Below are 57,671 nucleotides of genomic sequence, written 5' to 3' on the forward strand. Positions count from 1 at the left end.
GTGGCAAGTGTTTTTTACGGTTCGCGTAAATTGCAAAATTTTGATGCGGCTTTAATTACCTATTTATTCGGAACCGTGTTTGCTTTTTTCGGAATTGTGTACCGCTATTCAGTTTGGTTACAAAGACCGCCTACTTGGTTGTATTTCAAAAGAAGTATGCAATTTTTATTTAAAGGAAAAGTATTTTCACATTTTTGGTTTTTAAGTAAAGAAACAGTCAATAATATTGCTTTACAAAGATTTATTTATCCCAGAAGCCAGTACCGATGGGTGGCGCATTTTTGTATTGCCTTAGGTTGTATGTCGGCCTTTGCAATTACATTTCCGCTTACATTTGGTTGGATCCATTTTACTTTAGCGCCCGGTTCTATTTCTGTTTATGAAGCCCATTTTTTTGGTTTTAAAGTATTCGATTTTGAATTAGGTTCGTTAATTGCCTTTCTTACGTTTCATGCCTTAAATTGGTCGTCATGGTTGGTTATTATTGGTTCGGTTTATTATTTAAGAAGACGCTTAACCAATCCGGGTTTGATTGCAACCCAAACTTTTGAAGGTGATTTGTTGCCCTTAATTCTTTTAATTGCTATTTCGGTAACCGGCCTTTTCTTAACCTATTCTTATCAATTCATGAAAGGTTTTGCTTTCGATTTTATGGCGGTTTTACATGCCGTAACCGTTATTATGTTTTTGATTTGGATTCCGTTTGGTAAATTTTTTCATATTATTCAACGTCCGGCACAAATAGCGGCACATATTTATAAAAGAGAAGGGGTTCAAAGAGGTATGGCTGTTTGCGAGCATACTGGTGCCGAATTTACAACGCAATTGCATGTAGATGATTTAAAAGAATTAACTCGTGAATTGGGTTTTGATTTCGATAGAGAAGATGGTACATCACACTTGGATTTAAGTCCCGAAGGCAAACGATCTCGATTAGCACAAGCGCATTTGAAAGCCAGACAAGAAGGCGGAAATTTATTCGGTTAAAAGAAAAAAGCTTTAGTGTTTCACTAAAAAAAATAAAAATGGCAAAATTACCAGTTTCAGCAGAAAATATTGTAAAACTATTTGGGCCTCATAAAAATTACAGTCCAAAAGAAGGTTTTGAAGGAAGAGATGAACCCGATAAAGTGGTAGAAACCCATTGCTGCTTTTGTGGGATGCAATGCGGAATTAAATTATTAGTCAAAGAAAATAAAGTAGTGGGTTTTGATCCTTGGATGGAATTTCCTTTTAATGAAGGAAGGCTTTGTCCTAAAGGGGTTCAACGTTACTTGCAAAATAATCATCCCGATCGTTTGTTAACGCCACTCAAAAGAGTCGAAGGACAAGGTTTTGTACCAACCTCGTGGGACGAATCCATGAATAAAGTAGTAACCGAAATAAGTCGTATTCAACTCAAATACGGGAATGATGCCTTTGCGATGCTCTCGGGCGTTTCGTTAACTAATGAAAAAAGTTATTTGGTCGGTAAGTTTGCCCGTGTGGCTTTAAAAACAAAAAACTTAGATTATAACGGTCGTTTGTGTATGGTGAGCGCAGGAGCTGGAAATAAAAAGGCTTTTGGGTTAGATAGGGCTTCTAATAATTATTCGGATTTAGAATATGCTGAGGTAATTATTGTTGCTGGAGCTAATATTAGCGAAACCTTTCCAACGCTGACCCATTGGATTTGGAAAGCACGCGATCGTGGTGCCAAATTGATAGTGATTGATCCTCGAAATATTCCTTTAGCGCGTACCGCCGATTTGCATTTGGATGTGAAACCAGGAACCGATTCTGCTCTTTACGGTGCTATGCTAAAATATCTAGTTGACCATGATATGTTGGATCATGATTTTATAGATAATTACACTTCGGGTTTTCAGGAAACGATTGATGCTGTTAAGGATTATACCTTAGAATGGGCAGAAGAAATTACCGGAATTAAAAAAGAAAAAATCCAAGCTGCTGCCGAATTGTGGGGGAAAGCCAAGACTAGTTTTTTACTGCACGCTCGTGGTATCGAACATCACTCTAAAGGAGTTGATAATGTTTTGGGGTGTATCAATTTAGTGTTAGCCACTGGCCGAATCGGAAAGCCTTATTGTGGATATGGCACGATTACCGGACAAGGAAATGGACAAGGTGGACGCGAACATGGCCATAAATGCGACCAATTGCCAGGAAATAGGGATATTGAAAATCCGGAACATCGAAAATACATTGCCGATGTTTGGGGGATTAATGAAAAAGATTTACCCGGAAAAGGACTTTCTGCTTACGAAATTATCGAAGCAATTCATCGTGGCGAAATAAGAGGATTGATATCCATTTGTTTTAATCCCTTGGTTTCGTTACCCAATAGTAATTATGTAAGAGCCGCTTTAGAGAAATTAGAATTTTATGTGTGCATCGATTTCTTTTTAAATGAAACAGCAAGGCATGCCGATATTATTTTGCCGGGTTCTTTACAAGAAGAGGAAGAAGGTACCACTACTTCTGCCGAAGGCCGTGTAATTCGTATTCGACAAGCGGTTACGCCACCGGGAGATGCACGTACAGATACTTCGATTATTTTGGATTTGGCTAAACGTTTAGGTGAGCAAAAGCGATTTAATTTTGAAAATAGTGAAGCTATTTTTAATGAATTGCGTGTGGCTTCAAAAGGAGGGACTGCCGACTACAACGGCATTACTTATAAAAGAGTCGAAGATGAAATGGGCGTGTTTTGGCCTTGCCCAACCGAAGATCATCCCGGAACGCCACGATTATGGGAAGATAAAAAATTTAAAACACCCGATGGGAAAGCGCATTTTAATCCGGCGCCATATAAATTGCCAGGTGAAGTAACCGATGAGCAATATCCGATAACCTTAACTACGGGTCGCGTGGTTTCGCAATATTTAAGCGGAACCCAAACCCGAAGAATTGGTAAATTAGTGGATCAGTTTCCGGAACCTTTAGTCGAAATTCATCCCAATTTAGCTAAAGAATACGGAATTCAGCAAAGAGAGTTGGTTCGCGTTTCTACCCGTCGGGGCGAAGGCATTTTTCCGGCCAATATCGTCGAAACCATTCGTGAGGATACGGTTTTTATTCCGTATCACTGGTCGGGTGTAAAATCGGCCAATCAGTTAACTCCGGGTACGTTAGACCCTATTTCTAAAATACCCGAATTTAAAGTTTGCGCCTGTAAATTAGAACCCCTTAGAGAAATTGCCCCTGCTAGTAGCGAATCAACTGCTTACGCTAGTACTTAATTTAGTATAGTAAAAAAATGAATTATACCAATTTTAATCGACACGAAGAGTTTTTTGTAGATATGCAACGTTGCATTGGCTGTAAAGCTTGTGAAATGGCCTGTGCCGAATGCGAAACCAACGGACAAGAAACCATGATACATGTTAATTATGTGGATCGTGCTACCACAGTACAAACCACAGTGCAAGTTTGCATGCATTGCGAAGATCCAGTTTGTGCGAATGTTTGTCCGGCCGATGCTATTTCTCAAGATGAATTTGGAATTGTGCATACCGCGAATACTGAGCGTTGTATTGGATGTTCCAATTGCGTGATGGCTTGTCCTTTTGGCGTACCAAAAAAAGAAGAATCATTCGACTTGATGATGAAATGCACCATGTGTTACGACAGAACGAGTGTGGGTAAAAAGCCGATGTGTGCAACAGTTTGCCCAAGTGGCGCTTTGTTTTACGGTACAAAAGAAGAAATCGAAGAAATGCGACCAAATAGTACTGCGGTTAATTCCTTTATTTTTGGTAAAGAAGTGGTCAATACCAAAGTCAATATCATGATGCCAAAAGGAAGCAAAGAATTGCGAATTTTTTAAAAATTGCCAGATGAAAAAAGAAGATAATCTGAAAGAAAATTGGAAAAAAGATTTCCCGTACGAAAAGCCACAAGCTACTCAAATTAACCGAAGGGATTTTGCTAAATTCTTAACATTGGTTTCGGGAGGCTTAATGGTTGGTAGCGGGTTGGTTGCAGCAAAAGCCTATCTTTTACCAAAAGAAGAAGTACAGGGTGAACATTATATTTGTAAAAAAAACGAAGTACCCGTGGGTGGTACCCGAGGATTTGTACTCGAAGGAAGTACGATTCCGTATATTTTAATACATTTGGAGAACGGCGAATTTAGAGCCTACGAACAAAAATGTACACATTTATCGTGTTCGGTTTTTTATAAACCGGGTAGCGGAATTATTCATTGTCCTTGTCATGAAGGTTCTTTTGATGCTAATACGGGAGAGGTTTTAGCTGGTCCACCGCCAAGAGATTTGCCTCGTTTGGAGGTGATTTTTAAAGAAGAACATGTCTATGTGAAAGCTTTTATAAAAGTAAAAGAACGCGAAGTATAATGAAACAATTTCAATTATGAGTACCTTTAGAAAAAGTCAAAATAGTGCCAGCCCAGGAAAATTAAGCGTTATTTTGTCAACATTAATTTTTGTACAAATTTTAAATGTAAGCATACAGATTTGGCTGTTATACACTGCATTAAATAATGCATTGGATAACAATACCGAAATTTTAATTCCCGCTTTTATTGCTTCTGTAGTGCTCTTTTTTATTGGATTTGGATGGTTGTATTATTTGCCAAGCGGAAATTTCACCCGATACAAATAATTAAAAAATACAGTTATGAATTCAGCAACAACTAAAATAGCGTTTTTTTCGACCCAACCGTATGATAAAACTTTCTTTGAAAAGTACAACACAGAATTTGGTTTCGATCTAGAGTTTTTTGAAACACAATTGAATTTACGCACGGTTAATTTGATACAAAATGCTACGATAGTATGTGTGTTTGTTAATGATGTAGTAAATAGTGAAGTCATTGAACTACTTGCGGATAGAGGAATAAAAATTATCGCATTACGTTGTGCTGGTTTTAACAACGTTGATTTGGAAGCGGCTAAAAAGTTTGGTATTCAAGTTTGTAGAGTGCCCGCTTATTCGCCAGAAGCGGTTGCGGAACACGCCATGGCAATGGTTTTAACCTTAAACAGGAAAATTCACAAAGCGTATAATCGTGTTAGGGAGCAAAATTTTGCTTTAAACGGATTGTTAGGTTTTGATTTGTACGGTAAAACTTTTGGTATTATCGGAACTGGAAATATTGGGAAAGCGTTTTCCAAAATAGTGAAAGGTTTTGGTTGCAAAATTCTTGCTTTTGATATTGTAAAAGACCCAGAAATGGAAGCGGATGGAGTTGAATTTGTTGATCTGCAAACGCTATTTAAAGAAAGTAATGTAATTTCCCTCCATTGTCCATTAAATGAACATACTTATCATATAATTAATAAAGATTCGTTGTCTCAGATGAAAGATAATGTAATGATAATTAATACTAGCCGTGGTGCTCTTATTGATACTGCTGACATCATAGAGGCTTTAAAAAATGGAAAAGTGGGCTATTTAGGAATCGATGTGTATGAGCAAGAAGAGAAATTGTTTTTCCGAGATTTATCTGAAAATATCATTCAAGATGATGCTATTCAGCGATTAATGAGCTTTCCAAATGTTTTGGTAACGGCACATCAGGCTTTCTTTACCAACGAAGCTTTAACCCAAATTGCCGAAGTTACTTTAGGTAATATACAAGAATTACTTATGGGTAAAAAATTAAAAAATACACTAGCTCAAATGGCTTAACACATGTTTTTCTTTTATATAAAGAATAATAAAGGAATAGATAGCTAGTTTAATTTTCTATGAAATTAATAACAAATAGATTTATTTTTGTTAAATTATGTTTGAATAGATTGTTTTTAATGCAATACTGTTAAAAGTTGTTTTTAAGCGTGTTAAACCTTGATAACGTTGTTTTTAATCTGTTTTTTTTGTATTACTTTTGCAGTCTCAAATTTCAAATTTAAAAATGAAAAAAAATCTTCTTGTCTCTTTTTTGGCATTTGCAGCCCTTTTTCAAAGTTGTCAATCAGATGATATTTCTGATGTAAGTCCAAGCGAAACTTCTAAAGTAGTTTTAAATACAGACAGTAACGTGTTATCAAAACGAATGGATTATTCCGATTCGGGTGTAATACAATTAACTACAACTGCTTTAACTTCTAAATCAACTGCAACTACGAATGAAGCTTTTCCGATGTCATTATTGGCAGAAGTAGCACCACCCCTTTACGAGGGAAATACTTTAACCGCTACACATGTTGAGGTTAACGGAAATTATGTTTATGTTACCTATAATACACAAGGTGAAACCTATTTGGGAGGAATTGATGTTATTGATATTTCGCAACCTAATAATCCCACTTTAGTTATTCAGGCTATTTTGCCGAATACAGATATTAATACTGCTGTTTATAATAATGGTATTTTATATCTAACTGGAGCTAGCAATGTTGATGAAAATCCGGAGTTGACTTCTCCTGCTTTTGTGGCTAAAATGACACTTCAAAATGGATTATTGTCAAAAGATTATTCTTTAGTTTCTTTAAAAGGTCAAGTGGCTACTGGAGTTGCTGTAACCAATTCAAACTATTTTGCAGTTTCAGGAAGCGATGGTGTTTTAGCTAAATTGAATAAAACAACCAACGAAATACAAACTCAAATTCCGGTAGATGATTTACGTGCTTTGGGTTATATTGATAATAAAATAGTTGTTTTAAGTGGTACTGAAGGACTGAAAATTTACAATGCCGATTCGATGGCACTAGTATCTACTATTAAAACTTCAACGGATGTTGCTGATGCTAAAAGAACAATAGATTTTCAAGATAGCACTATTATGGTAGCGAGTGGTTATAGCGGATTAAAAGTGTTTGATGCGGCTGGAGGTTTATTGCAAACGCTTACTTTGCCAAACGCTTCAGGTACTATAGATCAAGAAGATATTGTGACCAATGCGGTATCAGTTAATGGCGATTATGTGTATGTGGCGAACGGTGCAGCTGGTGTTGCGGTTTACAAAAAATCAAATGGTATTTTAGTAGCTTTAGGGAGTATTTTTTTAGGAGATTCTTCTAATTATGTAAAAAGTGTAGGCGACTATATTTTTGTAGCTACCGGAAAAGGTGGATTGAAAATTATTAAAAAATTAAACGCTTCTATTGATTGTACTAGCTTTGCTACTTACAGTGGTGGTGATTGGTTGAATGTGAATTCGGGTGAAAATTTAAGCTACAAAGGAAGTGCTTCTTTACAAGGGATTAATGTCAATCAAAATTTGACTTTCTGTGGTTCTTTATCGGTAAGTCAAGGAATTAATATTAATAGTGGTGGAGTGTTTACTATTAAAGGTGCTTTAGCTCAAGGAAATACAAACAATCCGTATTTGTCATTTAACGTTAATGGAACTTTGAAAGTAGATGGCGACGTTGTCGTGTATGGTAATTTAGTGCTAAACAGTGGTGCTAAAATTGAATTTGCATCGGGTTCAAGTATTACCATTTACGGTACCGTTTACAAAAATTCTGGTGTAACTATCACCGGAAGTTATACCGATACCATGAATAAATTGAAATAAATAAATTAGGATTTAAAACCTGATTTAGTCAAATAAAAAAAGGGAGTTTCTAAACAGAAGCTCCCTTTTTGTTTGCGTATATTTTTTTGGGTTATCCAATCAATTCAACCATTTTTGCGTCACCAGCAACAACTACTTTTGTTAAACCGTTTTTGGCTAAGTTTTTCATAGAAGCATCCCATTTCTTACCGCTTAATCCTGCTTTTTCTTTTAATATAGGCAATTCAACTTGGTTGTTTGCTGCTTTTAATAATTCTACAATTAACTTTTCGTCTTCAGTTAATTCGATTGTAATTTTCTTTTCCGGACGCATTTGCGGGAACAATAAAACTTCTTGAATAGATGCATTATTGGTTAAATACATAATCAAACGATCCATTCCAATTCCCATTCCAGAAGTTGGGGGCATCCCGTATTCTAAAGCTCTTAAGAAATCTTCGTCGATAATTCCGTTTGCTTCGTCATCACCTTTTGCGGCCAAACGCATTTGATCTTCAAAACGCTCTCTTTGGTCAATTGGATCGTTTAACTCTGAATAGGCATTGGCAATTTCTTTACCGCAAACCATCAATTCAAAACGCTCTGTTAATTCTGGATTGTCACGATGTTCTTTACAAAGCGGCGACATTTCTTTTGGGTAATCCGTAATGAAAGTTGGCTGAATGTAATTTCCTTCACATTTAGCTCCGAAAATTTCATCGATCAATTTTCCTTTACCCATTGTTTCGTCAACTTCAATTCCCATTCCTTTGGCAGCTTCAAACAATTCTTGTTCGGTTTTTCCAGAAATATCAAATCCGGTAAAATGTTTGATAGAGTCGGTCATAGTAACGCGAGCAAATGGTGCTTTAAAGCTAATTTTGTGCTCACCAAAAGTAACTTCGCTCGTGCCGTTTACCGCAATAGCACAATGCTCCAATAAACCTTCTGCAAAATCCATCATCCAATTGTAGTCTTTATAAGCTACATATATTTCCATTGCGGTAAATTCAGGATTATGCGTTCTGTCCATTCCTTCGTTACGGAAGTTTCTCGAGAACTCATAAACACCTTCGAATCCACCCACAATTAATCTTTTTAAGTACAATTCATTTGCAATACGCATGTAAAGCGGAATGTCCAATGAGTTATGATGCGTAATAAACGGTCTTGCCGAAGCACCACCGGGAATGGATTGTAAAACCGGAGTGTCCACTTCAAGATAACCTGCATTGTTGAAATATTCTCGCATTGCGCTGAATAATTTCGTACGTTTAATGAAGGTTTCTTTCACCTGCGGATTTACGGTTAAATCTACGTAACGCATTCGGTAGCGCAATTCGGCATCGGTAAAAGCGTCGAAAACATTTCCATTCTCATCTACTTTCGGTAACGGGAGCGGACGTAATGTTTTGCTCAAAAAGGTAAAGCCACTTACACGAATACATTTAGCACCCACTTGAGTGGTAAACAATTCTCCTTCAATACCAATAAAATCGCCTAAATCGGTTAATTTTTTAAAAACCTGATTGTACAACGTTTTATCGTCACCTTCACACAAAACATCACGATTTACGTACAATTGAATACGCCCTTCGCTATCTTGTAACTCAGCAAAACATGCTTTCCCTTGATCACGAACACTCATCAAACGTCCAGCAACAATGACTTTTTTACCTTCCTCAAAAGTTTCCTTTATCTGTTTCGATGTATGATTTACAGGAAAAAGATTAGCCGGGTAAGGATTTATTCCTAAGTTGCGTAAGTTTTGAAGTTTTTCTCTTCGGATGATTTCTTGTTCTGATAAAGCCATTATATTCTGATTTTTAAGTGTGCAAAGATACTTTTTAAGTCGTAAAGATGCAACGTTTCAAAGTTTCAAAACAAAACTTTTTAAAAGAACAATCTATAATTTTTTAATTCATCTTTATTCTTGAATTCGCTTAAAGAATGTCTTTGTCAGCAAACCATTAAAAATGTCTTAGTATATTTGCATAAAACCTTCCTTATGAAAAACTTTTTATTTTTAATTGCAATTGTTTTAACTACATTAACAAGTTGCACTTTTACAGAAAACATGACGATTGCCGAAAATGGCTCTGGAAAATATTCGGTTGATATGGATGGTGCTACTTTAATGTCGATGGCTGGAGACCAATTAGCGGCGAGTATGGGAGAAAAGCAACCTAAAAATATTGATACAACGTTTACTTTTAAACAATTATTTGTTGAGAAAAAAGACAGTATTGCAAAGTTACCACTCGCGACGCAACAGGAACTTAAAAAGTTAGAAAATGTGGTCGTCAATATGAAAATGAATGCCGAAAATAAAGTGTTTTTATTGAAATTTAATAATGACTTTAAAAGTGTAAGCGAATTGCAAGATGTGATGAAAACATTGCAAACCTTACAAAAAATTGATTCTAAATCAGGCGGTGATAGTATGGGTTTAGGAAACGGAATGTTTTCGAACAATTCGGATGTTACCTATTCCTATGCGGGTAAAACTTTTAGCCGAAAAGCAACTCTTTTACCTAAAGAAAACAACAAAGCACAACAAGATTCTTTAGGAATGAATAAAATGATTTTTGCCTCATCTAATTATGTTTTAAAATATAATTTTCCTAAACGCATAAAAAAAGTATCAAATCCGAATGCTCTTTTTAGCGAAGATAAAAAATCGCTCACCATTCAATATCCTTTTACGGATTATATGGAACATCCCGAAAAACTAGATTTAATAGTTGAATTTGAATAAATGAATGCCATGAACAAACAAATACAACTGCAAGATTTAGGGCAACAAGATTACAACTCAACTTGGGAATATCAAGAAGTACTTTTTAAAGACATCATCGACTTAAAAATTAAAAACAGGAGAGAGGAATTGGATTTGCCTACTCCGAATTATTTATTGTTCGTTGAGCACCCACACGTTTATACGCTTGGTAAAAGCGGCGATTTGGATAATTTATTGTTATCCGAAAAACAATTAGAAACTAAAGGTGCTACTTTTTATAAAATCAACCGAGGGGGAGATATTACGTATCACGGACCAGGTCAAATTGTAGGATACCCCATTTTAGATTTAGAAAATTTTTTTACCGACATACACAAATACCTCCGTTTTTTAGAAGAAGCGATTATTATGACTCTTTCGGAATATGGCATCACTTCTGGTAGAAGCGAAGGCGAAACAGGCGTTTGGCTTGATGCTGGAACTCCATTTGCACGTAAAATTTGCGCTATGGGAGTGAGGGCTTCGCGCTGGGTAACGATGCACGGTTTAGCTTTAAATGTGAATACCGATTTGGGCTATTTTGATAATATAATTCCGTGTGGCATTCGCGGTAAAGCAGTAACCTCATTACATGTTGAACTCGGAGTTGAAAAAGTAGACGAAATGGAAGTTAAATCAAAGCTCATCAAACATTTGGCAAAATTGTTTGAGGCCGAAATGATTTAGTTGGTTTTAAATTTCTAATTTCAATTGTTCGGGCACTAAACGAAAACTCAAACGGTGGTATTTGGTTACCCCGTATTTTTCGATAGCTTCGCGATGTTCTTTCGTTGGATATCCTTTGTTTTTTTTCCAATTGTACATTGGAAATTCTTCGTGAATTTGATTCATATATTCATCCCGATACGTTTTAGCTAAAACCGACGCGGCAGCAATACTTAGGTATTTAGAATCCCCTTTTACAATACTTTGATTTGGAATTGATTTTAATAATTCGATTTCGTAATCCGAAAACTGTTTGCCAGCGGAATTTTTTAACCCCAATTTAGCATTGATATTTCGATTTCCATCGACTATTACAAATTCAGGTTTTGGATTCAGGTTTAAAATACACTCCTGCATCCCCTTCATCGAAGCGTTTAAAATATTGATTTCATCAATTTCTTGCGGTTCTAGATGTGTTACCGCAAAGGTTAAACACTCTTTCTCTATTATAGGACGCAATTTTTCTCGTATTTTTTCAGGAAGTTGTTTGCTATCATTTAGCAAAATATGGTTAAAATTACTCGGCAAAATCACTGCTGCTGCCGTTACAGGCCCAGCAAGGCAACCTCTTCCGGCCTCATCGGTCCCGCATTCTAAAGTATATTCTGAATAATTTTGTAAAAGCATAATTTTTGTTTTGTTAAAGCGGTTTTTTTTAGAATAAAAAAAAATGAAAAAAATAAAATGAAGGGCAAAAATAAGCAATTTGATATTTTTACGCCTTTGTTAAGCAAAAGTTAAATAAATTTAATTTTAGTGTTGCTTTGTTAAGAATTAATTATGATTTTTGAAGCATTACTAATTCAAATTTAAATTAATATGAGATTAAAATTCAAGTGGATTTTTTCATTGTTAGTGGCATTGTCATTGCAATTGGTTTCCGCACAAGAAAAAATGATTAAAGGTGTGGTTTCCGATGAAACAGGGCCGATTCCTGGCGTAAATGTTATTGTTAAAGGGACAAAAATAAGTTCGCAAACTGATTTTGATGGTACTTATACTATTAATGCTAAACAGGGCGAAACTTTAGTTTTTTCTTATGTTGGGAAAAACAATTTATCAATGGTTGTTGGTTCGTCTAGTACGATTAATGTACAACTAACTTCTGATTCTAATGAAATGGATGAGGTTGTAGTGGTTGCCTATGGAAAAACTACTAAATCAGCAAATACAGGTTCAGTGGCTTCAATTAGTTCGGAAAAATTGCAGGATAGAGCTTTAACAAATGTGTTGTCTGGTTTAGACGGAGCAACTTCTGGGGTACAAATTCAAACATCATCCGGTCAACCTGGATCTGCCCCTTCAGTGAGAATTAGAGGATTTAGTTCTATAAATGGATCTAATACTCCATTGTATATTGTAGATGGGGTACCTTATACAGGAGATATATCTGCAATTAATAGTGCTGATGTTGAGAGTATGAGTATTTTGAAAGATGCCGCTTCAACATCATTATATGGTTCTAAAGCCGCCAATGGTGTAGTAATTATTACAACTAAAATTGGTAAATCTGAAGTACCTAAGTTTACCTTAAATGTAAGTCAGGGTTTATCAAGTAGATCTATTCCTGAATATAGTAGAGTCAATGCTTCACAGTATTATCCTTTAGAGTGGGAAGCTATTCGTAATAGTAGACCAATGGGAACTCAGGCTCAATTAGACGCTGCTAATTTATATGCCACCAATAACGTTGCTACATTATTAGTAGTTAATCCTTTTAATGTTCAAAACAATCAGATTGTTGGGGTTGATGGTAAATTAAATCCTAATGCGGAACTTTTGTATGCGGATGATTTAGACTGGGAAAAACAATTGTCAAGAACTGGAATAAGAAGAAGTTCTGATTTTTCTTATCAAGGCAGAAGTGAAACTTCAAATTATTTTGTTTCGATAAGTAATTTGAAAGATGAAGGTGTTATTCAAAATTCTGATTATGAAAGAACAACAGCGAGAGTTAATATAAATTCTAAATTTAAAGAATGGTTTCGAACAGGATTGAATTTATCTGGAGCATTATCTGATTCTAATCAAGCAGTAAATGGAGTTGATAACACAAGTTCTTTTAATAATCCATTTAGAACTATTCGTTATATGGGACCTATATATCCGGTTTTCGATCATAATGCTGATGGTAGTTTTATGTTAGATGGTGCTGGTGAAAAAATATATTCAACTGTTAGAGGGGCTCAAGCATCTACAGGTAGAAATATTGTTTATGAAACTTTAAATAATAAAGATATTGATAAAACTATTGTTTTATCTGCAAGAACTTTTGCAGAATTTAAGTTGTTAAAAGATATTAAATTTACAGCAAATTATGCAATTGATAAGACCTCAATAAATAACTCTACTTACACTAATAAATTAATTGGTGATGCAGCAGGTATAGGAGGAGCATCAAAAAGTGATTACGTATATACAGGTGTGACTTTTAATCAACTTCTTGAATATGAAAAAGCATTTGGAAGTCATAATTTGTCAGTTCTGGCTGGTCATGAAAGTTTTGATTATGAAACAACATATCTAACAGGTACAAAAAGAGGTCAGGTAGTTAATGATAATACTGAATTTATAAATTTTGTAACAGTTACTAATTTAGATTCGTATTCAAGAAATTATTCAACAGAATCGTATTTCTCTAGATTAGGTTATGATTATGAAGGCAAATATATTTTATCGGCATCGTTCCGTAGAGATGGTTCTTCAAAATTTGCTAAAGAAAATAGATGGGGAAATTTCTGGTCAGTAGGTGCTGCTTGGAATATTTCAAAAGAGTCATTTTTATCAAGCAGTTCTTGGTTAAATGATTTAAAATTACGTGGGTCTTTTGGGGAAGTGGGTAATGATTCTCATACAAGTAATTCTGGACTTAGTTATTATGTTTATCAACCAACTTATTCATTAGGTTATGATAATGGATCTGAGGGTGGTATTGTTGCAAATGGTATTGGAGCACCTAATTTGAAATGGGAAAAAAATACTCAAGCCGATTTAGCTCTGGAATTTTCAACTTTTAGTAATAGATTTAGTGGAACTGTTGAATACTACAATAGAAAAACAGACGGTTTGATTTTTAATGTGCCAAATCCTTTGTCGCTAGGATTGGATAATAGAGTTGAAAATATTGGGTCCATGGAAAATGATGGTATTGAAGTTTCTCTTAATGCTATGTTTGTTAAAACCAAAGATTTCTCATGGGATTTTAATGTTAATGCTTCTACTATTAATAATAAAATTACTTCATTACCTCAGGAAGAAATTATTAATGGTTCTAAAAAGTTAAAAGTAGGAAGTTCGATGTATGATTATTGGTTGAGAGACTGGTATGGTGTTGATCCAACAGATGGATACATATTATATGTTTCAGATCCTAGTTTAATTGTTGCAAATGATGCTGAGCAGAGAGTTGTAAATGGCGTAAATGTTACAACAAATCATACTAAAGCTTTGTATCATTACGCAGGTTCTTCTTTACCTGATTTGTATGGTAGCTTTACTAATACATTCAAATATGCTGGGTTAGAATTAAGTGTGATGTTTACTTATCAGTTAGGTGGATTAACATATGATACTAACTATGCTTCTTTAATGCACTCTGGTAATCAATATGGATCAGCATTGAGTACAGATATTTTAAACAGATGGCAAAATCCAGGAGATATTACTGATGTGCCAAGATTAGATGTGAATAGAGAAACTCAAAATTCTGCTGCTTCTGATAGATGGTTGATTGATTCAGATTATTTATCTTTTAGACAAGCAAATTTAGCGTATAATTTACCAAATAATTTGACAGATAAATTAGGAATTAATAGTATGAGATTTTTTGTTAATGGGGAAAATTTAATTCTTTTTACCAAGAAAAAAGGAATGGATCCAACTCAAAATTTTAATGGAACTACTCAAAACAGATTTTCTCCTTCAAGAGTAATTTCATTAGGACTTAATTTAAACTTTTAATTAAAATATTATGAAAATTAATTATAAAAAATATTTATTAGCAGTAGGTTCTATACTGTTATTAGGATCATGCTCAAATGATTTTTTAGACCATACACCAACTGAGTTTATTTCAGAGGATGCTGCTACTGCCGATACGGATGCTCTTTATCTGGCCATAAATGGTATTCACCGTTCTATGTATATTAGATATGAGAATCAAGGAGAAACAGGGGTTGGAGGAGTTATGCAACAAATGGATATTGCAGGAGAAGATTTGGTTTATACCGCATCAAACGGGTGGTATGGAACTGTTTACAATTGGACAGCACCTTCAAATGATAATTCACAAGAGATAAGATTCCCTTATAGGACTTTTTATCAAATAATTAGAAATGCAAACGCTATAATAAATAATGCGGATGCAGCCTCAGGACCTCAGGAAGATAAAAATATTACTAAAGGTCAAGCGCTTTTGTATCGTGCGTTTTCTCATTATCAGTTGGTGCAAATTTATGCAAAGAGATATGTGAATGGAGTTTCCAATAGTCAAGATGGAATTCCTTTGATTTTAAACACAGTTGACATTGTTGGGAGATCGTCTGTTGAAGATGTTTATTCGCAAATAAATGCTGATATTGATGAGGCAATTGTATTACTGGCAGGTTATAAGAAGCCTAATAATTCACATTTAGATTTACCCGTAGCGTATGGATTAAAAGCTCGTGTTAATTTAACACAAGGAAATTGGGCTATAGCTGCAGATAATGCTGCTAAAGCTAGAGTAGGAAAAAGTTTAATGTCAATTGCGCAGTATACGGCTGGTTTTAATGATTATACTAATCCCGAATGGATGTGGGGAAGTGATGTAGTAGAAGTTCAAACAGCTTATTTTGCAAATTTTGGAGCTTATATGTCTCGTAATTTCAGTTCAACTGTTATTCGTGCTTGTCCTAAAGCAATTAATAGTAAATTATATAACCAAATACCAACAACTGATGTTCGTGCTGCTATTTTTAGTAAAACGGGAGAACATCCTGGTATAACTTTGGATCCTGCTGCAAAAAAATTTCCTTACACGAGTCAAAAGTTTTTATCAGTAAGTACTGCGGATAGTCGTTGTGATATTCCTTATATGCGTATTGCTGAAATGTATTTGATTGAAGCAGAAGCAAAAGCTAGGCTTGGTGCTGCTGATGCTGCAAAGATTTTGTTTGATTTAGTTCAGAAAAGAAACCCAGCCTATGTTTTATCAACTAGTACCGGTCAAACATTAATTGACGAAATTTTGTTTCAAAGAAGGATTGAGTTGTGGGGAGAAGGATTTAGATTTTTCGACTTAAAAAGAACTAACGCTACTTTAGATAGAACAGGAGCAAATCACAATAGTACATTAGTGGGAGGTGTATTAACAGTTCCCCCTACCGATAAAAGATGGCAATGGCTTATACCTCGCGCAGAAATTAATGCAAATCCACTTATTAAACAAAATGAGTTGTAATCATTTCATATTTTACAATTAGTATATTTTCTAAAATAGGCTGTCTATAATGACAGCCTATTTATTTTACAAGCCATAACCGAACAATCGCTTTGTTTTTTCGTAAATGTATTTTTATCTTTTTACATTTGCAGGATATATTTATCATTTATGAGGCATCTAACTAGAATTCTCTTTTTTTTATTTTTAGGCTTGTTTACTTCGGTGGTTTGCTCACAAGAGAAACCGAATTCAAATTTTGATATGCGTGATACCCATAAATCCATTTATGATACCGTAAAAAAAGCAGAATCTAAAATTGCAAAAATTGATCAATATCAAATTTATACGTTAGAACACGATACTATTATTGCAGATACTTCTTTGACCATTCAAAAATTATACAAACAAAATTACCTTCGAAAAGATACTTTTGGTTTATTACCATTTGCCAATATTGGGCAAACATACAATACCTTAAATTATGGTTTAACTAGTTTTGATCCCTATCCCGAGTTTGGTTTTAAGGCCAAACATTTTAATTTCTTAGAGGCTAATCAAATTCAATATTACAAAGTAGCCACACCTTTTACCGAACTTTTTTTTAATACTTCAATAGGAAAAGGTCAAAATGTTGATTCTTTTTTAACCTTAAATACATCCGAAAACCTCAATTTTTCTATTGCTTATCGCGGTTTACGTTCCGAAGGGAAATACATTAATTCGTTAACGAGTACAGGAAACTTCAGATTTACGGCAAGTTATCAAACAAAAAATAAAAGGTATATTCTGAATTATCACATGACCTATCAGGATATATTGAATGAAGAAAACGGCGGTATCACAACTCCCGAAAATTTTGAAAGTGACGATCCCGATTACAATAACCGCCAAAGGTTACAGGTTTATTTAACAGATGCGCGCTCTTTTTTAAAAGGAAGACGTTTTTTTATCGATCATGCTTTCCGAGTAAATAGAGAATCGGCCAATAATAACCTTTTTGTAACCCACCAGTTTAATTACGAAAATAAAGATTTTGAATATACACAACCTACCGTTGTTTCTACTGTAGGAACTACTCAAGTGCTACGTTTTGGAGAACCGTATGTGTATAGTAATATCAACGATCAAACGCATTTCAATAAATTGTACAATAAGTTTGGTTTGGCTTATGAAAACGTATTGTTGGGTAAGTTTTATTTTTATGTAGATGATTTCAGAAGTAATTATTATTACAATCGCGTTATAATTAATACCGACCCAGTTACAGGAGTACAAGATATTATTCCGAGTAATATGAGTCAAAATATCAATAATTTGGGTGGACAATACGAATATCAAAAAGACCGATGGAAAGGCCGTTTTTTATATTCACGATCCATTACCAATCAATCGCTTTCTAATTTAGATGCTTTTGTTAATTATCATGTAAACGATAAAATTCAGTTAGAAGCGCAATATCAAAATATTAATAAACTTCCGAATTTTAATTATAATTTGTTTCAAAGTAGTTTTTTGGAGTACAATTGGTCTAATAATTTTAAGAATGAAAAAATCAATTCCCTGCAAGTTTCCGTATTAAATCCGTGGTTGAGTTTATCAGCACAATACACAATTTTAAACGATCATTTGTATTTTTTTGATGCCGCTACCGATGAAGAAAAAGCCAATTATACCCAAATTATAAAACCTGCACAATACAATAATGCCATTAATTATCTTTCGGTAAAAGCGGCAAAAGAATTTGTTTTAGGTCATTTTGCGCTTGATAATAACGTTTTATATCAAAATGTTCAACAAACAGATTTGGTTTTGAATGTTCCCGAATTTGTTACGCGAAATACATTTTATTATACCAATTACCTCTTTAAAAAAGCACTTTATTTACAAACTGGAATTACCTTTAATTATTTTACGAGTTATTTCGGTAACAATTACAATCCTGTATTGGGCGAGTTTTTTGTGCAACAGGATAAAAAAATTGGTAATTATACCAACTTTGATTTTTTCATCAATGCCCGAATTCGTCAAACGCGATTATTCTTTAAGATCGAACATTTTGATGCCGCTTTAGGTGCAAACAACTATTATTCGGCACCCGATAATCCGTATCGTGATCTAACCATTCGTTTTGGTTTGGTTTGGAATTTCTTTCAATAATAATTTTTATGTAAGTTTTTTCTTTATTTTTATTTTAAGATTTGCTTTTTAATCGGAAATAAATATGAGAGAAGATTTTTTGCACTACGTTTGGCGGTTTAAAAAAATGGATGTTTTACAACTGCAAACATCCAAAAATGAGCCTATTGTTATAGTGAATTCCGGTGAGTATTTAGAACTTTCTGGCCCCGATTTTTTTAATGCCCAACTCATTATTGGCAATCAAAAATGGGCTGGAAACATTGAAATTCATGTAAAATCATCCGATTGGTATTCGCACAATCACGAACTCGATTCGGCTTACGAAAATGTTATTTTGCATGTGGTATGGGAACATGATACGGACGTGTTTAGAAAAGACAATTCCGAAATTCCTACGCTCGAATTAAAGCATTATGTTGAGTCAAATGTATTGGAGAATTATAATTATTTAAATCAATCTAAAAAATGGATTTATTGTGAAAATCAAATAAATCAGGTGTCTGATTTTGTATTTCAAAATTGGAAGGAACGACTGTTTTTAGAAAGGTTAGAGAAAAAATCTGATTTTATTGTAAAATTACTTCAAGCTTCTCATAATGATTGGGAAGCGGTGTTGTTTTTTCTTTTATCCAAAAATTTTGGTTTGAACATCAACGGTGATGCTTTTTTAAAAATGGCACAATCCTTAACTTTTGATTTGGTTAGAAAAGAAGCTTTTGAACTCGAAAATTTAGAAGCTTTGTTTTTTGGTCAGTTACAGCTGCTAGCCGAAAATAAAGAAGATGCTTATTTTAAAGACTTGCAATTTCGGTATTTTTATTTGGCTCATAAATACCAATTGGATTTAGAAAGTCAAAATGGAGTTCAATTTTTTAAACTTCGTCCCGATAATTTTCCGACAATACGATTGGCACAATTAGCTAATTTGTTTCATTTATATCCAAATTTGTTTTCAAAAATAATTGAATTAAAATCAATTGATGGGGCTTATACGTTATTACAAGTAGGTGTTTCCTGTTATTGGAAAACGCATTTTGTTTTTGATAAAAGCAGTCATAAACGAGATAAAATGGTTTCCAAATCATTTGTCGATTTAGTGCTAATCAATACTATAATTCCATTTCAATTTGTTTATGCAAAGTTAAACGGTACATTGAATATTGATTTTTTTTTAGAATTTATGGATGCTATTACACCTGAAAAAAACAGCATCATAGAAAAGTTTTTTTCTTTAGATGTAAAAGTGAAAAGTGCTTTAGATTCGCAAGCATTATTGCATCTTAAAAATGAATATTGCAACCATAACAAATGTTTATCCTGTGCAATTGGTGTGGAGCTATTAAAATAAAGCCTTCAGTTTTGGATATAATTGGTTATTTTTGCATCAAATACATTTCTAATTTTTATCATGTCAGCAATTTTAAAATTAAAATTCTTTTTCGAAAAATACGGTTTCCATGTGTCTTCTCGTTTGGCTGATAAGTTAGGAATACGAGTTGCTAATATCCGACTATTTTTCATCTACATTTCGTTTGTAACGGCTGGACTCGGGTTTGGAATTTACCTTACCCTAGCATTTTGGATTAAACTAAAGGATTTAATTCGCTCCAAACGAACTTCGGTTTTTGATTTGTAAATTAAGATAAAAAGAAAAGGGACTATGAAATTAAATTCGTAGTCCCTTTTACTTTACTGTATTGTAAAATTTATTTTTCTAATTTATTCAGGTTGCTGTGTTTTTTTCCGTAGGTGAAATAAATAACGATTCCTAGAGCCATCCAAATAATCAAACGTGCCCAGCTTTCATTTGGCAAGGAATACATCAAACCGAGGCAAACTAAAACTCCTGCAATAGGTACAAAGGGAACCAAAGGTGTTTTAAATGCTCTTGGTGCATCGGGCATTTTTACACGCATTACCATGACACCAATACATACTAATACAAAGGCTAATAAAGTTCCGATACTAACCATGTGTCCTAGATCGCTAACTGGAACAAACCCTGCAAAAATGCTCACAAATAATAAAAAGAATACATTGGTTTTCCAAGGAGTTCTAAATTTTGGGTGAATTTCGCTAAAGAATTTTGGTAATAAACCGTCTTTACTCATAGTGTAAAAAACGCGACTTTGCCCCATAAGCATCACTAACATAACCGAAGTATATCCGGCTAAAATTGCAACAATCAAACCGGTTTGTAAAAAGTCATATCCTGTTTTAGCAAATGCTGTAGCGGCAGGTTTGGCATCGCCAGCAAATTCGTAATAAGGAACCAAGCCAGTCATTACGTGAGCAAAAAGTACATATAAAATGGTGCAAATTACCAAAGAACCCAAAATACCAATTGGCATTCCTTTTTGAGGATTATTTGCTTCTTGCGCGGCGGTCGAAACGGCATCAAATCCAATAAAAGCAAAAAATACGGTGCCTGCTCCAGCAGCTACACCCGACCAACCGTATTTACCAAACTCACCTGTGTTTTCAGGAATATAGGGTGTATAATTTGCTGGATCAATAAAACTCCAGCCTATAACGATAAAAATAATTACAACAGCGACTTTTAAAACCACTAAAAAATTATTAAGCGAAGCCGATTCTTTTGTACCTCGAATTAACATTAATGATAAAAGTGCCACAATAAAAATTGCGGGTAAATTGATAATTCCGCCTTCTATAACGCTACCATCACTTAATTTTAAAGTTTCCCAAGGAGAACAAATTAATTCTGCGGGTAAGTGAATGCCGTATTTTCCGAGTAATTCTAATAAATACCTGGACCAACTCACCCCAACAGTGGCCGCCCCTAGGGCATATTCAAGTACTAAATCCCAACCAATGATCCATGCCATAAATTCACCCATGGTAGCATAAGAATACGTGTAAGCACTTCCTGCAACGGGAATCATCGAGGCAAATTCGGCATAACATAAACCGGCAAAAGCACATCCCACAGCAGCCAAAATGAACGAAAGAGTAACCGCTGGCCCTGCGTGGTCTGCCGCCGCTATTCCAGTTAGCGAAAATAATCCGGCTCCAATAATGGCTCCAACACCTAATGCAACTAATGAACTTGACGAAAGGCTTCTTTTTAGACCGTGCTCAGAATCAGATGCTTCTCCAAGCAGTATTGACAAGGGTTTTGTTTTCCAAATGGACATATAAAAAGGGTTTTAAATTAGTACGCTTCAAATGTATCGTTTTTTGTAAAAAATAAAAACATTTTTTCGTCTTTAAGTTATAAATAAGCAAAACTTAGGTTTAATAACTGCGAATTACTTTTAATCCCTTTCTTTTTGTTCAAATAATCACAATCTTTTGAATACTTTGTCAAAAATAATTTTACTATAAAAAAAATCTGATTATTTTTATTCGTTCTTAAATTTTATTTATGAGAAAATCGAACTCCAATTGGTTTCTAAAATATTCAAAAAAGCAGCAAATATCATTAGTTGTTTTGGTTGTTATTTGTTTGATGTTACAATTTGTTTTGTTTTCTGTCGATTTTAGCACCCAATATCACATTACTCCCGAAGAACAAAATTGGATTGGTAAACAAAAAGAATTAGAAGCTATTAAAGCAAAATCGAAATTAAATGAATTTCGGATTTATACTTTTAACCCTAATTATTTATCGGATTATAAAGGTTATAAATTAGGAATGTCTACTGCCGAAATTGATCGTTTGTTGGCTTTTAGAAAACAAAATAAATACGTTAATTCAGCAGCTGAATTTCAAAAAGTGACACAAATTTCAGATTCGTTATTGAAAATAATAGCACCATATTTTAAATTTCCAAGTTGGGTAAAAAACAAACCAGTTGCATTTGTTTCGAATTCGGTTAGAACTAAAAGTACTATGTCGAAAATTAAAACAGATATAAATTTGGCTACCGCTGCTGATTTGGAGCGAATTTATGGAATTGGAGAAAAATTAGCACAACGAATATTAAGTTATAAAGCAAAAGTGGGTGGTTTTGTTAGTATGAAACAACTAGATGAAATTTGGGGACTTTCTCCGGAGGTTTTGAGTGAATTAGATCAGAATTTCAAGATTATTCAAATGCCAGTTATTAAAAAAGTAAACATCAATAATGCTTCTTTAAAAGAGTTAAGTCAATTCCCCTATTTTAATTATGCTTCCGCCAAACAAATTTTAATTTATCGAAGTATGAATGGTGATTTTCATAGCATTGAAGATTTAATAAAAATTAAAGATTTTCCTGTAGAAAAAGCAAATATAATTGCCCTATATTTGGACTTTTAAATAAATATTGAAATATGAATTTTGATTATAATGAAACTCAATCGATGATTGCACAATCAATTCGTGATTTTGCGGCTTTACACATTCAGCCCAATGTTATGGAATGGGATGAGAATCAGGTTTTTCCGGTAGATTTGTTTAAGTCTTTAGGAGAAATGGGTTTTATGGGGGTTTTAGTTCCCGAAGCGTATGGAGGTGCAGGCTTGGGATATCACGAATACATTACAATTATTGAGGAAATTTCAAAAGTAGATCCTTCTATAGGATTATCAGTTGCGGCACATAATTCGCTTTGTACCAACCATATTTTGACTTTTGGTTCTGATGAACAAAAAAAGAAGTGGTTGCCAAAATTGGCATCAGGTGAACATATTGGTGCTTGGGGGCTAACCGAGCACAATACGGGTTCTGATGCGGGTGGTATGAATACTACTGCCAAGAAAGAAGGGGATTATTGGGTTGTTAATGGAGCTAAAAATTTTATCACGCATGCAATTTCAGGTGATATAGCTGTTGTGATTGTGCGAACAGGTGAAAAAGGCGATTCTAAAGGTATGACCGCTTTTGTATTTGAAAAAGGAATGCTAGGTTTTAGTTCCGGAAAAAAAGAGAATAAATTAGGAATGCGTGCAAGCGAAACGGCCGAATTGATTTTTGATAATTGTAAAATTCCAGATGCAAACCGTTTGGGTGAAGTCGGTCAAGGTTTTATTCAAGCGATGAAAGTGCTTGATGGAGGTCGAATTTCCATCGGAGCGTTGTCTTTAGGTATTGCCAAAGGTGCTTATGAAGCAGCTCTGAAATATTCTAAAGAAAGACATCAGTTTGGGAAACCGATATCCGAATTTCAAGGTATTTCTTTTAAATTAGCCGATATGGCTACCGAAATAGAAGCTTCTGAGCTGTTGTTGCACAAAGCAGCTTTCTTGAAACAAAAACACCAACCCGTTACTAAAATAGGAGCGATGGCTAAAATGTATGCTTCGGAAGCGTGCGTGAAAATAGCAAACGAAGCAGTTCAAATTCACGGAGGTTACGGGTATACAAAAGATTTTCCTGTTGAAAAATTCTATCGCGATTCGAAGTTATGTACCATTGGGGAAGGAACTACCGAGATTCAAAAAGTTGTAATTTCAAGAAATTTATTGAAAGAGTAGTCTAGTTTTAGTTATAACAGGTTATAGGTTTGTTTTAATTGAGTGTGATGTAGTGTAATGATTTTTTTAAAATAATTAATTATTTATAACTGATAATTCAGAATTAATTTTTACTTTTGCAGCCTTAACGAAAGGAGGTGTCAAAATTATGTTAATTATACCGATTAAAGACGGAGAAAATATTGATAGAGCGTTAAAACGTTACAAAAGAAAATTTGATAAAACAGGAACTGTTCGTCAATTAAGAGCACGTACAGCTTTTATAAAACCGTCAGTTGTTAAGAGAGCGAAAGTTCAAAAAGCAGCTTACATTCAACGTTTGAAGGACAGCTTAGAAAGTTAATCTTTTTTATGTATTAAATAAATACCGTTAGTGGTCAAAATTTTATAATTTTGATGCTAACGGTTTTTTTATGGAAAAAAATGTAAAAGCTTTTGGGGATTATTTGCTTTTGGAAAAAAAATATTCCAAAAATACTGTGCAGGCATACGTGAAGGATTTGGTTGATTTTGAAAATTTTATTGTTGATCAGGCTGTTTGGGAGGATTTGGCGAGTGTTGAATTTGTGGCAATAAGAAACTGGGTGGTTGTTTTGGTTGATTCTGGTTTAGAGAGCAAAACAGTTAATCGTAAAATGGCTTCTTTAAAAGCTTTCTATAAGTTTTTGTTAAAGAGTAGGCAAATAGCGGTGAATCCGATGTTGAAATACAAAGCGCTAAAGGTGGCTAAAAATATTCAAATTCCTTTTTCGGAAAAAGAATTGAAATTAGTGTTAGAGGAATTTGATGAGGAAGATGGTTTTCTCGCAAAACGAGATAGGTTAATTGTGGAGTTGTTTTATGTAACCGGAATTCGTCGCTCAGAATTGATTGAGTTGAAGTTGAATTCTTTTGATTTAACTCGTGATGTGGTAAAAGTGTTGGGTAAAAGAAATAAAGAGCGCTTGATTCCTTTGTTGCCTAAAATAAAAGATCAGATTAAAGAATATTTAAAAGATCGTAGTGAGTTGGGGATTGTAGGAGATGATTATTTTTTTGTTTCTAAAAAAGGGTTAAAATTGAGTGAAAGCTTTGTGTATAGGTTAATAAATGTTTACTTTAGTAAGGTTTCTGAGAAAGTAAAAAAAAGTCCGCATATCCTCAGGCATACATTTGCCACGCATCTCTTAAATAATGGTGCTGAATTGAATTCTATTAAAGAATTGTTGGGGCATTCGAGTTTGGCATCAACGCAAGTGTATACGCATTCGAGTTTAGCAGAACTTCAAAAAGTATATAAAGAAGCGCATCCTAGGAATAAGAAGTGATTCTTTAGTTTATTGTTTAATCCTAAAATTTTGTATTATGAAGGTAAATGTTCATGCAGTTAACTTCGCAGTTGACAAAAAACTGGTAAATTTTGTTCAAGGAAGAATGGATAAATTAGAAAAGTATTATGACCGAGTGGTGTCGTCGGATGTGTATTTGAAGGTCGAGCGGACTAGTGATAAAGAGAATAAGTGTGTGGAGATAAAAGTAAATGTACCTGGTGATGATTTTTTGGTCAAAAAACAATGCAAAAGTTTTGAAGAAGCAGTGGAGCTTTCTGCTGAATCTCTCGAGCGTTCTTTGGTTAAAAGGAAGGAAAAAACAAGAACACATCTATAAATTGAAAAATTTTTCAAAAAATGTTTTGAATCCTAGATAAAATCTCTACATTTGCAGTCCGTTAGAAATAGCGGACTTTTTTATTGAAAAATGCCGATGTAGCTCAGCTGGCTAGAGCAGCTGATTTGTAATCAGCAGGTCGTGGGTTCGAGTCCCTCTATCGGCTCTTTTTTTTGAAATATTGTATTAGGTTCGGGGAGATACTCAAGCGGCCAACGAGGGCAGACTGTAAATCTGCTGTGAAAACTTCGCAGGTTCGAATCCTGCTCTCCCCACTAAATTTCAGTTAAAATCCTGAAAAGGATAAGTTTGGTTGAAATTTGTCTGTCGCCGGTGTAGCTCAGGGGTAGAGTGCTTCCTTGGTAAGGAAGAGGTCTCGGGTTCAAATCCCGACATTGGCTCAAGTAGTAGGAAATTGAAAATTAATATATAACTAAGATTAAAAATTAAGTAAAATGGCAAAGGAGAATTTTAATCGTTCCAAACCGCACTTAAACATAGGTACAATTGGACACGTGGATCACGGAAAAACTACATTAACTGCTGCAATCACGAAAGTATTGTCTGATGCAGGTTACTGTCAAGCAAAATCTTTTGATCAAATCGATAACGCTCCAGAGGAGAAAGAAAGAGGTATTACTATTAATACATCTCACGTAGAATATGAAACAGCTAATCGTCACTACGCTCACGTTGACTGTCCAGGTCACGCGGATTACGTAAAAAACATGGTTACTGGTGCTGCTCAAATGGATGGTGCTATCTTGGTAGTTGCTGCTACAGATGGTCCAATGCCACAAACTCGTGAGCATATCCTTTTAGGTCGTCAGGTTGGTATTCCAAGAATCGTTGTATTCATGAATAAAGTGGATATGGTTGATGATCCTGAGTTGTTAGAGCTTGTTGAAATGGAAATTAGAGATTTATTATCTTTCTATGAGTATGATGGAGATAATGGTCCTGTTGTTCAAGGTTCTGCTTTAGGAGGATTGAATAATGATGCTGCTTGGGTTCCTAAAATTTTAGAATTGATGGAAGCTGTTGATAGCTGGATCGAAGAGCCAGTTCGTGACGTTGCTAAACCATTCTTGATGCCAGTTGAAGACGTGTTTACAATTACAGGTCGTGGAACTGTTGCTACAGGTCGTATCGAAACTGGAGTTGCTAATACTGGAGATCCTGTTGAGATCATTGGTATGGGAGCTGAAAAATTGACTTCTACTATTACTGGAGTTGAGATGTTCCGTAAAATCTTAGATAGAGGTGAGGCTGGAGATAACGTAGGTTTGTTGTTAAGAGGTATTGATAAAGCTGATATCAAACGTGGTATGGTTATTATTAAGCCAGGATCTGTTAAGCCACACGCTAAATTCAAAGCTGAGGTTTATATCTTGAAAAAAGAAGAAGGTGGACGTCACACGCCATTCCATAATAACTACCGTCCACAGTTTTATGTGCGTACAACTGACGTGACTGGGGTTATTACTTTACCAGCTGGAGTAGAGATGGTAATGCCAGGTGATAACTTGACTATCGAGGTTGCTTTGTTAAGCCCAATCGCGATGAATGTAGGTTTGCGTTTCGCTATCCGTGAAGGTGGTAGAACTGTAGGTGCAGGTCAGGTTACTGAAATTGTTGAGTAATTATTCAAACAAATAAATAAAGCCAGTTTAGTTTCTTTTTTATGAAATTTAATACTGGCTTTTATACGGGCGTAGTTCAAGGGTAGAATAGCGGTCTCCAAAACCGTTGATGGGGGTTCGAATCCCTCCGCCCGTGCAATAAAAATATAGCAAATGGCAAAAATTGTTAATTACATATCGGAATCATTCGAGGAGTTAAAGTCAAATGTAACCTGGCCTACTTGGGCTGAAGTGCAAAAATTGACAATTATTGTGGCTGTTTTTTCAGTCTTATTCGCTTTGGCAACATGGGGGGTAGATGAGTTTTTTGCAAAAGTATTGGCTGGATTTTTTAATTGGATTAAAGCGTAAATTTTTGTGATGGCTGAAAATAATATGAAAAAATGGTATGTGGTTCGAGCAGTAAGCGGACAAGAAAATAAAGTTAAAGCTTATATCGAGACTGAAATTGCTAGATTAGGGATGGAGGATTATGTTTCTCAGGTTTTGGTTCCTACTGAGAAAGTGGTGACTGTAAAAGATGGGAAAAAATCGGCTAAGGAGAAAGTGTATTTTCCTGGTTATGTGATGATTGAAGCTAATTTAGTGGGTGAGGTACCTCATATTATTAAATCTATTACCAGTGTGATTGGGTTTTTAGGGGAAGTAAAAGGTGGTGAACCTGTTCCTTTGAGAATGTCTGAAGTAAATAGAATGTTAGGTAAGGTAGATGAATTGGCTGTAAATACCGATACACATGCGATACCTTTCAGTGTTGGTGAAACGGTTAAAGTGATTGATGGTCCTTTTAATGGTTTTAACGGTACGGTTGAAAAAGTAAATGAAGAGAAGCGTAAACTTGAAGTAATGGTGAAAATTTTCGGAAGAAAAACGCCTTTGGAATTGAGTTTTATGCAAGTTGAAAAAGTATAATTTTATTGTTACATATATAACAACCATTACATTCGCTTCCAATTGATTGTAATGTAAATTTTTTTAAAATGGCTAAAGAGATAAGTAAAGTAGTTAAACTACAAGTTAAGGGAGGTGCTGCGAATCCATCGCCACCGGTTGGACCTGCTCTAGGAGCTGCTGGGGTTAACATCATGGAGTTTTGTAAGCAATTTAATGCTAGAACTCAAGATAAACCTGGCAAAGTTTTACCAGTACAAATTACTGTTTACAAAGACAAATCTTTTGACTTTGTTGTTAAGACTCCTCCAGCTGCGGTTCAATTAATGGAAGCTGCAAAGCTAAAATCTGGTTCTGGTGAGCCTAATCGTAAAAAAGTAGCTAGTGTTACTTGGGAACAAATTAGAGCTATTGCTGAAGACAAAATGCCAGACTTAAATGCATTCACGATGGAGTCTGCTATGAGTATGATTGCAGGAACAGCTAGATCTATGGGTATAACTGTATCAGGAGATGCTCCTTTTTAATTAAAAAAAAGACATGGCAAAATTAACAAAAAAGCAAAAAGAGGCTGCTTCAAAAATTGAAAAGAATAAATTATATTCTCTTAAAGACGCTGCTGCTTTAATTAAAGTAGTTGCATCTGCAAAATTTGATGAGTCTGTTGATATCGCTGTTCGTTTAGGTGTAGATCCTAGAAAAGCGAATCAAATGGTAAGAGGTGTGGTTACATTACCTCACGGAACAGGTAAAGATGTAAAAGTATTAGCATTAGTTACACCAGATAAAGAAGCCGAAGCTAAAGAAGCAGGAGCTGATTTCGTTGGTTTAGATGAGTACTTGCAAAAAATTAAAGACGGTTGGACAGATGTTGATGTTATCATCACCATGCCTGCAGTAATGGGTAAATTAGGTCCATTAGGTCGTATTTTAGGACCTAGAGGTTTAATGCCAAACCCTAAGACAGGTACAGTTACTATGGATGTAGCAAAAGCTGTTCAAGAAGTTAAAGCTGGTAAAATTGACTTTAAAGTTGATAAAACTGGTATCGTGCATGCAGGAATTGGTAAGGTTTCTTTTGGAGCTGAGCAAATTGTTGACAACGCACACGAGATTATTCAAACATTAATTAAACTTAAACCAACTGCTGCTAAAGGTACCTATATTAAAGGTATTCACCTTACAAGCACTATGAGTCCTGCTATTGCATTAGACCCAAAGGCAGTATAATTGGTAGTTAAAAATTTTTAGTATGACTAGAGAAGAAAAATCAATCGCGATTGAAGATTTAACTGCACAGTTAGCTGGTACAAATATTGTTTATGTAGCAGATATTTCTGGACTTAATGCAGAAACTACTTCAAGCTTAAGAAGAGCATGTTTTAAAGCAGGTGTAAAATTAGAAGTTGTAAAAAATACGTTGCTTGCAAAAGCAATGGAAGCTTCTGATAAAGATTATGGTGATTTACCTACTGTTTTAAAAGGGAACACTTCTATTTTTATTGCTGAAGTTGCCAATGCACCTGGTAAGATTATCAAAGATTTTCGTAAAAAATCAGATAAGCCAATTTTAAAAGGGGCTTTTATTAATTCTGAGATTTATATCGGAGATAATCAATTAGAAGCATTAGCTACTATTAAATCTAAAGAAGAGCTTATTGGAGAGGTTATTGGATTATTGCAATCACCTGCTCAAAGAATTATTGCTGCTCTTCAAAACAAATTTGCTGGAGAAGAATCAGCAGAATAAGTTTGTGTATATAGCTGGTAATTAAATTGCTGGTTTACAAAAATGAACGCACATAAATAATTATAATTTTACAAATCATTTTAAAACGATAGAAAAAATGGCAGATTTGAAACAATTCGCAGAACAATTAGTTAACTTAACTGTAAAAGAAGTTAACGAGTTAGCAACAATATTAAAAGATGAGTATGGAATTGAGCCTGCTGCTGCAGCTGTTGTAGTTGCTGCTGGTGGAGCTGAAGGTGGAGCTGAAGATGCTCAAACAGAATTTACTGTAGTATTGAAAGAAGCTGGTGCTTCTAAATTAGCTGTAGTAAAATTAGTTAAAGAACTTACAGGTTTAGGTCTTAAAGAAGCTAAAGATATCGTAGATGGTGCTCCATCTAACGTTAAAGAAGGTGTTTCTAAAGAAGAGGCTGAAGGTCTTAAAAAATCATTAGAAGAAGCTGGAGCTGTAGTTGAACTTAAATAAGTTTACTCGGTTTTAAGAACTAGGTTTAGGTCTTGAGTTAAAGCTCAATGGCCTAAACCATTTTTCGTATAATAAAATAGATCAAGTTTTATTATTCCATAGTTTAAAATACGAAAAAGTTTTTTTATCAATACGAAGAAAAAAAATGAAGCCGGTTTTAGTTGTTTTATTTTTAAAGATGTATTGATTATAAAAAGAAAGTATACCTTAAACAATGTGTTTTACACAAAAAACTACTTTTTTTTAATCAAAATTTTGTCCATTGATGATAACAAATCAGACTGAAAGATTGAATTTTGCCTCTACAAAAAATATCCCTGTATATCCAGATTTTCTAGATGTTCAGGTTAAATCTTTTAAAGATTTCTTTCAATTAGAAACGAAATCAGACGAAAGAGGCAACGAAGGGCTATACAATACCTTCATGGAAAATTTCCCAATTACAGATACAAGAAATAATTTTGTATTGGAGTTCCTTGATTATTTTGTTGATCCACCACGTTATACAATTCAAGAATGTATAGAGAGAGGTTTAACGTATAGTGTGCCTTTAAAAGCAAGGTTGAAACTATATTGTACAGATCCAGAACACGAAGATTTTGAAACTATTGTACAAGATGTTTATCTTGGAACAATTCCTTACATGACGCCTAGCGGTACGTTTGTAATTAATGGTGCAGAGCGTGTAGTAGTATCTCAATTACACCGATCTCCGGGTGTTTTCTTTGGACAATCATTCCATGCAAATGGTACTAAATTATATTCTGCCAGAGTAATTCCTTTTAAAGGTTCTTGGATAGAATTCTCTACCGATATTAATAGCGTTATGTATGCTTATATTGATAGAAAGAAAAAATTACCTGTAACAACTTTATTCCGTGCTATCGGTTTCGAAAGAGATAAGGATATCCTTGAAATTTTCGACTTAGCTGAAGAAATTAAAGTTTCTAAAACAGGAATTAAAAAATATATTGGCAGAAGACTTGCTGCGCGTGTATTGAATACATGGCATGAGGATTTCGTAGATGAAGACACCGGAGAGGTGGTTTCCATCGAACGTAATGAAATTATTTTGGATCGTGATACCATTATCGACAAGGATAATGTAGAAGAAATTATTGATGCCAATGTAAAGTCTATTTTGTTACACAAAGAGGATAATAACCAAGCAGATTATGCAATTATCCACAATACCTTACAAAAAGACCCAACTAACTCTGAAAAAGAAGCTGTTGAGCATATCTACCGTCAGTTGCGTAATGCTGAACCGCCTGATGAAGAAACTGCTCGTGGTATTATAGATAAATTATTCTTCTCAGATCAACGTTATAACTTAGGTGAAGTTGGTCGTTATAGAATGAACAAAAAACTTGGTTTGGATATCCCAATGGAAAAGCAAGTGCTTACCAAAGAAGATATTATTACCATTGTAAAATATTTGATTGAATTGATCAACTCTAAAGCAGAGATTGATGATATTGATCACTTATCAAACCGTCGTGTGAGAACAGTTGGTGAACAATTGTCTCAACAATTCGGTGTTGGTTTGGCACGTATGGCTAGAACTATTCGTGAAAGAATGAACGTTAGAGATAACGAGGTGTTTACACCAATTGATTTGATTAATGCTAAAACATTGTCATCGGTTATCAACTCTTTCTTTGGTACTAACCAGTTGTCTCAATTTATGGACCAAACAAATCCATTAGCTGAGATTACACACAAAAGAAGACTTTCTGCCCTTGGACCAGGTGGACTTTCGAGAGAAAGAGCTGGTTTCGAGGTTCGTGACGTTCACTATACGCACTACGGACGTTTGTGTCCGATTGAAACTCCTGAGGGACCAAACATTGGTTTGATTTCTTCTCTAGGTGTTTATGCAAAAGTAAACGGTATGGGATTCATTGAAACACCTTACCGTAAAGTAACAGACGGTGTTGTTGATTTAGAATCGACTCCTGTTTATTTAAGTGCAGAAGAAGAAGAAGGAATGTTAATTGCTCAGGCAAACATTGAAATGGAAGATTCTGGTAAAATTACTGCCGAAAATGTTATTGCCCGTGAAGAGGGTGATTTCCCAGTAGTAGAGCCTTCAAAAGTGGATTACACTGACGTTGCTCCAAACCAAATTGCTTCTATTTCAGCTTCGTTAATTCCTTTCTTGGAGCATGATGATGCGAACCGTGCTTTAATGGGATCCAACATGATGCGTCAAGCAGTACCGTTAATTCGCCCTGAAGCACCTATCGTTGGAACTGGTCTTGAGCGTCAAGTGGCTTCAGATTCTAGAGTTTTAATTAATGCTGAAGGACATGGTACTGTAGAGTATGTTGATGCTAACATCATTACAATTAAGTACGATCGTACCGAAGAAGAAAGAATGGTTAGTTTTGAATCAGATGAAAAAACATACAATCTGATTAAATTTAGAAAAACCAACCAAGGAACAAGTATTAACTTGAAGCCAATCGTAAGAAAAGGTGACAGAGTTATTCCGGGTCAAGTATTATCTGAAGGATATGCTACTCAAAATGGAGAATTAGCTTTAGGTCGTAACCTAAAAGTAGCCTTCATGCCATGGAAAGGGTATAACTTTGAGGATGCGATTGTAATTTCTGAAAAGGTAGTTCGTGATGATATTTTTACATCGATCCACGTTGATGATTATTCATTAGAGGTTAGAGATACTAAGTTAGGAAATGAAGAATTAACAAACGATATTCCTAACGTTTCAGAAGAAGCTACTAAAGATTTAGATGAAAATGGTATGATCAGAATTGGAGCAGAGGTTAAACCTGGCGACATTTTGATCGGAAAAATTACACCAAAAGGAGAATCAGATCCTACTCCAGAGGAAAAATTGCTTCGTGCAATCTTCGGGGATAAAGCAGGTGATGTAAAAGATGCTTCATTAAAAGCGTCTCCATCTTTACATGGAGTTGTTCTTGATAAAAAATTATTTGCAAGAGCGGTAAAAGACAAACGTAAACGTACTCAGGATAAAGATGCTTTAGGCGCTTTAGAAATGGAATTCGAAACTAAATTTGTTGAATTAAAAGATAGATTAGTTGAGAAATTATTCTTGATTGTTAACGGAAAAACATCTCAAGGTGTAATGAATGATTTGGGTGAAGAGGTTTTACCAAAAGGTAAAAAATATACTCAAAAAATGCTTTACGCAGTAGAAGATTTTGCTCACTTAAGCAAAGGTCAATGGGTTGCTGATGACGCTACAAATAAAATGGTTAATGATTTAATTCATAACTATAAAATTAAGCTGAACGACTTACAAGGATCTTTAAGAAGAGAAAAATTCACTATTACGGTTGGAGATGAATTGCCATCAGGAATCTTGAAATTGGCTAAGATTTATATCGCTAAAAAACGTAAGTTAAAAGTTGGTGATAAAATGGCGGGTCGTCACGGTAACAAAGGTATTGTGGCACGTATTGTTCGTCATGAAGATATGCCTTTCTTGGAGGATGGGACACCGGTAGATATCGTGTTGAACCCACTTGGGGTACCTTCGCGTATGAACATTGGTCAGATTTATGAAACCGTTCTTGGATGGGCTGGTCAAAACTTAGGTAGAAAATTTGCTACTCCAATTTTTGATGGTGCATCTTTGGATCAAATTAATGAATTGACTGATGAAGCTGGAATTCCAAGATTCGGTCATACGTATTTGTATGATGGAGGTACTGGAGAACGTTTCCACCAAAGAGCTACAGTTGGAGTTATTTATATGTTGAAATTAGGGCATATGGTTGACGACAAAATGCACGCTCGTTCTATTGGTCCGTACTCATTGATTACGCAACAACCATTAGGAGGTAAAGCACAATTTGGAGGTCAGCGTTTTGGAGAGATGGAAGTTTGGGCTCTTGAGGCATATGGTGCTTCAAGTACACTTAGAGAAATTTTGACAGTTAAATCGGATGATGTTATTGGTAGAGCTAAAACTTATGAGGCAATCGTAAAAGGAGAAACTATGCCAGAACCAGGTTTGCCAGAATCATTTAATGTATTAATGCATGAATTGAAAGGTCTTGGTTTAGACATTCGATTAGAAGAATAGTATTCAATATTCAGTGTTCAGCATTTGGTAATCAGTTATTAATGAAAGCTAAGTGCTGAACGCTGAATCTTTATAAATTAGTTTTCAGGATTTATACCCGTAAACCGTTCCGATTTTTTATAATAACCAATGGGTTTTATAATTAGCACCTCAATTGAAGAATTGTGGTTTTGAGAAGTAATTCGAGGTAGTGTTTAAGTCGAAAAGTTTGAAAGTCCAAAATCCAAAGTCATTACTCATGATTTTATAAACTTTAAGACATTTGACTTTAGACTAAAACAAAATCAATTTTTAATTGCAAATAAATCAATAGTAAAAACTATGATGAATAATAGAAATAATAAAGATAAAAATCTTGTAAAAAGATTTAACAAAATTTCGATAGGGCTAGCATCTCCAGAATCTATCTTGAAAGAATCAAGAGGTGAGGTTTTGAAACCAGAAACTATCAATTATAGAACACACAAACCAGAGCGTGATGGTCTTTTCTGCGAAAGAATTTTCGGTCCAGTTAAAGATTTTGAATGTGCTTGTGGTAAATATAAAAGAATTCGTTACAAAGGGATTATCTGCGACCGTTGTGGTGTAGAAGTTACTGAGAAAAAAGTACGTCGTGATAGAGTAGGTCATATTAATTTAGTTGTGCCCATCGCACACATTTGGTATTTCCGTTCTCTTCCTAACAAAATTGGTTATATTTTAGGATTGCCATCTAAGAAATTAGATATGATTATTTACTACGAGAGATACGTAGTTATTCAGCCAGGTATTGCTAAAAATGCTGATGGAGAATCGTTACAAAGACTTGATTTCTTGACCGAAGAAGAATACTTAAATATTTTAGATTCTCTTCCACAAGAAAATTTATATTTAGACGATATGGATCCAAATAAATTCGTTGCCAAAATGGGAGCTGAATGTATTATGGATTTATTAGCACGTATTGATTTAGATGCTTTATCTTATGAATTGCGTCACTCGGCTAATAATGAAACGTCTAAACAACGTAAAACTGAAGCTTTAAAAAGATTACAAGTTGTTGAGTCTTTCCGTGAGTCTAACGAAAACCGTGAAAACCGTCCAGAATGGATGATTATGAAAGTGGTGCCGGTTATTCCACCAGAATTGCGTCCGTTAGTGCCGCTTGATGGAGGTCGTTTTGCTACTTCCGATTTGAATGATTTGTACCGTCGTGTAATTATCCGTAACAACCGTTTGAAAAGGTTAATGGAGATTAAAGCTCCTGAGGTAATCTTAAGAAACGAAAAACGTATGTTGCAAGAATCGGTAGATTCATTATTTGATAACACGCGTAAAGCTTCTGCTGTTAAAACGGAGTCAAACAGACCATTAAAATCTTTATCTGATTCCTTAAAAGGGAAACAAGGACGTTTCCGTCAAAACCTTTTAGGTAAACGTGTGGATTATTCTGCTCGTTCGGTAATTGTTGTTGGTCCAGAGTTGAAATTATTCGAATGCGGATTGCCAAAAGATATGGCAGCTGAATTATACAAACCTTTTGTTATTCGTAAATTAATCGAAAGAGGAATTGTAAAAACAGTTAAATCGGCTAAGAAAATTATCGATAAAAAAGAGCCAGTGGTTTGGGATATTCTTGAAAATGTAATTAAAGGACATCCAGTATTGCTAAACCGTGCTCCTACTTTGCACAGATTGGGTATTCAAGCTTTCCAACCAAAATTAATTGAAGGAAAAGCAATCCAATTACACCCATTAGTATGTACGGCATTTAACGCGGATTTTGATGGTGACCAGATGGCGGTTCACTTGCCATTAGGGCCAGAGGCTATTTTAGAGGCGCAATTGTTAATGTTGGCTTCTCATAATATCTTGAACCCTGCTAACGGTGCGCCAATCACAGTACCTTCTCAAGACATGGTTTTGGGTCTTTATTATATGACCAAAGAACGTTTGTCTACTCCAGAACATAAAATTTTAGGTGAAGGCTTAACGTTTTATTCTGCAGAAGAAGTGAACATCGCATTAAACGAAGAGCGTTTAGAATTGAATGCTCGAGTTAAAATTAGAGCAAAAGATTATAACGAAACTGGAGAATTAGCCTATCAAATTATACAGACTACTGCAGGACGTGTATTGTTTAACGAAGTTGTTCCTGAAGCAGCGGGTTATATCAATGATGTCTTAACTAAGAAAAACCTTAGAGATATTATCGGTCACATTTTAAGTGTTACTGATGTTCCAACTACGGCAGCTTTCTTGGATGATATGAAAAATATGGGATACAAATTCGCATTCCGCGGAGGTTTGTCATTCTCATTAGGTGATATTCGTATTCCAGAACAAAAAACAAAATTAATCGCAGATGCTAGAGAGCAAGTTGATGGTATCTCGATGAACTATAACATGGGTCTTATCACCAATAACGAGCGTTACAACCAAGTTATTGATGTTTGGACTTCAGCAAATGCGCAATTAACAGAATTGGCAATGAAAAATATTAGAGAAGACCAACAAGGTTTCAACTCGGTATATATGATGCTTGATTCTGGAGCGCGTGGATCTAAAGAGCAAATTCGTCAGTTAACTGGTATGCGTGGTTTGATGGCTAAGCCTAAAAAATCGACTGCTGGTGGTGGTGAAATTATTGAAAACCCAATTCTTTCTAACTTTAAGGAAGGTCTTTCAATTCTTGAGTACTTCATTTCTACTCACGGTGCTCGTAAAGGACTTGCGGATACGGCTCTTAAAACGGCCGATGCGGGTTATTTAACTCGTAGATTACATGATGTTTCACAAGATGTTATTGTAAATATTGAAGATTGTGGTACTTTAAGAGGTGTTGAAGTTTCAGCATTAAAGAAAAACGAAGAAATCGTTGAAAGTTTAGGTGAGCGTATCTTAGGACGTGTGGCGTTACAAGATGTAGTGAATCCGTTAACTAACGATATTCTCGTGGCTTCAGGTGAGCAAATTACAGAGGCTATCGTTAAAGTTATTGATGCATCTCCAATTGAAAAAGTAGAAGTTCGTTCGCCATTGACCTGTGAAGCCTTAAAAGGAATCTGTGCTAAATGTTATGGAAGAAACTTAGCTACTGGTAAAATGACACAAAGAGGTGAGGCGGTAGGAGTTATTGCAGCACAATCTATTGGTGAGCCAGGAACACAGTTAACACTTCGTACGTTCCACGTTGGAGGGGTTGCTGGAGGTATTTCTGAAGAATCAAGCATCGTAACGAAATTTAACGGTCGTCTTGAAATCGAAGATTTAAAAACAGTTAAAGGAGAAGATAGCGAAGGAAACGAAGTGGATATCGTAATTTCTCGTTCTACTGAATTGAAATTGGTTGATGAAAAAACAGGAATTGTTTTAAATACACACAATATTCCTTACGGTTCTAGTATTTTTGTTAATGATGGTCAATCGGTGTCTAAAGGAGATGTTATCTGTAAATGGGATCCATATAACGGGGTAATTGTTTCTGAATTTACAGGAAAAATCGCTTACGAAGATTTAGAACAAGGTCAAACGTTCATGGTTGAGATTGACGAGCAAACTGGTTTCCAAGAAAAAGTTATTTCAGAATCTAGAAACAAAAAGTTAATTCCTACTTTATTGGTTTACGGTAAAGATGGTGAGTTAATTCGTTCGTACAACTTACCAGTGGGTGCCCACTTGATGGTTGATAATGGTGAGAAAATTAAAGCTGGTAAAGTATTAGTTAAAATTCCACGTCGTTCTTCTAAATCTGGAGATATTACGGGAGGTTTACCAAGAATTACCGAGCTTTTAGAAGCACGTAATCCTTCTAACCCAGCAGTGGTTTCAGAAATTGATGGTGTGGTTTCTTTCGGAAAAATCAAACGTGGAAACAGAGAAATTGTAATTGAGTCTAAATTTGGTGAAATTAAGAAGTATTTAGTTAAACTTTCTAGCCAAATTTTAGTTCAAGAAAATGACTTTGTTAGAGCAGGTTCTCCATTGTCGGATGGTGCTATTACACCAGATGATATTTTACGAATTCAAGGTCCTTCAGCCGTACAACAATATCTTGTAAATGAAATTCAAGAAGTTTACCGTTTACAAGGGGTAAAAATTAACGACAAGCACTTTGAGGTGGTAATTCGCCAAATGATGCGTAAAGTGAAAGTTGAAGATCCAGGAGATACTTTATTCTTAGAAGATCAATTGATTCATACTAAAGATTTCATCATTCAAAATGATAACTTATATGGTATGAAAGTGGTTGAAGATGCGGGTGATTCTGCCGTATTAAAACCAGGGCAAATTGTAACACCTCGTCAATTACGTGATGAAAATTCGTTGTTGAAACGTACAGATAAAAACTTGGTTGTAGCTAGAGATGTTATTACAGCAACAGCTACTCCAGTTCTACAAGGTATTACAAGAGCATCGCTTCAAACGAAATCGTTTATTTCGGCTGCATCGTTCCAGGAAACTACTAAAGTGTTGAATGAAGCTGCAGTTGCTGGTAAAGTAGATGACTTAGAAGGCTTAAAAGAAAATGTTATCGTGGGTCACAGAATTCCTGCAGGTACAGGTATGAGAGAATACGACAACATTATCGTTGGATCAAAAGAAGATTACAACGAAATGATGGCCAACAAAGAAGAGTATATTTACTAATTAATTTAGAGATTGAAAGAGGTATTAATCTTTCAATCTCTAAATTTTTTCAATCTTTAAATTGAAAAAAATGAAAGACCAACAAGAGCAAATAAATATTGAATTGGATGAGACTATTGCCGAAGGAATTTATTCCAATTTGGCCATTATCAATCATTCTGCTTCTGAATTTGTTTTAGATTTTGTAAATATCATGCCTGGACTTCCTAAAGCGAAGGTTAAATCTAGAATTGTTTTAACACCGCAACATGCCAAACGCTTGTTAAAGGCAATAGGTGAAAATATTCACCGATTTGAGTTAGCGCATGGTGAAATTAAAGAGACAGATAATGCTCCGATTCCGTTGAATTTTGGTCCTCCAGGACAAGCCTAAATAAAAAAGCTCCATTTTTAATGGGGCTTTTTTATTTAGGTACTTTATCGTTGTTTTTTGCTTTTTATCGATTTAATCAAAGGTTATAAAAAAAGTGTTGTACCTTAATGAAGGTTAATATTTAGGATTGTTTATAAATTAGTTAGTATTTTGTAAAAAAAAGGAACGGCTGTCATTTGAATAGACAGCCTTTTTTTTTATAAATTTCATTAATCAAATTCCGAAGTAAAATACAATTTTACTGTTGGGTATTTATTTTGCGTCATCTGGATAGTAAAATCTGAATCAGCCAAAAACACCAATTGTCCGTATTTATCATGAGCAAGGAATTTCTGTTTGATGCGTTTAAATTCTTTGAATTCGTCGTTTTTAGCATCATCTGGCTTTACCCAGCATGCTTTGTGAACGGGAAAATTTTCATAAGTACATTTGGCACCGTACTCGTGTTCCAAACGGTACTGAATTACTTCGTATTGCAGCGCTCCAACGGTACCAATTACTTTTCGGTTGTTCATTTCCAAAGTAAATAATTGTGCTACTCCTTCATCCATTAATTGATCAATTCCTTTTTCCAATTGTTTTGATTTTAAAGGATCGGCATTATTAATATAACGGAAATGCTCGGGAGAAAAACTTGGAATTCCTTTAAAACTCATTTGTTCGCCTTCGGTAAGGGTGTCTCCAATTTTAAAATTTCCGGTATCATGCAAACCAACAATATCGCCTGGATAAGAGATGTCAATGATTTCTTTCTTTTCGGCAAAAAAGGCATTCGGACTAGAAAATTTTAAATTTTTCTTTTGACGGACATGAAAATACGGTTTGTTACGCTCAAAAGTGCCCGATACAATTTTAATAAAAGCCAATCGGTCTCGGTGTTTAGGATCCATATTGGCGTGAATTTTAAAAACAAAACCAGACATTTTAGTTTCTGTAGGTTCAACCAAGCGCGTCTCCGATTCTTTTGCTCTTGGAGTGGGTGCTATCGATACAAAACAATCCAAAAGTTCGCGAACACCAAAATTATTTAAAGCAGAACCAAAAAATACAGGTTGTAGTTTTCCTTCTAGATAATCCTGGCGATCAAATTTTGGGTAGACTTCATCAATTAATTCGAGTTCTTCACGTAATTTTTGAGCTGGTTTTTGTCCGATGATTTTTTCGAGTTCAGGATTTTGAACGTCTTCAAAGGCTATCGTTTCTTCAATATTTTTTCGGCTATCACCACTAAATAAATTAATGTTTTGTTCCCAAAGATTGTAGATTCCCTGAAAATCATAACCCATTCCGATAGGAAAACTCAATGGAGTTACCGTTAGCCCTAATTTTTGTTCAACTTCATCCATCAAATCGAAAGCATCATGACCTTCTCGATCCAACTTGTTAATGAAAACAATTATCGGAATTTTACGCATTCTACATACCGCCACTAATTTCTCGGTTTGTTCTTCGACCCCTTTAGCAACGTCAATTACCACAATCACACTGTCAACCGCTGTTAAAGTTCTAAAAGTATCTTCAGCGAAGTCCTTGTGACCTGGTGTATCCAGAATGTTGATTTTTTTGTCTTTATAATTAAAGGCTAAAACCGAAGTAGAAACCGAAATCCCTCTTTGACGCTCAATTTCCATGAAATCACTCGTGGCACCTTTTTTAATTTTATTGTTTTTAACCGCTCCTGCTTCTTGAATCGCTCCTCCGAAAAGCAATAATTTTTCTGTCAAGGTTGTTTTACCAGCATCGGGATGCGAGATAATTCCGAATGTACGTCTACGTTGTATTTCTTCTAAAAAGCTCATATTTTCTTCAATAAGTTGCAAAAGTACTACTATTTGCTGCTTTATGAAAATTAAATATAAGCTGATGTTGTGCTGAATTGTAGCTATGCAAGTGTTGTTTTAACTGCTCTTTTTTTGTTTGGTCTATGAAAATTCGGGAGTGCTATATAATTTTATGTTAATAGTATAGGGGATAGTTGCTTTATGTGATTGAATTGTTATTTTTGTTGGGCATATTTTTATATGAATATTGTGACTATCTAATTGTTTAACACGCTGAAATGCCTTGTTGAACACAACTAAATTAAGAGAGAATGCTTTTAAAAAAATCGCTAATTCCAAATAAGAACTTTAAAATTGTATTTGGATTCCTTTTGTTGTTTTTATGTGGTTCTGTACTACAAGCTCAGGAGATAATTAAAGAAGATGTTGCCGAAAAACCGGTTGACCTTTCTGTAAATCAAAAAAGAAAAATTGACGGTATCATTGCAACAGTTGGTGATTATATTGTTTTAGATTCGGATATTGATAAAGCATTCTTGGAAATCACGGCTCAAGGTGGTTCGGTTTCTGGAATTACGCGTTGCCAAATGTTAGGTAAATTATTAGAGGATAAACTCTATGCCCATCAAGCCATTCAGGATAGTATTATTGTAACGGATGCCGAAGTAAAAGGGATGATGGATCAACGATTGGATTATATGATGAAACAAGTAGGGTCCATAGATAAAATTGTTGAGTACTATAAAAAAGGTTCTGTTGAAGAATTTAAATCGTATTTTTTTGATATTTTGAAAGAACAACAACTTTCTTCACAAATGCAAAAAAAGATAGTTGACGAAGTTGAAATCACGCCAGAGGAAGTTCGTAATTTCTTCAAAAAAATCCCAAAAGACGAATTGCCTCAGTTTGGTGCCGAAATGGAAATTGCTCAAATTGTAGCAAAACCAATTGTCTCGCAAGCTGAAAAGCAAAAGGTAATTGATAAGCTAAACGAGTTTAAACGAGAAGTAGAAAATGGTGCAAGTTTTGCGACCAAAGCAGTGCTTTACTCTAAAGATCCAGGCTCTAGTTCTAACGGAGGTTATTATAAAATAAACCGAAAAACAGGATTTGCAAAAGAATTTAAAGATGTAGCATTTAGTTTGCAAGAAGGGGAAGTTTCGGCTCCTTTCGAAACGGATTTTGGTTTTCATATTATTAAAGTTGAAAAAATTAAAGGACAAGAAGTAGAATTACGCCACATTTTGTTAGTCCCTTCTGTTTCCGAAGATGCTTTGAATGAAGCCAAAGAGCGCATCACTTTAATTCGAAATAAAATTATAAATAAAGAAATTTCGTTTGCAGATGCGGCTAGAACCGAATCGGATCAAAAAGAAACTCGAGCTAACGGTGGAACTTTAATTAATACCGATACCCAAGATACTCGTTTCGAATTGACAAAAATGAATCCGACAATGTATACGCGAATTTCTAATTTGAAGGATGATGAAGTGTCGCAGCCAATTTTGGATACGGATGAAAAAGGAGAAAAAAGTTATGTGATTTTAACGGTAACCAACCGAATTAATGAACATACTGCCGATTATGCATTGGACTATGTGAAAATTAAAGATTTGGCTTTGAAAGAAAAACAAATAGACGCCATTGGAAAATGGTTTGATGAAAAAATCAAAGAAACCTATATTAAAATCATTGGCGAATACAAAGAATGTGATTTCACCAATAACTGGTTGAAAAAATAATTTGTAAAAAATAAAGAAAAAGAGTTAGTTTTATGAGTTCATAAGACTAACTCTTTTTAATTTAAATACGATTCTTAATATGTCTGATGTAGCAGCGATTACCAATTTAGTTCAAAAACGAAACCAGCTTAAAACAGAAATTGCCAAAATTATTGTAGGACAAGATGAAGTAGTAGATCAAATTTTAGTTTCTATTTTTTCAGGTGGACATGCTTTGTTGATTGGTGTGCCGGGTTTGGCAAAAACACTTATGATTAATACCTTGGCTCAGGCATTAGGACTCGATTTTAAACGTATTCAATTTACGCCAGATTTAATGCCTTCGGATATTTTGGGAAGTGAAATTTTGGACGAAAACCGACAATTTAAATTTATAAAAGGACCCGTTTTTTCGAATATCATTTTAGCTGATGAAATTAACAGAACGCCACCCAAAACCCAATCGGCTTTGTTAGAGGCTATGCAGGAACGTTCTGTAACTATTGCGGGGCACAATTACAAATTGGATTTACCTTATTTTGTATTAGCCACTCAAAATCCAATTGAGCAAGAAGGTACTTATCCATTACCCGAAGCGCAATTAGACCGCTTTATGTTTGCTATCAAATTGCAATACCCAAGTTTTGAAGAAGAAGTAGAAGTGGTGAAAAGAACAACAGCAAGCCGAGATAATACAATTCAGGCTTTGTTTACTGCGCAAGAAATTATTGATTTTCAACAACTAATTCGCCGTATTCCGGTAGCAGATAATGTAATTGAATATGCTGTGAAATTAGTAGGTCAAACACGTCCGGATAGTAAATTTGCAACCGACTTTGTGAAAAATTATTTAGATTGGGGTGCTGGTCCACGTGCTTCTCAAAATTTAATTTTAGCGGCAAAATCGCATGCTGCTTTTCAAGGAAAATTTTCGCCCGATATCGAAGATGTTCAAGCTGTTGCAATCGGGATTTTACGCCATCGCATTATCAAAAATTATAAAGCCGATGCAGAAGGAATTTCAGAAGAAACCATCATTCAAAATATATTGTAATCGTTAAAATGTTAAATAATAGTCTGTTTGTAAGCATTCTATTTCAATAATATCACAAAGAAATGTAGCAGTTTCTAACAAATGCTTGATAGTTTGTTAACTCAGAATTCACAAATTGATAATAGTGTAAAATTTTAATTAATTTTTGCGTTTTTGTCAATTTTTTAGAATTTAGTTTGATTTTTATCAATTTTCTTTTTTGAAAACCGTACTTGGGTTATATTTCTTTAAAATATCAGCTTAAATTCCTAAATTTGCATGCAAAAAATAAAAATACCTATATGAATACCTATAAAGAGTACCTTAAAGAGATAGAAGAACGTAAAGCACAAGGTCTTCATCCTAAACCTATTGATGGGGCTGAATTATTAAGCGAGATTATTTCGCAAATCAAAGATGAAAATAACGAACACAGAGCGCAATCTCTAAATTTCTTCATCTACAATACCATTCCAGGTACTACAAGTGCTGCGGGGGAAAAAGCCAACTTTTTAAAAGAAATTATTTTAGGAGAGTCGGTAGTAAGTGAAATTACGCCTACTTATGCTTTTGAATTGTTGTCACACATGAAAGGTGGTCCTTCTATCCGCGTATTGCTTGATTTAGCTTTAGGTAACGATGTTGCTATTGCTACTGAAGCTGCTAAGGTGCTAAAAACACAAGTGTATTTATACGAAGCCGATACTGACCGTTTGAAAGAAGCTTTCGAAAACGGAAATCCTATCGCAAAAGATATTATTGAAAGTTATGCTAAAGCAGAATTTTTTACAAAACTTCCTGAAATTGCCGAAGAAATTAAAGTAGTTACTTATATAGCAGGTGAAGGAGATATTTCTACCGATTTGCTTTCTCCAGGTAACCAAGCGCATTCAAGATCAGATCGTGAACTACACGGTAAATGTATGATTTCGCCAGAAGCTCAAGAAGAAATCAAAGCTTTACAAGCGCAACATCCAGATAAAAGTGTGATGTTAATTGCAGAAAAAGGAACTATGGGTGTTGGTTCTTCTAGAATGTCTGGAGTAAACAACGTGGCGCTTTGGACGGGTAAACAAGCAAGTCCGTATGTGCCTTTTGTAAACTTTGCTCCTATTGTAGGAGGTACCAATGGTATCTCACCAATTTTTCTTACTACTGTTGATGTAACAGGAGGAATTGGTTTGGATTTGAAAAACTGGGTTAAAAAATTAGATGCAAACGGAGAACCAGTTCGAAATGAAAATGGTGATCCAGTTTTAGAAGAAGCATATTCAGTAGCAACAGGTACTGTGCTTACAATTAATACTAAAACTAAAAAATTATACAACGGCGATGAAGAATTAATTGATATCGCCAAAGCGTTTACCCCACAAAAAATGGAATTTATCAAAGCAGGTGGTTCTTATGCTATCGTATTTGGTAAAAAAATCCAAACTTTTGCTGCTAAAACTTTAGGTATCGATATTCCTTTGGTTTTTGCTCCATCAAAAGAAATTTCAATCGAAGGACAAGGGCTTACAGCTGTTGAAAAAATATTTAACCGTAATGCTGTAGGGGTAACACCAGGAAAAGTATTGCATGCAGGTTCTGACGTTCGTGTAGAAGTAAACATCGTAGGTTCGCAAGATACTACGGGGTTGATGACAGCTCAAGAATTAGAGTCCATGGCGGCTACCGTTATTTCTCCAATTGTGGATGGTGCTTATCAATCAGGTTGTCATACGGCTTCTGTTTGGGATAAAAAAGCACAAGCTAACATTCCGAAATTGATGAAATTTATGAATGATTTCGGATTGATTACTGCTCGTGACCCGAAAGGAGTTTACCACGCCATGACCGATGTTATTCACAAAGTATTAAATGATATTACAATTGATGAGTGGGCTATCATTATTGGTGGTGACTCGCATACTCGTATGTCTAAAGGGGTGGCTTTTGGTGCTGACTCTGGTACGGTAGCACTTGCATTGGCTACAGGTGAGGCTTCTATGCCAATACCAGAATCGGTAAAAGTGACTTTCAAGGGAGATATGAAAGGGTACATGGATTTCCGTGATGTAGTACACGCAACACAAGCGCAAATGCTTCATAAATTTGGTGGTGAAAATGTTTTCCAGGGTAGAATTATCGAGGTACACATTGGTACACTTACAGCCGACCAAGCTTTTACTTTTACAGACTGGACTGCTGAAATGAAAGCAAAAGCATCTATCTGTATTTCAGAAGATGATACGTTAGTAGAATCTTTGGAAATTGCTAAGGGAAGAATCCAAATCATGATTGATAAAGGAATGGATAACGACAAGCATGTTCTTCAAGGTTTAATTAATAAAGCTGATAAGAGAATCGCTGAAATTAAGTCGGGAGAGAAACCAGCTTTAACGCCAGATGCAAATGCAAAATATTACGCAGAAGTAGTGGTAGATCTTGATTTGATTGCTGAGCCAATGATTGCCGATCCTGATGTAAATAACAAAGATGTTTCAAAGCGCTACACACACGATACAATCCGACCATTATCGTTCTATGGTGGCGATAAAAAAGTAGATCTTGGTTTCATCGGATCTTGTATGGTGCATAAAGGCGATATGAAAATTTTAGCTCAAATGCTTAAAAATGTAGAAGCACAAAACGGTAAGGTTGAGTTTAATGCGCCACTTGTGGTTGCGCCACCTACTTACAATATTGTGGATGAATTGAAAGCAGAAGGTGACTGGGAAGTTTTACAACGATATTCTGGGTTCGAATTTGATGACAATGCTCCTAAAGGTGCAGCGCGTACCGAATACGAAAATATGCTGTACTTAGAGCGTCCAGGTTGTAACTTATGTATGGGTAATCAAGAAAAAGCCGCTAAAGGTGATACGGTTATGGCTACTTCAACGCGTCTTTTCCAAGGAAGGGTAGTAGAGGATGCTGAAGGTAAAAAAGGAGAATCATTGCTTTCTTCTACACCAGTTGTAGTATTGTCAACTATTTTAGGAAGAACTCCTACTATTGCTGAATATAAAACAGCAGTTGAAGGTATTAATTTAACTCAATTTGCTCCACCACATAAACAATTGGTGCAATAAGCAATAAAGTATATTTTATTTCAAAAGCCTGAGTCATTATTGACTTAGGCTTTTTTTTATACCTCATTTATTTTTTGTAACTTGTGGTAGTAAAATAAAAAAAAACAATTATATACTAATCTTATGGCTTTTGATATTGAAATGATAAAAAAAGTGTACGAGAACATGCCAAGTCGTGTAGATAAAGCACGTGAACTGGTTGGGCGTCCACTTACATTGACAGAGAAAATTTTATACAACCACCTTTGGGAAGGAATGCCTTCTGAAGTATTTAAAAGAGGGGTGGATTATGTTGATTTTGCACCCGATCGCGTTGCTTGTCAAGATGCAACAGCACAAATGGCATTGTTACAGTTCATGCATGCCGGAAAAGCAAAAGTTGCGGTACCAACTACTGTACATTGCGACCACTTAATTCAAGCAAAAATAGATGCTAAAACCGATTTAGCTCGTGCCAAAACCCAAAGCAACGAAGTATTCGATTTCTTGTCGTCTGTTTCTAATAAATACGGAATTGGATTTTGGAAACCCGGAGCAGGTATCATTCACCAAGTGGTCTTGGAAAACTATGCTTTTCCAGGTGGAATGATGATTGGTACCGATTCGCATACCGTTAACGCCGGAGGATTAGGAATGGTGGCCATTGGAGTAGGGGGTGCAGATGCGGTAGATGTTATGTCGGGTATGGCATGGGAATTGAAATTCCCAAAATTAATCGGAGTGAAATTAACAGGTAAACTTTCTGGATGGACCGCTCCTAAGGATGTAATTTTAAAAGTAGCCGGTATTTTAACTGTAAAAGGGGGGACTGGAGCAATAGTGGAGTATTTTGGTGAAGGAGCGACCGCTATGTCATGTACGGGTAAAGGAACGATTTGCAATATGGGTGCCGAAGTTGGAGCAACGACTTCTACTTTTGGTTATGATGATTCCATGAGTCGTTATTTGCGTTCTACTAATAGAGCAGAAGTAGCAGATGCTGCCGATAAAATTGCGCCTTATTTAACAGGTGATGCCGAGGTATATGCTGATCCTGAAAAATATTTTGATCAAGTAATCGAAATTAATTTATCGGAATTAGAACCGCATTTAAACGGTCCTTTTACTCCAGATTTGGCTACGCCCATTTCTAAAATGAAAGAAGAGGCCATAAAAAACAATTGGCCGTTACAAGTCCAAGTAGGTTTGATCGGTTCTTGTACCAATTCTTCTTATGAGGATATTTCTCGTGCGGCTTCTTTGGCAAAACAAGTAGCGGATAAAAATTTAAAAACCAAAGCGAAATTTACTATTACGCCAGGATCAGAAGTGGTGCGTTCAACCATTGAAAGAGATGGATTTATCGATACTTTTAATAAAATTAATGCGACTGTTTTTGCGAATGCCTGCGGTCCTTGTATTGGAATGTGGGACAGAGAAGGAGCCGAAAAAGAAGAACGCAACACCATTGTGCATTCGTTCAACCGAAACTTTTCTAAACGTGCAGATGGTAATCCAAATACACTAGCGTTTGTGGGCTCGCCTGAATTGGTGACGGCTTTAGCAATCGCCGGTGACTTAGGTTTTAATCCGTTAACGGATACTTTAATTAACGAAGACGGAATTGAAGTGAAATTAGATGCTCCTACTGGTTTTGAATTGCCTGCAAGAGGTTTTTATGCCGAAGATCCAGGTTTTCAAGCTCCCGCCGAAGACGGTTCAGGAGTGGAAGTAGTGGTAAGTCCTACCTCAGAGCGTTTGCAATTATTGGCGCCATTCCAACCTTGGGATGAACAAAATATTACAGGTGCAAAATTGTTAATCAAAGCTTTCGGTAAATGTACTACCGATCATATTTCAATGGCGGGTCCTTGGTTGCGTTTCCGTGGTCACTTGGATAATATTTCAAATAATATGTTGATTGGTGCTGTAAATGCATTCAATCAAAAAACAAATAATGTTAAGAATCAATTGACAGGAGAGTATGATGCGGTGCCTGCTGTAGCACGTTCCTATAAAGCGGCTGGAATTCCATCAATAGTAGTGGGTGATCACAATTATGGAGAAGGATCTTCTCGTGAGCATGCGGCTATGGAGCCACGCTTTTTAGGTGTAAAAGCGGTTTTGGTGAAATCATTTGCCCGAATTCACGAAACGAATTTGAAAAAACAAGGGATGTTAGCTTTAACATTTGCTAATGAAACGGATTACGATAAAATTCAGGAAAATGACACTATTAATTTCTTAGATTTAACGGAATTTGCTCCTGCAAAACCGTTAAAATTAGAGTTTGTACATGCTGACGGGACGAAAGATATTATTTTGGCCAACCACACGTATAATGAAGGTCAGATAGGATGGTTTGTAGCCGGTTCTGCTTTAAATTTAATTGCAGCTGGAAAGGCATAAGATTATAATCTTTTAAGGAGAACGCGCTGTTTTTACAGCGCGTTTTTTTATGAAAAATTTCTGATTTCACTTTAATTGAAGGTTTGGAACTACTATTTTGTAGAAATAACCTGCTATAAGTGTTAATTTAGATGTAATGAGATGTTAAAAACGAACTGATTTTTTTTGTAAAAAGTTAAATTCGCTTTCATAATAAATGATACTATTTGGAGTTAAATAGTTAACGATACGTAAGTAATACATCCCGATGAAATCTTCCTGCTTAATTACCATGCTATTTATGTTTAGTTTTAATGCTTTTTCGCAACAAAAAAGCATCGAGCATGTCGTGGTAAAAGGCGATAATATTTACCAAATTTCAAAAAAATATAAGGTTTCTCAAGAAGCGATTTTTGCTGCAAATCCCCAAGCGAATGGCGTGCTGAAATTAAATGCCGTACTTCAAATTCCTGATGATGGGAGTTTAGAAAAAAAAGAAGAGCCAATTACTAAAAAATTCATCTCGCATAAAGTAAGTCAAAAAGAAACATTGTATGGGATTTCGAAACAATATCAGGTAGGAGTTGCAGAAATTGAAAGTAGTAATCCTGATATAAAAACAACTGGATTGCGAGCGGAACAAATCATTCAAATTCCGATGAATGATAAAAATAAAACGATGCTGCCAACCGAAAATGAGAAGCATATTGTGGTTGCTCAAACCAAACCTAAAATCGAAACCAAATTATCACCACAAGCAAAGACCAAACTAGAAGTAGAAGTAAAACCTGAAATTATACCTTTCGAAAGCGTTGAAAAAAATACTTATTCAAAAGAAGTAATGCAAAAGGAAACCAAATACGGAATTGCGAAAGAGTTTGGAATTACCGTGGAGGAATTGGAAAAGCAAAATCCAATTGCAAAAAACGGACTCAAAGTGGGACAAAAACTCAGTATTTCGACTTCTAAAACAATAGAAAATGGAGTTCTTGTTTCTGAATTAGCTCTCAATGAGGAACGTTCAAAAACAGACGAAAAAGCAATTTGTAAAAACGAGCTATCCGAGAATAATCCCGTTTTTTCGGTTGAATTTGCAGATCAATTAATTTCTCATGCTTCGGAAAATATTGGTGTTCGGTACCGCACGGGAGGAACTAGTAAAGAGGGATTTGATTGCTCGGGGTTGATGGTAGCTACTTTTGGTAATTTTGATATTCATTTACCCCGTACTTCGTTTGAACAATCACAAATGGGGACAGTTGTCAATATGGAAGAAGCGCAAAAAGGCGATTTGATTTTCTTTAAAACAAATGGGCGAAAACAAATCAATCACGTAGGTATGGTGGTTGAAAATAACGAAGGAGAAATCAAGTTTATTCATGCTGCCGTACATGGAGGCGTGATGATTTCGTCGACTAAAGAGTCGTACTACGACCAAAAGTTGGCTCAAATAAACAGAGTTCTCAAATAAAATTATCTTTTCTTATATCTTCTTTTGACAAAGAAGGGTTCCTAAAGTTTGAATAGCATGTTGAATTTCGGGTGTCCAAGGTAAGCCAAAACTCAATCGCATGCAATTGGTAAACTGATTTTGAAAACTAAAAATTCGACCAGGAGCAATACTAATATGGTGTTTTAAAGCTTCATGATAAAAAACGGCTGTATTAATTTTAGAGTCCAACTCGACCCATAAAAAGAAGCCTCCTTGCGGTTGACTCACTTTAGTACCCTCCGGAAAATGAGTAAGGATAGTGTGAATGTAATGGGTGCAATTATGATATAAAATCTTTCGTATTTTTCGCAAATGGTTTTCATAACGGCCATTTTTTAAAAAATCACCCACTACTTGATGGGTTAAAGTTGTAGCGGAAACGCTATGGTATAATTTGGTTCTTAAAACTTCTTTTTTAAAAGCGCCTGGAAAAACCCAGCCTACACGATAGCCAGGAGATAAGGATTTGGATACCGAACTACAGCACAATACAATACCACTTTCATCAAAAGTTTTGCAATTGGTAGGTCGGTGCGAGCCAAAATAAAGGTCACCGTGAATGTCGTCTTCAATTAACGGGATATGATAAAATGCTAACAACTGTACAACTTCTTTTTTATGAGATTCCGGCATCATACTTCCCGAAGGATTGCTAAAGTTACTCATTAAGATGCAGGCCTTTACCTTGGTGGTTTTTAAAACTTTTTTCAGTGCGTCAATTTCAATTCCAGTGGTCATGTTTGTAGGTAGCTCAAGCACATGCAAACCAAGTGATTTAGCCAATTGCAAAATGCCAAAATATACCGGACTTTCGGTAAGTACCGTATCACCAGGTTTTGTTAAACTCATCAAACAATATGAAACGGCACTAATGCAGCCGTTGGTGGTAATCACGTCTTGCTCTGTAAAATGGCCATCCCAACTAAAAGCGGCTCGCGCTATTTCTTTTCTCAGATTGTAATTACCTTGAATTTCTTCGTAACTCGTGCCGCTGTTGGGTAAATCGCGCATCGCCTGAACCATGGCTTTGTTGAGTTTTGGAATCGGTAATAATTCGTTTGAAGGAAAACCCAATGAAAATAACGTAACATTTTCATGCGTCATGTTGCCGTAAACCAAATCAATTAAGTCTTCGGGCTCACTGTTTTCTTCAGAAATAATCGGCCGACTCGGAGTAGGGTTGATGATATTAGGCGAGGATAACGGACTAACATAATACCCCGATTGTGGCCTTGACGTAATTAAAGAGCGACTTTCCAACTCATAATAGGCCTTATTAATCGTGCTCATACTATACCCGGTTTCGGTAACCATTTCTCGTATCGAAGGAAGTTTGTCTCCAATGGCATACAGCTCGGATTTGATTTGTTGTTCCAATCTATCGGCTACCTGAATAAAAAGGGGTTTTTCGGTTCTCATAAGGTTAAACTGTTATGCTGCAATTTACAAAAACTGTATCTGTTATGGTGTGTTGATTTTCTAGAAATTTGTACTGATACAAAAAATAATGTGGGTTAAAATGAAATCAGCAAAATACTATTTAGCAGCTATTGTAGCTTTTACCATTTGGGGATTTTTTAGTTTAATACTAAAACCAATTCATGAGTACAATTCGTTGGATATCTTGTTTTATCGGGTTTTTAGTTGTGGTATTTTAATGTCTGTGATTGCGATATTATTCAAAAGAAAAGCTATTGTCGAGGCATGGGACTTTTTTAAGCAAATGAACAAATCAGAAAAGAGAAGAACCATTTTGCTTAACTTAGGGGGTACTTTTTTTTTGGTTACCAATTGGTTTACGTTTATATATGTGATGAATCATGTGAGCGTAAAAGCAACTTCTTTAGCGTATTTGGTTTGTCCCATTTTAACTACTCTGTTGGCTTATTTTATATTAAATGAAAAATTATCCAAAACCCAATGGTTAGCAGTCGGATTAAGTTGTACAGGTTGTGTTGTTTTAACATACACGTCTATAACCGATATGCTTTTTAGTATGGCAATCGGATTGAGTTATGCGTGTTATTTGGTAAGCCAACGTGTAAACAAAGGATTTGATAAATTTATAATACTAACGTTTCAAATTGTTATGGCTTCTTTGATCTTGGTTCCTTTTTTTCAAGCGTACAGCGGACCTGTTCCTACCGATGTCACGTTTTATTTTTGTATCGAAACCATAGCGATTATGTTTACCATTTTTCCGTTGTTTTTGAATTTGTATGCACTTTCAGGAATCAATTCTTCCACAGTTGGAATGTTGCTAAATATAAACCCCATGATTGCGTTTGCCTTGGCTTTATGGGTGTTCCAGGAACCAATTAACGAAGTGCAATTAGTAGCTTATGTTATTATTTTTGCAGCGGTATTGGTTTTCAATCAAAACTTCTTTGTGACCATTAGAAAAAAGCGAATCTTGATGAGCAAAGGAAATTGATGAAACCATTAAATATTGACATAAAAAAAACTCCCGCATTTGCAGGAGTTTTTTGTTTACTATATACAATTAAATTACTTACGTTTCATAACGCGTTCAACGGCTTCAACTATAGCTTCGTTGTTTAATTTGTATTTTTCCATCAATTGGGCAGGAGTTCCCGATTCACCAAAAGTGTCGTTAACTGCTACAAATTCTTGTGGAACTGGTGAATGCAAAGCCAAAACGCGCGAAATACTTTCTCCTAAACCACCTAAAATATTGTGTTCTTCGGCAGTAACAATGCATTTGGTTTTTGCTAACGATTTTAAAATAGCTTCTTCATCCAAAGGTTTAATCGTGTGAATGTTGATTACTTCGGCAGAAATACCTTTTTCTTCTAATTTTTCAGCAGCAATTAAAGCTTCCCAAACCAAGTGACCCGTAGCTACAATCGTAACGTCCGAACCTTCGTTTAATAAAATGGCTTTTCCGATTACAAAAGGAGCATCGGCAGGCGTGAAGTTAGGTACAACCGGACGACCAAAACGCAAATACGCTGGTCCGTGGTGTTCGGCAAGAGCAATGGTTGCTGCTTTAGTTTGGTTGTAATCGCAAGTATTAATTACCGTCATTCCAGGTAACATTTTCATCAAGCCAATATCTTCTAAAATTTGGTGTGTAGCACCGTCTTCTCCTAAAGTTAATCCGGCGTGCGAAGCACAAATTTTTACGTTTTTATCCGAATAAGCAACCGATTGGCGAATTTGATCGTAAACCCTTCCGGTAGAAAAGTTAGCAAAAGTTCCTGTAAACGGAATTTTTCCTCCAATGGTTAAACCAGCTGCAATTCCAATCATGTTGGCTTCTGCAATTCCGATTTGGAAAAAACGCTCTGGGTGGTTTTTTTTGAAATCATCAAATTTTAATGATCCAATTAAATCGGCACATAAAGCCACCACATTTTCATTTTTTTGACCTAATTCAGTCATTCCCGCTCCAAAACCCGAACGAGTATCTTTACTTCCTTGATTTTCGTATTTTTTCATTTTCATTTTTTGCTATATGAATAAACTCTAGGCAATAGGCATAATACGTATCGCTTACAGCTTAAAGCATTTTAATAATCTCCTAAAGTAGCTGCGTTTTGAGCCAATGCGTTTTCTAATTGTGCATCATTTGGTGCTTTACCATGCCATGCATGACTGTACATCATATAATCCACTCCGTTACCCATTTCGGTATGCAATAAAACACATACAGGTTTTCCTTTTCCAGTTTTAGCTTTGGCATTGGCCATTCCGGCTAAAATAGCGTCTAGGTTATTTCCTTCTTTAATCTCGATAACATCCCAATCAAAAGCTTCAAATTTAGCACGAAGACTTCCCATTGCCAAAACTTCATCTGTAGTACCATCAATTTGTTTTCCGTTTAAATCTACGGTAGCAATAATATTATCTACTTTTTTAGCAGAGGCATACATGATGGCTTCCCAGTTTTGACCTTCTTGTAATTCACCATCTCCATGTAGGGTATAAACCAAATGCGAATCGCCATTTAATTTTTTAGCCTGAGCAGCACCTAAAGCAACCGAAAGACCTTGCCCTAACGAACCCGAAGCAATACGCACACCAGGTAAGCCTTCATGAGTAGTAGGGTGCCCTTGTAAACGAGAATCTAATAATCTAAAAGTTGCCAATTCCGATACCGGAAAATAACCACTTCTTGCTAAAACACTATAAAATACAGGTGAGATATGACCATTAGAAAGAAAGAATAAATCCTCTCCAATTCCGTCCATGTCAAAACCTTCTTTACGGTCCATGATATTTTGATATAACGCTACTAAAAACTCTGTACAACCCAAAGAACCTCCTGGGTGACCCGAATTAACTGCATGAACCATTCTCAGAATGTCTCTTCTTACTTGGATAGTTAAATCGCTTAATTGTTGTGTGTTAGGTTTCATTTTATATATAAAAGTTAAACTGCGGCAAAGGTAATTTTTATTTTGCCGTAAGACAAATGATTTTTGCTATTAATACGCCTGATTTCGGACGGATAATTGTGATTTAGCAGTCTTTTTGACTAAAATAAAAATAAAATGAAAAAAATAGGATTGTTTTGAGTAGGTAGGGGTTTTAGGGTGAAGGTTTTTAACCAACAACTTTTAACCATAAAAAAAGCCCTGTAATTACAAGACTTTTAATACAAAATAGTTTTAAGAATACACTAGTTGTCACCGCGACTGTAAAAATTATTTTCTTCATCCTCGCTGCCAATCTTTTCTTGTTGGTCGTCGAGTTCGGCGCCTGGTACATCCAAATCACTTCCTAAGGAATCATCTTTTTCAATGTTGAAAGTGTTTTCATTCCATTCGCCTTCTTTCTGTTGCAAGTCGGGATTATTCGGAATTTTATTCGGGTCTACCGTATCGACTTTGTTGCCCCGATGAAAAATATCTTCGGTTGAAGGATATTGCATTTCATCTAAGTTTTCCTTGATTTCTTCTTCTTTTTCCGGAGTGTTGTTTTTATTTTTCATGATGTTATTTTTTAAAATTAAAATAGCAGTCTAGTACTATATAAATACCTAACTGTTTTGATAAAAGTAAGGCTTAAAAGAGGTTTGTATGTTATAGGTTTTAGGGCAGAAGTTCTATAGTTTGCAGGAACCCGTTAGACTATCTTAAAAGAAGTGTAAAATTTCGACTATTCTAATTCGGTAATTTTCAAATTAAACTATCTTTGTCAACCCAATTAGAAGGGAGAAACAGCGACATTATGAAGTTTGATTTAGTACAAAAAGACCCCTTGTCAAAAGCAAGAGCAGGAAGCATTACCACCGATCATGGCGTGATTGAAACACCTATTTTTATGCCCGTAGGTACGGTAGCTTCAGTAAAAGGGGTACACCAACGCGAATTAAAAGAGGAAATCAACCCCGATATTATTTTAGGAAATACCTACCATTTGTATTTACGTCCGCAAACCGAAATTCTCGAAAAAGCGGGTGGTTTGCATAAATTCATGAATTGGGATCGAAATATTTTGACCGACTCGGGTGGGTATCAAGTCTATTCGCTTTCCAATAACCGAAAAATAAAAGAAGAAGGGGTGAAGTTTAAGTCGCATATAGATGGCTCCTACCACTTTTTTACTCCTGAAAATGTAATGGAAATTCAGCGTACCATTGGTGCCGATATCATCATGGCTTTCGACGAATGTACGCCGTATCCGTGTGATTACCGTTATGCACAACGTTCGATGCACATGACACATCGTTGGCTAGATCGTTGTATCAATCACCTTGAAAAAGTGCCTTATAAATACGGTTACGAACAAACTTTTTTCCCGATTGTACAAGGAAGTACCTATAAAGATTTGCGTCGTCAGTCGGCGGAATATATTGCCAATTCGGGTCAACAAGGAAATGCTATTGGTGGTTTATCAGTTGGAGAACCAGCCGAAGAAATGTACGCCATGACCGAAGTGGTTTGTGAAATTTTGCCAGAAGACAAACCACGTTATTTAATGGGCGTTGGAACACCAATCAATATTTTAGAAAATATAGCATTAGGAATCGATATGTTTGATTGTGTGATGCCAACCCGAAATGCACGAAACGGAATGTTGTTTACGGCTAACGGGACTATCAATATTAAAAACAAAAAGTGGGAAGCCGATTTTTCGCCTATTGATGAAATGGGACACACTTTTGTAGATACCGAATATACCAAAGCGTATTTACGCCATTTATTTGCTGCTAACGAATACCTTGGGAAACAAATTGCAACCATTCACAACCTTGGATTTTACATGTGGTTGGTTCGCGAAGCCCGAAAACACATTATTGCGGGCGATTTCAGACCGTGGAAAGAAATGATGGTCAAAAACATGAGCCAACGATTATAAAGGTAAAAAGAGGTTTGAATAGAACCTCTAACCTCTAACCTCTAACTTCAACTCTAGAATGCTGACGATAATAGATAGGTACATTTTAAAACGATATCTGGCCACGTTTACCGTGATGTTGTTTATGTTTATTCCCATCGGAATCGTGATCGACGTTTCCGAAAAGGTAAACAAGATGATCGAAAACGAAATTCCGTTCGTCGATATTGCTATTTATTATTACAACTTTACGGTTTATTTTGCCAATTTGTTATTCCCGATATTTTTGTTTTTATCGGTAATCTGGTTTACATCCAAACTGGCAAACAACACCGAGGTAATTGCTATTTTAAGTTCCGGAATTTCATTCACACGTTTTCTTAGACCTTATATTATTGGAGCGACTATTGTTTCGGTTTTTGTTTTGCTGATGGGCTTTTTTATTGTCCCTTCGGCTAGTGA

General features: G+C 35.4%; 45 protein-coding genes and 4 tRNA genes (2 of these 49 running past the window's edge). 41 read left to right on the plus strand and 8 right to left on the minus strand.

Features of this window, described 5'->3' with window-relative positions; genetic code table 11:
* The 7 genes from I5M07_RS11460 to I5M07_RS11490 all read left to right on the plus strand — a co-directional run.
* Positions 1–987, plus strand: partial view of an MFS transporter gene (locus I5M07_RS11460; protein ID WP_233622045.1) — the 3' portion only. Its footprint begins 66 nt before the window's first position; only the last 987 of its 1,053 coding nucleotides appear in the window; the start codon falls outside the window, past its left edge; its stop codon occupies positions 985–987.
* Between the two features lie 38 nt (positions 988–1,025).
* A complete protein-coding gene (locus tag I5M07_RS11465) occupies positions 1,026–3,242 on the plus strand; it encodes a molybdopterin oxidoreductase family protein (RefSeq protein ID WP_200106577.1) in 2,217 nt (738 codons plus the stop codon).
* Positions 3,243–3,259: 17 nt separating this feature from the next.
* On the plus strand, positions 3,260–3,829 hold the full coding sequence (locus I5M07_RS11470) for a 4Fe-4S dicluster domain-containing protein (RefSeq protein WP_200106578.1): 570 nt from the start codon (positions 3,260–3,262) through the stop codon (positions 3,827–3,829).
* A 10-nt stretch (positions 3,830–3,839) separates the two neighbouring features.
* Positions 3,840–4,358 carry a Rieske (2Fe-2S) protein gene (locus tag I5M07_RS11475; protein ID WP_200106579.1) on the plus strand — a complete coding sequence of 173 codons (519 nt, stop codon included), beginning with the start codon at positions 3,840–3,842 and terminating at the stop codon, positions 4,356–4,358.
* A gap of 16 nt (positions 4,359–4,374) precedes the next feature.
* On the plus strand, positions 4,375–4,626 hold the full coding sequence (locus I5M07_RS11480) for a DUF6755 family protein (RefSeq protein WP_200106580.1): 252 nt from the start codon (positions 4,375–4,377) through the stop codon (positions 4,624–4,626).
* Between the two features lie 15 nt (positions 4,627–4,641).
* Positions 4,642–5,655: a 2-hydroxyacid dehydrogenase gene (locus tag I5M07_RS11485; protein WP_200106581.1), complete on the plus strand. Its 1,014-nt coding sequence runs from the start codon at positions 4,642–4,644 to the stop codon at positions 5,653–5,655.
* 226 nt (positions 5,656–5,881) lie between these two features.
* Positions 5,882–7,489, plus strand: coding sequence for an LVIVD repeat-containing protein (locus tag I5M07_RS11490; RefSeq protein WP_200106582.1), 1,608 nt, complete (start codon positions 5,882–5,884; stop codon positions 7,487–7,489).
* A gap of 91 nt (positions 7,490–7,580) precedes the next feature.
* On the opposite strand, the gene lysS is transcribed toward I5M07_RS11490, so the two are convergent.
* Positions 7,581–9,281 (minus strand): lysine--tRNA ligase, encoded by a 1,701-nt coding sequence (lysS, locus tag I5M07_RS11495; RefSeq protein ID WP_200106583.1) that lies wholly within the window; start codon positions 9,279–9,281, stop codon positions 7,581–7,583.
* Between the two features lie 195 nt (positions 9,282–9,476).
* Here lysS and I5M07_RS11500 point away from each other — a divergent pair, with 195 nt between their 5' ends.
* Together I5M07_RS11500 and lipB are read left to right on the plus strand one after the other, a co-directional pair.
* Complete coding sequence (locus tag I5M07_RS11500) at positions 9,477–10,226, plus strand: hypothetical protein (protein WP_200106584.1); 750 nt, start codon at positions 9,477–9,479, stop codon at positions 10,224–10,226.
* 9 nt (positions 10,227–10,235) lie between these two features.
* Positions 10,236–10,934 (plus strand): lipoyl(octanoyl) transferase LipB, encoded by a 699-nt coding sequence (lipB, locus tag I5M07_RS11505; RefSeq protein ID WP_200106585.1) that lies wholly within the window; start codon positions 10,236–10,238, stop codon positions 10,932–10,934.
* 6 nt (positions 10,935–10,940) lie between these two features.
* On the opposite strand, the gene I5M07_RS11510 is transcribed toward lipB, so the two are convergent.
* Entirely contained in the window at positions 10,941–11,600 is a 660-nt protein-coding gene (locus I5M07_RS11510) for a ribonuclease HII (protein ID WP_200106586.1), read from the minus strand.
* Positions 11,601–11,792: 192 nt separating this feature from the next.
* Between I5M07_RS11510 and I5M07_RS11515 the strand changes: the two genes are divergently transcribed.
* The 5 genes from I5M07_RS11515 to I5M07_RS11535 all read left to right on the plus strand — a co-directional run bounded on the left by I5M07_RS11515 (position 11,793) and on the right by I5M07_RS11535 (position 20,170).
* Entirely contained in the window at positions 11,793–14,933 is a 3,141-nt protein-coding gene (locus I5M07_RS11515; protein WP_200106587.1) for a SusC/RagA family TonB-linked outer membrane protein, read from the plus strand.
* Between the two features lie 10 nt (positions 14,934–14,943).
* Positions 14,944–16,413, plus strand: coding sequence for a RagB/SusD family nutrient uptake outer membrane protein (locus I5M07_RS11520; RefSeq protein ID WP_200106588.1), 1,470 nt, complete (start codon positions 14,944–14,946; stop codon positions 16,411–16,413).
* A 243-nt stretch (positions 16,414–16,656) separates the two neighbouring features.
* Positions 16,657–18,552 (plus strand): putative porin, encoded by a 1,896-nt coding sequence (locus I5M07_RS11525; RefSeq protein ID WP_233622046.1) that lies wholly within the window; start codon positions 16,657–16,659, stop codon positions 18,550–18,552.
* Positions 18,553–18,616: 64 nt separating this feature from the next.
* A complete protein-coding gene (locus I5M07_RS11530) occupies positions 18,617–19,882 on the plus strand; it encodes a DUF2851 family protein (RefSeq protein ID WP_200106590.1) in 1,266 nt (421 codons plus the stop codon).
* A gap of 60 nt (positions 19,883–19,942) precedes the next feature.
* Positions 19,943–20,170 (plus strand): PspC domain-containing protein, encoded by a 228-nt coding sequence (locus I5M07_RS11535; protein WP_200106591.1) that lies wholly within the window; start codon positions 19,943–19,945, stop codon positions 20,168–20,170.
* Between the two features lie 70 nt (positions 20,171–20,240).
* On the opposite strand, the gene I5M07_RS11540 is transcribed toward I5M07_RS11535, so the two are convergent.
* The gene (locus I5M07_RS11540; protein ID WP_200106592.1) at positions 20,241–21,692 is read right to left on the minus strand and encodes an amino acid permease; all 1,452 of its coding nucleotides are present in this window, start codon (positions 21,690–21,692) and stop codon (positions 20,241–20,243) included.
* Positions 21,693–21,922: 230 nt separating this feature from the next.
* Between I5M07_RS11540 and I5M07_RS11545 the strand changes: the two genes are divergently transcribed.
* From I5M07_RS11545 to I5M07_RS11635, 19 genes are all read left to right on the plus strand, one after another.
* A complete protein-coding gene (locus tag I5M07_RS11545; protein ID WP_200106593.1) occupies positions 21,923–22,798 on the plus strand; it encodes a ComEA family DNA-binding protein in 876 nt (291 codons plus the stop codon).
* A 14-nt stretch (positions 22,799–22,812) separates the two neighbouring features.
* On the plus strand, positions 22,813–23,955 hold the full coding sequence (locus tag I5M07_RS11550) for an acyl-CoA dehydrogenase family protein (RefSeq protein ID WP_200106594.1): 1,143 nt from the start codon (positions 22,813–22,815) through the stop codon (positions 23,953–23,955).
* A gap of 148 nt (positions 23,956–24,103) precedes the next feature.
* Complete coding sequence (gene rpsU / locus I5M07_RS11555) at positions 24,104–24,298, plus strand: 30S ribosomal protein S21 (RefSeq protein WP_200106595.1); 195 nt, start codon at positions 24,104–24,106, stop codon at positions 24,296–24,298.
* Between the two features lie 70 nt (positions 24,299–24,368).
* Positions 24,369–25,262, plus strand: a complete 894-nt coding sequence (locus I5M07_RS11560; RefSeq protein ID WP_200106596.1) for a tyrosine-type recombinase/integrase — start codon at positions 24,369–24,371, stop codon at positions 25,260–25,262.
* Positions 25,263–25,299: 37 nt separating this feature from the next.
* The gene (hpf, locus tag I5M07_RS11565) at positions 25,300–25,602 is read left to right on the plus strand and encodes a ribosome hibernation-promoting factor, HPF/YfiA family (protein ID WP_200106597.1); all 303 of its coding nucleotides are present in this window, start codon (positions 25,300–25,302) and stop codon (positions 25,600–25,602) included.
* A 92-nt stretch (positions 25,603–25,694) separates the two neighbouring features.
* Positions 25,695–25,768 (plus strand) — tRNA-Thr (locus I5M07_RS11570).
* Positions 25,769–25,796: 28 nt separating this feature from the next.
* Positions 25,797–25,877, plus strand: a tRNA-Tyr gene (locus I5M07_RS11575).
* A 54-nt stretch (positions 25,878–25,931) separates the two neighbouring features.
* Positions 25,932–26,003, plus strand: a tRNA-Thr gene (locus tag I5M07_RS11580).
* A gap of 54 nt (positions 26,004–26,057) precedes the next feature.
* Positions 26,058–27,245: an elongation factor Tu gene (tuf, locus tag I5M07_RS11585; protein ID WP_200106598.1), complete on the plus strand. Its 1,188-nt coding sequence runs from the start codon at positions 26,058–26,060 to the stop codon at positions 27,243–27,245.
* A gap of 65 nt (positions 27,246–27,310) precedes the next feature.
* Positions 27,311–27,381: transfer RNA gene (locus I5M07_RS11590), tRNA-Trp, on the plus strand.
* Between the two features lie 17 nt (positions 27,382–27,398).
* Positions 27,399–27,596 carry a preprotein translocase subunit SecE gene (secE, locus tag I5M07_RS11595; protein WP_200106599.1) on the plus strand — a complete coding sequence of 66 codons (198 nt, stop codon included), beginning with the start codon at positions 27,399–27,401 and terminating at the stop codon, positions 27,594–27,596.
* A gap of 9 nt (positions 27,597–27,605) precedes the next feature.
* On the plus strand, positions 27,606–28,157 hold the full coding sequence (gene nusG / locus I5M07_RS11600; protein WP_200106600.1) for a transcription termination/antitermination protein NusG: 552 nt from the start codon (positions 27,606–27,608) through the stop codon (positions 28,155–28,157).
* Between the two features lie 68 nt (positions 28,158–28,225).
* On the plus strand, positions 28,226–28,663 hold the full coding sequence (rplK, locus tag I5M07_RS11605; protein ID WP_200106601.1) for a 50S ribosomal protein L11: 438 nt from the start codon (positions 28,226–28,228) through the stop codon (positions 28,661–28,663).
* Positions 28,664–28,676: 13 nt separating this feature from the next.
* Positions 28,677–29,366 (plus strand): 50S ribosomal protein L1, encoded by a 690-nt coding sequence (rplA, locus tag I5M07_RS11610; RefSeq protein ID WP_200106602.1) that lies wholly within the window; start codon positions 28,677–28,679, stop codon positions 29,364–29,366.
* A 22-nt stretch (positions 29,367–29,388) separates the two neighbouring features.
* Entirely contained in the window at positions 29,389–29,886 is a 498-nt protein-coding gene (rplJ, locus tag I5M07_RS11615) for a 50S ribosomal protein L10 (protein WP_200106603.1), read from the plus strand.
* Between the two features lie 97 nt (positions 29,887–29,983).
* Positions 29,984–30,355, plus strand: a complete 372-nt coding sequence (gene rplL / locus I5M07_RS11620; RefSeq protein WP_200106604.1) for a 50S ribosomal protein L7/L12 — start codon at positions 29,984–29,986, stop codon at positions 30,353–30,355.
* A gap of 265 nt (positions 30,356–30,620) precedes the next feature.
* Positions 30,621–34,433 (plus strand): DNA-directed RNA polymerase subunit beta, encoded by a 3,813-nt coding sequence (gene rpoB, locus I5M07_RS11625; protein ID WP_200106605.1) that lies wholly within the window; start codon positions 30,621–30,623, stop codon positions 34,431–34,433.
* A 321-nt stretch (positions 34,434–34,754) separates the two neighbouring features.
* Complete coding sequence (gene rpoC / locus I5M07_RS11630; protein WP_200106606.1) at positions 34,755–39,062, plus strand: DNA-directed RNA polymerase subunit beta'; 4,308 nt, start codon at positions 34,755–34,757, stop codon at positions 39,060–39,062.
* Positions 39,063–39,132: 70 nt separating this feature from the next.
* Complete coding sequence (locus I5M07_RS11635) at positions 39,133–39,435, plus strand: DUF3467 domain-containing protein (RefSeq protein ID WP_200106607.1); 303 nt, start codon at positions 39,133–39,135, stop codon at positions 39,433–39,435.
* Between the two features lie 209 nt (positions 39,436–39,644).
* Here the strand turns inward: I5M07_RS11635 and I5M07_RS11640 are convergent, their stop codons facing one another.
* Complete coding sequence (locus I5M07_RS11640; RefSeq protein WP_200106608.1) at positions 39,645–41,234, minus strand: peptide chain release factor 3; 1,590 nt, start codon at positions 41,232–41,234, stop codon at positions 39,645–39,647.
* Between the two features lie 293 nt (positions 41,235–41,527).
* On the opposite strand from I5M07_RS11640, the gene I5M07_RS11645 reads away from it, so the two are divergent.
* The 5 genes from I5M07_RS11645 (at position 41,528) to I5M07_RS11665 (ending at position 50,882) form a co-directional block, all read left to right on the plus strand.
* Positions 41,528–42,958 (plus strand): peptidylprolyl isomerase, encoded by a 1,431-nt coding sequence (locus I5M07_RS11645; protein ID WP_200106609.1) that lies wholly within the window; start codon positions 41,528–41,530, stop codon positions 42,956–42,958.
* Between the two features lie 79 nt (positions 42,959–43,037).
* Positions 43,038–43,991 carry an AAA family ATPase gene (locus I5M07_RS11650; RefSeq protein WP_200106610.1) on the plus strand — a complete coding sequence of 318 codons (954 nt, stop codon included), beginning with the start codon at positions 43,038–43,040 and terminating at the stop codon, positions 43,989–43,991.
* A 281-nt stretch (positions 43,992–44,272) separates the two neighbouring features.
* Entirely contained in the window at positions 44,273–47,044 is a 2,772-nt protein-coding gene (locus I5M07_RS11655; RefSeq protein ID WP_200106611.1) for a bifunctional aconitate hydratase 2/2-methylisocitrate dehydratase, read from the plus strand.
* Positions 47,045–47,167: 123 nt separating this feature from the next.
* Positions 47,168–49,432: an aconitate hydratase gene (locus tag I5M07_RS11660; protein ID WP_200106612.1), complete on the plus strand. Its 2,265-nt coding sequence runs from the start codon at positions 47,168–47,170 to the stop codon at positions 49,430–49,432.
* A 247-nt stretch (positions 49,433–49,679) separates the two neighbouring features.
* Entirely contained in the window at positions 49,680–50,882 is a 1,203-nt protein-coding gene (locus I5M07_RS11665) for a C40 family peptidase (protein ID WP_200106613.1), read from the plus strand.
* A 12-nt stretch (positions 50,883–50,894) separates the two neighbouring features.
* On the opposite strand, the gene I5M07_RS11670 is transcribed toward I5M07_RS11665, so the two are convergent.
* Entirely contained in the window at positions 50,895–52,322 is a 1,428-nt protein-coding gene (locus tag I5M07_RS11670) for an aminotransferase-like domain-containing protein (protein ID WP_200106614.1), read from the minus strand.
* A gap of 100 nt (positions 52,323–52,422) precedes the next feature.
* Between I5M07_RS11670 and I5M07_RS11675 the strand changes: the two genes are divergently transcribed.
* Positions 52,423–53,337: an EamA family transporter gene (locus tag I5M07_RS11675; RefSeq protein ID WP_200106615.1), complete on the plus strand. Its 915-nt coding sequence runs from the start codon at positions 52,423–52,425 to the stop codon at positions 53,335–53,337.
* Positions 53,338–53,411: 74 nt separating this feature from the next.
* On the opposite strand, the gene I5M07_RS11680 is transcribed toward I5M07_RS11675, so the two are convergent.
* The 3 genes from I5M07_RS11680 to I5M07_RS11690 form a co-directional block, all read right to left on the minus strand.
* Positions 53,412–54,365: a transketolase family protein gene (locus tag I5M07_RS11680; RefSeq protein ID WP_200106616.1), complete on the minus strand. Its 954-nt coding sequence runs from the start codon at positions 54,363–54,365 to the stop codon at positions 53,412–53,414.
* 71 nt (positions 54,366–54,436) lie between these two features.
* Positions 54,437–55,285 carry a transketolase gene (locus tag I5M07_RS11685; RefSeq protein ID WP_200106617.1) on the minus strand — a complete coding sequence of 283 codons (849 nt, stop codon included), beginning with the start codon at positions 55,283–55,285 and terminating at the stop codon, positions 54,437–54,439.
* A 263-nt stretch (positions 55,286–55,548) separates the two neighbouring features.
* Positions 55,549–55,860, minus strand: coding sequence for a hypothetical protein (locus I5M07_RS11690; protein WP_200106618.1), 312 nt, complete (start codon positions 55,858–55,860; stop codon positions 55,549–55,551).
* A gap of 239 nt (positions 55,861–56,099) precedes the next feature.
* Here I5M07_RS11690 and tgt point away from each other — a divergent pair, with 239 nt between their 5' ends.
* Together tgt and I5M07_RS11700 are read left to right on the plus strand one after the other, a co-directional pair.
* Positions 56,100–57,230: a tRNA guanosine(34) transglycosylase Tgt gene (gene tgt / locus I5M07_RS11695; RefSeq protein WP_200106619.1), complete on the plus strand. Its 1,131-nt coding sequence runs from the start codon at positions 56,100–56,102 to the stop codon at positions 57,228–57,230.
* A gap of 58 nt (positions 57,231–57,288) precedes the next feature.
* Positions 57,289–57,671 carry the 5' end (the start) of an LptF/LptG family permease gene (locus tag I5M07_RS11700; protein WP_200106620.1) on the plus strand. Its footprint extends 706 nt past the window's final position, so 383 of the gene's 1,089 nt are visible here — the first part of the coding sequence; its start codon is at positions 57,289–57,291; its stop codon lies beyond the right edge, outside the window.

This window comes from Flavobacterium agrisoli (assembly GCF_016522065.1).
Taxonomy (GTDB): domain Bacteria; phylum Bacteroidota; class Bacteroidia; order Flavobacteriales; family Flavobacteriaceae; genus Flavobacterium; species Flavobacterium agrisoli.

Bases quoted from the DNA above. Each gene is read 5' to 3' on its own strand.
- I5M07_RS11520 (WP_200106588.1), top strand. From the start codon at position 14,944: ATGAAAATTAATTATAAAAAATATTTATTAGCAGTAGGTTCTATACTG.
- rplA (WP_200106602.1), top strand. From the start codon at position 28,677: ATGGCAAAATTAACAAAAAAGCAAAAAGAGGCTGCTTCAAAAATTGAA.
- I5M07_RS11510 (WP_200106586.1), bottom strand. From the start codon at position 11,600: ATGCTTTTACAAAATTATTCAGAATATACTTTAGAATGCGGGACCGAT.
- lysS (WP_200106583.1), bottom strand. From the start codon at position 9,281: ATGGCTTTATCAGAACAAGAAATCATCCGAAGAGAAAAACTTCAAAAC.
- I5M07_RS11675 (WP_200106615.1), top strand. From the start codon at position 52,423: ATGAAATCAGCAAAATACTATTTAGCAGCTATTGTAGCTTTTACCATT.
- rpoB (WP_200106605.1), top strand. From the start codon at position 30,621: ATGATAACAAATCAGACTGAAAGATTGAATTTTGCCTCTACAAAAAAT.
- I5M07_RS11690 (WP_200106618.1), bottom strand. From the start codon at position 55,860: ATGAAAAATAAAAACAACACTCCGGAAAAAGAAGAAGAAATCAAGGAA.
- rplK (WP_200106601.1), top strand. From the start codon at position 28,226: ATGGCTAAAGAGATAAGTAAAGTAGTTAAACTACAAGTTAAGGGAGGT.
- I5M07_RS11500 (WP_200106584.1), top strand. From the start codon at position 9,477: ATGAAAAACTTTTTATTTTTAATTGCAATTGTTTTAACTACATTAACA.
- tgt (WP_200106619.1), top strand. From the start codon at position 56,100: ATGAAGTTTGATTTAGTACAAAAAGACCCCTTGTCAAAAGCAAGAGCA.
- I5M07_RS11550 (WP_200106594.1), top strand. From the start codon at position 22,813: ATGAATTTTGATTATAATGAAACTCAATCGATGATTGCACAATCAATT.
- I5M07_RS11490 (WP_200106582.1), top strand. From the start codon at position 5,882: ATGAAAAAAAATCTTCTTGTCTCTTTTTTGGCATTTGCAGCCCTTTTT.
- nusG (WP_200106600.1), top strand. From the start codon at position 27,606: ATGGCTGAAAATAATATGAAAAAATGGTATGTGGTTCGAGCAGTAAGC.
- I5M07_RS11470 (WP_200106578.1), top strand. From the start codon at position 3,260: ATGAATTATACCAATTTTAATCGACACGAAGAGTTTTTTGTAGATATG.
- I5M07_RS11680 (WP_200106616.1), bottom strand. From the start codon at position 54,365: ATGAAAAAATACGAAAATCAAGGAAGTAAAGATACTCGTTCGGGTTTT.
- I5M07_RS11660 (WP_200106612.1), top strand. From the start codon at position 47,168: ATGGCTTTTGATATTGAAATGATAAAAAAAGTGTACGAGAACATGCCA.
- I5M07_RS11515 (WP_200106587.1), top strand. From the start codon at position 11,793: ATGAGATTAAAATTCAAGTGGATTTTTTCATTGTTAGTGGCATTGTCA.
- I5M07_RS11525 (WP_233622046.1), top strand. From the start codon at position 16,657: ATGCGTGATACCCATAAATCCATTTATGATACCGTAAAAAAAGCAGAA.
- I5M07_RS11650 (WP_200106610.1), top strand. From the start codon at position 43,038: ATGTCTGATGTAGCAGCGATTACCAATTTAGTTCAAAAACGAAACCAG.
- I5M07_RS11480 (WP_200106580.1), top strand. From the start codon at position 4,375: ATGAGTACCTTTAGAAAAAGTCAAAATAGTGCCAGCCCAGGAAAATTA.
- I5M07_RS11635 (WP_200106607.1), top strand. From the start codon at position 39,133: ATGAAAGACCAACAAGAGCAAATAAATATTGAATTGGATGAGACTATT.
- I5M07_RS11670 (WP_200106614.1), bottom strand. From the start codon at position 52,322: ATGAGAACCGAAAAACCCCTTTTTATTCAGGTAGCCGATAGATTGGAA.
- I5M07_RS11640 (WP_200106608.1), bottom strand. From the start codon at position 41,234: ATGAGCTTTTTAGAAGAAATACAACGTAGACGTACATTCGGAATTATC.
- tuf (WP_200106598.1), top strand. From the start codon at position 26,058: ATGGCAAAGGAGAATTTTAATCGTTCCAAACCGCACTTAAACATAGGT.
- I5M07_RS11545 (WP_200106593.1), top strand. From the start codon at position 21,923: ATGAGAAAATCGAACTCCAATTGGTTTCTAAAATATTCAAAAAAGCAG.
- I5M07_RS11475 (WP_200106579.1), top strand. From the start codon at position 3,840: ATGAAAAAAGAAGATAATCTGAAAGAAAATTGGAAAAAAGATTTCCCG.
- lipB (WP_200106585.1), top strand. From the start codon at position 10,236: ATGAACAAACAAATACAACTGCAAGATTTAGGGCAACAAGATTACAAC.
- rpsU (WP_200106595.1), top strand. From the start codon at position 24,104: ATGTTAATTATACCGATTAAAGACGGAGAAAATATTGATAGAGCGTTA.
- I5M07_RS11560 (WP_200106596.1), top strand. From the start codon at position 24,369: ATGGAAAAAAATGTAAAAGCTTTTGGGGATTATTTGCTTTTGGAAAAA.
- I5M07_RS11645 (WP_200106609.1), top strand. From the start codon at position 41,528: ATGCTTTTAAAAAAATCGCTAATTCCAAATAAGAACTTTAAAATTGTA.
- I5M07_RS11655 (WP_200106611.1), top strand. From the start codon at position 44,273: ATGAATACCTATAAAGAGTACCTTAAAGAGATAGAAGAACGTAAAGCA.
- I5M07_RS11485 (WP_200106581.1), top strand. From the start codon at position 4,642: ATGAATTCAGCAACAACTAAAATAGCGTTTTTTTCGACCCAACCGTAT.
- I5M07_RS11535 (WP_200106591.1), top strand. From the start codon at position 19,943: ATGTCAGCAATTTTAAAATTAAAATTCTTTTTCGAAAAATACGGTTTC.
- rpoC (WP_200106606.1), top strand. From the start codon at position 34,755: ATGATGAATAATAGAAATAATAAAGATAAAAATCTTGTAAAAAGATTT.
- hpf (WP_200106597.1), top strand. From the start codon at position 25,300: ATGAAGGTAAATGTTCATGCAGTTAACTTCGCAGTTGACAAAAAACTG.
- I5M07_RS11465 (WP_200106577.1), top strand. From the start codon at position 1,026: ATGGCAAAATTACCAGTTTCAGCAGAAAATATTGTAAAACTATTTGGG.
- I5M07_RS11530 (WP_200106590.1), top strand. From the start codon at position 18,617: ATGAGAGAAGATTTTTTGCACTACGTTTGGCGGTTTAAAAAAATGGAT.
- I5M07_RS11685 (WP_200106617.1), bottom strand. From the start codon at position 55,285: ATGAAACCTAACACACAACAATTAAGCGATTTAACTATCCAAGTAAGA.
- secE (WP_200106599.1), top strand. From the start codon at position 27,399: ATGGCAAAAATTGTTAATTACATATCGGAATCATTCGAGGAGTTAAAG.
- rplL (WP_200106604.1), top strand. From the start codon at position 29,984: ATGGCAGATTTGAAACAATTCGCAGAACAATTAGTTAACTTAACTGTA.
- rplJ (WP_200106603.1), top strand. From the start codon at position 29,389: ATGACTAGAGAAGAAAAATCAATCGCGATTGAAGATTTAACTGCACAG.
- I5M07_RS11540 (WP_200106592.1), bottom strand. From the start codon at position 21,692: ATGTCCATTTGGAAAACAAAACCCTTGTCAATACTGCTTGGAGAAGCA.
- I5M07_RS11665 (WP_200106613.1), top strand. From the start codon at position 49,680: ATGAAATCTTCCTGCTTAATTACCATGCTATTTATGTTTAGTTTTAAT.